The 57671-nt window shown below is 67.6% G+C and carries 43 protein-coding genes (2 of these 43 running past the window's edge); 27 read left to right on the top strand and 16 right to left on the bottom strand.

The window, feature by feature from the left end; all coding sequences use genetic code 11:
* The 4 genes in view from ACFVJ3_RS04805 to ACFVJ3_RS04820 are tightly spaced (at most 14 nt apart) and all read left to right on the top strand, a layout consistent with a single transcriptional unit that may run on beyond the window.
* Positions 1 to 109, top strand: partial view of a ferredoxin gene (locus ACFVJ3_RS04805; protein ID WP_061042380.1) — the 3' portion only. 107 nt of this gene lie to the left of the window's left edge; 109 of the gene's 216 nt are visible here — the last part of the coding sequence; its start codon lies off the left edge, out of view; the stop codon is at positions 107 to 109.
* Positions 109 to 657 (top strand): nuclear transport factor 2 family protein, encoded by a 549-nt coding sequence (locus ACFVJ3_RS04810; protein ID WP_378450973.1) that lies wholly within the window; start codon positions 109 to 111, stop codon positions 655 to 657. Before ACFVJ3_RS04805 ends, ACFVJ3_RS04810 begins: the two co-directional genes overlap by 1 nt.
* On the top strand, positions 651 to 1907 hold the full coding sequence (locus ACFVJ3_RS04815; RefSeq protein ID WP_378450974.1) for a hypothetical protein: 1257 nt from the start codon (positions 651 to 653) through the stop codon (positions 1905 to 1907). The genes ACFVJ3_RS04810 and ACFVJ3_RS04815 overlap by 7 nt, the downstream gene beginning before the upstream one ends.
* Positions 1908 to 1921: 14 nt before the next feature.
* On the top strand, positions 1922 to 3532 hold the full coding sequence (locus tag ACFVJ3_RS04820) for an acyl-CoA synthetase (protein ID WP_378450975.1): 1611 nt from the start codon (positions 1922 to 1924) through the stop codon (positions 3530 to 3532).
* Positions 3533 to 3575: 43 nt separating this feature from the next.
* Here ACFVJ3_RS04820 and ACFVJ3_RS04825 read toward each other — a convergent pair whose 3' ends face one another.
* The 3 genes from ACFVJ3_RS04825 to ACFVJ3_RS04835 form a co-directional block, all read right to left on the bottom strand.
* Positions 3576 to 4241 (bottom strand): GNAT family N-acetyltransferase, encoded by a 666-nt coding sequence (locus tag ACFVJ3_RS04825; RefSeq protein WP_378450976.1) that lies wholly within the window; start codon positions 4239 to 4241, stop codon positions 3576 to 3578.
* A 102-nt stretch (positions 4242 to 4343) separates the two neighbouring features.
* Complete coding sequence (locus ACFVJ3_RS04830; RefSeq protein ID WP_378450977.1) at positions 4344 to 4829, bottom strand: nitroreductase family deazaflavin-dependent oxidoreductase; 486 nt, start codon at positions 4827 to 4829, stop codon at positions 4344 to 4346.
* 9 nt (positions 4830 to 4838) lie between these two features.
* The gene (locus ACFVJ3_RS04835; protein WP_378450978.1) at positions 4839 to 6002 is read right to left on the bottom strand and encodes a steroid 3-ketoacyl-CoA thiolase; all 1164 of its coding nucleotides are present in this window, start codon (positions 6000 to 6002) and stop codon (positions 4839 to 4841) included.
* 160 nt (positions 6003 to 6162) lie between these two features.
* On the opposite strand from ACFVJ3_RS04835, the gene ACFVJ3_RS04840 reads away from it, so the two are divergent.
* Complete coding sequence (locus tag ACFVJ3_RS04840) at positions 6163 to 7419, top strand: cytochrome P450 (RefSeq protein WP_144285151.1); 1257 nt, start codon at positions 6163 to 6165, stop codon at positions 7417 to 7419.
* 96 nt (positions 7420 to 7515) lie between these two features.
* The gene (locus ACFVJ3_RS04845) at positions 7516 to 8772 is read left to right on the top strand and encodes an erythromycin esterase family protein (RefSeq protein ID WP_378450979.1); all 1257 of its coding nucleotides are present in this window, start codon (positions 7516 to 7518) and stop codon (positions 8770 to 8772) included.
* A 24-nt stretch (positions 8773 to 8796) separates the two neighbouring features.
* Here ACFVJ3_RS04845 and ACFVJ3_RS04850 read toward each other — a convergent pair whose 3' ends face one another.
* Genes ACFVJ3_RS04850 through ACFVJ3_RS04870 form a run of 5 tightly spaced genes read right to left on the bottom strand, consistent with a single transcriptional unit; the run spans position 8797 to position 13334 of the window.
* The gene (locus ACFVJ3_RS04850; RefSeq protein WP_378450980.1) at positions 8797 to 9210 is read right to left on the bottom strand and encodes a nuclear transport factor 2 family protein; all 414 of its coding nucleotides are present in this window, start codon (positions 9208 to 9210) and stop codon (positions 8797 to 8799) included.
* Between the two features lie 10 nt (positions 9211 to 9220).
* Positions 9221 to 10084, bottom strand: coding sequence for a TIGR03619 family F420-dependent LLM class oxidoreductase (locus ACFVJ3_RS04855; protein WP_378450981.1), 864 nt, complete (start codon positions 10082 to 10084; stop codon positions 9221 to 9223).
* Positions 10085 to 10101: 17 nt separating this feature from the next.
* Positions 10102 to 11277 carry a thiolase domain-containing protein gene (locus ACFVJ3_RS04860; protein ID WP_378450982.1) on the bottom strand — a complete coding sequence of 392 codons (1176 nt, stop codon included), beginning with the start codon at positions 11275 to 11277 and terminating at the stop codon, positions 10102 to 10104.
* Positions 11277 to 12341, bottom strand: coding sequence for a thiolase domain-containing protein (locus ACFVJ3_RS04865; RefSeq protein WP_378450983.1), 1065 nt, complete (start codon positions 12339 to 12341; stop codon positions 11277 to 11279). The genes ACFVJ3_RS04860 and ACFVJ3_RS04865 overlap by 1 nt, the downstream gene beginning before the upstream one ends.
* A gap of 12 nt (positions 12342 to 12353) precedes the next feature.
* Entirely contained in the window at positions 12354 to 13334 is a 981-nt protein-coding gene (locus tag ACFVJ3_RS04870; RefSeq protein WP_378450984.1) for a Zn-ribbon domain-containing OB-fold protein, read from the bottom strand.
* Positions 13335 to 13413: 79 nt separating this feature from the next.
* Here ACFVJ3_RS04870 and ACFVJ3_RS04875 point away from each other — a divergent pair, with 79 nt between their 5' ends.
* The gene (locus ACFVJ3_RS04875; protein WP_378450985.1) at positions 13414 to 14451 is read left to right on the top strand and encodes an LLM class F420-dependent oxidoreductase; all 1038 of its coding nucleotides are present in this window, start codon (positions 13414 to 13416) and stop codon (positions 14449 to 14451) included.
* Between the two features lie 72 nt (positions 14452 to 14523).
* Here ACFVJ3_RS04875 and ACFVJ3_RS04880 read toward each other — a convergent pair whose 3' ends face one another.
* Complete coding sequence (locus ACFVJ3_RS04880) at positions 14524 to 15483, bottom strand: hypothetical protein (RefSeq protein ID WP_378451097.1); 960 nt, start codon at positions 15481 to 15483, stop codon at positions 14524 to 14526.
* Between the two features lie 172 nt (positions 15484 to 15655).
* On the bottom strand, positions 15656 to 16510 hold the full coding sequence (locus ACFVJ3_RS04885) for a crotonase/enoyl-CoA hydratase family protein (RefSeq protein ID WP_378450986.1): 855 nt from the start codon (positions 16508 to 16510) through the stop codon (positions 15656 to 15658).
* A gap of 79 nt (positions 16511 to 16589) precedes the next feature.
* Here ACFVJ3_RS04885 and ACFVJ3_RS04890 point away from each other — a divergent pair, with 79 nt between their 5' ends.
* Positions 16590 to 18242 (top strand): acyl-CoA synthetase, encoded by a 1653-nt coding sequence (locus ACFVJ3_RS04890; protein WP_378450987.1) that lies wholly within the window; start codon positions 16590 to 16592, stop codon positions 18240 to 18242.
* Positions 18243 to 19358, top strand: a complete 1116-nt coding sequence (locus ACFVJ3_RS04895; RefSeq protein ID WP_378450988.1) for an NAD(P)H-dependent flavin oxidoreductase — start codon at positions 18243 to 18245, stop codon at positions 19356 to 19358.
* A gap of 41 nt (positions 19359 to 19399) precedes the next feature.
* Here the strand turns inward: ACFVJ3_RS04895 and ACFVJ3_RS04900 are convergent, their stop codons facing one another.
* From ACFVJ3_RS04900 to ACFVJ3_RS04910, 3 genes are read right to left on the bottom strand one after another with little or no spacing between them, the layout of a single operon-like run.
* Complete coding sequence (locus tag ACFVJ3_RS04900; protein ID WP_378450989.1) at positions 19400 to 20971, bottom strand: long-chain-fatty-acid--CoA ligase; 1572 nt, start codon at positions 20969 to 20971, stop codon at positions 19400 to 19402.
* Positions 20968 to 22089, bottom strand: a complete 1122-nt coding sequence (locus ACFVJ3_RS04905; protein WP_378450990.1) for an acyl-CoA dehydrogenase family protein — start codon at positions 22087 to 22089, stop codon at positions 20968 to 20970. Before ACFVJ3_RS04905 ends, ACFVJ3_RS04900 begins: the two co-directional genes overlap by 4 nt.
* A 10-nt stretch (positions 22090 to 22099) precedes the next feature.
* Positions 22100 to 23281 (bottom strand): acyl-CoA dehydrogenase family protein, encoded by a 1182-nt coding sequence (locus ACFVJ3_RS04910; RefSeq protein WP_378450991.1) that lies wholly within the window; start codon positions 23279 to 23281, stop codon positions 22100 to 22102.
* Positions 23282 to 23528: 247 nt separating this feature from the next.
* Here ACFVJ3_RS04910 and ACFVJ3_RS04915 point away from each other — a divergent pair, with 247 nt between their 5' ends.
* The 13 genes from ACFVJ3_RS04915 (at position 23529) to ACFVJ3_RS04975 (ending at position 36702) form a co-directional block, all read left to right on the top strand.
* Complete coding sequence (locus tag ACFVJ3_RS04915) at positions 23529 to 23720, top strand: ferredoxin (protein WP_378450992.1); 192 nt, start codon at positions 23529 to 23531, stop codon at positions 23718 to 23720.
* 104 nt (positions 23721 to 23824) lie between these two features.
* Positions 23825 to 24742 carry a 3-oxoacyl-ACP reductase gene (locus ACFVJ3_RS04920; protein WP_378450993.1) on the top strand — a complete coding sequence of 306 codons (918 nt, stop codon included), beginning with the start codon at positions 23825 to 23827 and terminating at the stop codon, positions 24740 to 24742.
* A 579-nt stretch (positions 24743 to 25321) separates the two neighbouring features.
* Positions 25322 to 26086, top strand: a complete 765-nt coding sequence (locus ACFVJ3_RS04925) for an ABC transporter permease (protein WP_009477764.1) — start codon at positions 25322 to 25324, stop codon at positions 26084 to 26086.
* Between the two features lie 20 nt (positions 26087 to 26106).
* On the top strand, positions 26107 to 26958 hold the full coding sequence (locus tag ACFVJ3_RS04930; RefSeq protein WP_378450994.1) for an MlaE family ABC transporter permease: 852 nt from the start codon (positions 26107 to 26109) through the stop codon (positions 26956 to 26958).
* Between the two features lie 12 nt (positions 26959 to 26970).
* Positions 26971 to 28146: an MCE family protein gene (locus ACFVJ3_RS04935; protein ID WP_378450995.1), complete on the top strand. Its 1176-nt coding sequence runs from the start codon at positions 26971 to 26973 to the stop codon at positions 28144 to 28146.
* A complete protein-coding gene (locus ACFVJ3_RS04940) occupies positions 28143 to 29165 on the top strand; it encodes an MCE family protein (protein WP_378450996.1) in 1023 nt (340 codons plus the stop codon). The genes ACFVJ3_RS04935 and ACFVJ3_RS04940 overlap by 4 nt, the downstream gene beginning before the upstream one ends.
* Positions 29166 to 29167: 2 nt before the next feature.
* A complete protein-coding gene (locus ACFVJ3_RS04945; protein ID WP_378450997.1) occupies positions 29168 to 30223 on the top strand; it encodes an MCE family protein in 1056 nt (351 codons plus the stop codon).
* Positions 30220 to 31512: an MCE family protein gene (locus ACFVJ3_RS04950; protein WP_378450998.1), complete on the top strand. Its 1293-nt coding sequence runs from the start codon at positions 30220 to 30222 to the stop codon at positions 31510 to 31512. The genes ACFVJ3_RS04945 and ACFVJ3_RS04950 overlap by 4 nt, the downstream gene beginning before the upstream one ends.
* Positions 31509 to 32738, top strand: coding sequence for an MCE family protein (locus ACFVJ3_RS04955; protein WP_378450999.1), 1230 nt, complete (start codon positions 31509 to 31511; stop codon positions 32736 to 32738). Before ACFVJ3_RS04950 ends, ACFVJ3_RS04955 begins: the two co-directional genes overlap by 4 nt.
* Complete coding sequence (locus ACFVJ3_RS04960; protein WP_378451000.1) at positions 32735 to 34150, top strand: MCE family protein; 1416 nt, start codon at positions 32735 to 32737, stop codon at positions 34148 to 34150. Before ACFVJ3_RS04955 ends, ACFVJ3_RS04960 begins: the two co-directional genes overlap by 4 nt.
* Entirely contained in the window at positions 34147 to 34890 is a 744-nt protein-coding gene (locus ACFVJ3_RS04965; RefSeq protein ID WP_378451001.1) for a hypothetical protein, read from the top strand. The genes ACFVJ3_RS04960 and ACFVJ3_RS04965 overlap by 4 nt, the downstream gene beginning before the upstream one ends.
* Positions 34887 to 35405, top strand: a complete 519-nt coding sequence (locus ACFVJ3_RS04970; protein WP_378451002.1) for a h domain protein — start codon at positions 34887 to 34889, stop codon at positions 35403 to 35405. The genes ACFVJ3_RS04965 and ACFVJ3_RS04970 overlap by 4 nt, the downstream gene beginning before the upstream one ends.
* A 286-nt stretch (positions 35406 to 35691) precedes the next feature.
* A complete protein-coding gene (locus ACFVJ3_RS04975; RefSeq protein ID WP_378451003.1) occupies positions 35692 to 36702 on the top strand; it encodes an NAD-dependent epimerase/dehydratase family protein in 1011 nt (336 codons plus the stop codon).
* On the opposite strand, the gene ACFVJ3_RS04980 is transcribed toward ACFVJ3_RS04975, so the two are convergent.
* Both ACFVJ3_RS04980 and ACFVJ3_RS04985 read right to left on the bottom strand, forming a co-directional pair.
* On the bottom strand, positions 36672 to 38210 hold the full coding sequence (locus ACFVJ3_RS04980; protein ID WP_378451004.1) for a trehalose-6-phosphate synthase: 1539 nt from the start codon (positions 38208 to 38210) through the stop codon (positions 36672 to 36674). The genes ACFVJ3_RS04975 and ACFVJ3_RS04980 overlap by 31 nt on opposite strands.
* A 33-nt stretch (positions 38211 to 38243) precedes the next feature.
* Positions 38244 to 38417, bottom strand: coding sequence for a hypothetical protein (locus ACFVJ3_RS04985; protein ID WP_005262874.1), 174 nt, complete (start codon positions 38415 to 38417; stop codon positions 38244 to 38246).
* Positions 38418 to 38584: 167 nt separating this feature from the next.
* Here ACFVJ3_RS04985 and ACFVJ3_RS04990 point away from each other — a divergent pair, with 167 nt between their 5' ends.
* Both ACFVJ3_RS04990 and ACFVJ3_RS04995 read left to right on the top strand, forming a co-directional pair.
* Positions 38585 to 40288 carry an ABC transporter ATP-binding protein gene (locus tag ACFVJ3_RS04990; RefSeq protein WP_378451005.1) on the top strand — a complete coding sequence of 568 codons (1704 nt, stop codon included), beginning with the start codon at positions 38585 to 38587 and terminating at the stop codon, positions 40286 to 40288.
* The gene (locus ACFVJ3_RS04995; protein ID WP_378451006.1) at positions 40285 to 42033 is read left to right on the top strand and encodes an ABC transporter ATP-binding protein; all 1749 of its coding nucleotides are present in this window, start codon (positions 40285 to 40287) and stop codon (positions 42031 to 42033) included. The genes ACFVJ3_RS04990 and ACFVJ3_RS04995 overlap by 4 nt, the downstream gene beginning before the upstream one ends.
* 58 nt (positions 42034 to 42091) lie before the next feature.
* Here the strand turns inward: ACFVJ3_RS04995 and ACFVJ3_RS05000 are convergent, their stop codons facing one another.
* Positions 42092 to 43027, bottom strand: a complete 936-nt coding sequence (locus ACFVJ3_RS05000) for a methionyl-tRNA formyltransferase (RefSeq protein ID WP_378451007.1) — start codon at positions 43025 to 43027, stop codon at positions 42092 to 42094.
* Between the two features lie 110 nt (positions 43028 to 43137).
* Between ACFVJ3_RS05000 and ACFVJ3_RS05005 the strand changes: the two genes are divergently transcribed.
* The 3 genes from ACFVJ3_RS05005 to ACFVJ3_RS05015 all read left to right on the top strand — a co-directional run.
* Positions 43138 to 43941 (top strand): alpha/beta fold hydrolase, encoded by an 804-nt coding sequence (locus ACFVJ3_RS05005; RefSeq protein ID WP_378451008.1) that lies wholly within the window; start codon positions 43138 to 43140, stop codon positions 43939 to 43941.
* Between the two features lie 46 nt (positions 43942 to 43987).
* Complete coding sequence (locus ACFVJ3_RS05010) at positions 43988 to 45187, top strand: diguanylate cyclase domain-containing protein (protein ID WP_378451009.1); 1200 nt, start codon at positions 43988 to 43990, stop codon at positions 45185 to 45187.
* A 288-nt stretch (positions 45188 to 45475) separates the two neighbouring features.
* Positions 45476 to 57671: the 5' portion of an amino acid adenylation domain-containing protein gene (locus ACFVJ3_RS05015; RefSeq protein ID WP_378451010.1), read on the top strand. 4580 nt of this gene lie beyond the right edge of the window; the window shows 12196 of its 16776 coding nt (coding positions 1-12196); the start codon lies at positions 45476 to 45478; its stop codon lies off the right edge, out of view.

The following is a 57671-nucleotide window of genomic DNA, read 5'->3' on the forward strand; positions in this document are numbered from 1 at the left end:
CACCGACCCACCCGAGAACCTGCGCGCCGAAGTCGAGAGCGCCGTGCGTTTCTGCCCGACCCAGGCCCTGCGGATCCTCGCGGACAACGACTCTGAAGGAGACAGCTGATGGTGCAGTTCGATCGTGCGGAGCTCGACGAGATGGTGCAGCGCTGGGTGGACGAGAACAAGCGGTGCGAATCGCTCGGCGACTGGAAGACGCTCGCCGAGATGTACACCGACGACGCCACGTACGGATGGAACTACGGGCCGAAGGACGACTTCATGGCCGTCGGCCGGGACGAGATCCGCGACCTGGCGCTCGGGCAGGAAATGGACGGGCTCGAGGGCTGGCAGTACCCGTACCAGCAGTTCGTCGTCGACGATCGCAGCGGCGACGTCATCGGATTCTGGAAGCAGGTGTCCGAACGCACCCGCGGCGACGGCACGCACTATCAGGTCACCGGAATCGGTGGCAGCTGGTTCCGGTACGGCGGCAACTTCCAATGGTCCTGGCAGCGTGACTTCTTCGACTTCGGCAACGTCTCGAGTCTGTTCCTCGAGATGATCACGAACAACGCGATGTCCGACGGCATGAACGCGCGGATCCAGCGCGCGACGTCCGGTCGGCTGCCGGGGTGGTATCCGGTCGGCACGGCCCCGGTCCCGCTGTGGTGAGTACGGTGAAGGTTCCGACGTCGTTCGCCGATCTGTCCCGCGAGGATCTCGCGATTCTCGTTCCGGAACTGCTCCTGTGCGGTCATCTCATCGACCGCTCCGGTATGCCGCACCTGATCGGGGCGTTCGGTCGCGAGGGCATGACGCAGGTCGCGATCGAGGAGTGGATGGCGTCGAGTCCCCTCTACACGCGACGTATGCAACGCGCGCTGGGATTCGAGGGGGATGGCGTCGTCACGATCTTCAAGGGTCTGCAACTCGACATCGGTGCGCCGCCCCAGTTCATGGACTTCCGGTACCGCGTCACCGATCACGATCACGGCGAATTCTGGCTGGATCACTGCGGGGCGCTGATGGACGTCGAACCGATGGGCGACGAGTACGTCACGGCGATGTGCCACGACATCGAGGACCCGACGTTCGACGCCACCGCCCTGGCCACCAACCCGCACGCGCAGGTGCGTCCCGTGCACCGTCCGCCCCGCAGACCTGCGGACCGGACACCGCACTGCCTTTGGACGGTCACTATCGACGACGCCCACGTGCCACCGCCGATTCCGGATGGGCTGGTGACGGTGGGGAAGTCGAGGGCGGCGACGGTCGAGTTGTCGCCGATCGACAGCGGCGGGCCGGGACGGCCGGACTACGCGGGCGCGCTCCTGAATGATCTGCGGTTCCCGGACTTCTCCCATTCGGCTCTGACCCGGATGGCGGAGGAGGTGTGCGTGCAGCAGCACCTGCTGACCCTCGGTTTCCTGCTCGCGGTGCGGGCCCGCACCGATGCCGCGGCCGCGCTCGACATCGCCCGCAAGCAACTCACGGGCATCGCCGGCCTCACGTCGGAGCGGATCCGGAAGGCGCTCGGGCTGCCCGCGGATCTCGAGGGTCTCGCCGTCGTCCTCGCCGTGCATCCGGCGCTCAATCCCCGTCAGTACGTGGACGTCACGGTCACCCTCGGCGACCGCATGCTGCTGACCCTCGGCCGGGACTGCGGAGCCGGGGAGGACGGGGCGTGGCCGTCCATGATCGACGCCGAGCACCTCGGGCCGTTGACTGCGCTCGTGCGCGGGGTATCGCCGCGCTTCGCGGTGCAGGTGGTCGAGGAGACTGATGCGGCGCTCACCGTGGAGGTCGTGATCGGTGAGCCGCCCGCGAAGGAGGCGCCCGAGGTCGCGCTCACCCGGTTCAGCACAGGAGCCGACTTCGCGTTCACCGATCGAGGAATACCCCTACCACTCACAGTCGTCTGAGAGAGGACGCCTCCGTGGCCTACAACCTTGCAGACCTCTTCGAGCATTCCGTCGATGCGATGCCGGAACGGGTCGCGCTGATCTGCGGCGCCCGTCGCGTCACCTACCGGGAACTGGAGGACCGCGCCAACAGGCTTGCCCACCACTTCCGCGGTGCCGGGCTGACCGTCGATTCGCACATCGGCGTGCACCTGCACAACTCCATCGAGACCATGGAGACGTTGCTGGCGGCGTACAAGATTCGCGCGGTCCCGATCAACATCAACTACCGCTACACCAGCGACGAACTCGCCTACGTCTACGGCAACGCGGAACTCGACGCCGTGGTCCACCATCGGATCTACTCGCCGCGCATCGCGGAGGTCCTGCCCTCGCTGCCGAGGATCCGGCACACCGTCGTCGTCGAGGACGATCTCGGCGGCGCCGGTGTGCCCAGCGATTCGGTGCCGTACGAGGAGGCGCTGTCCGGCAGTGGCGACCGGGACTTCGGCGAACGCAGCCCCGAAGACCTGTTCATCATGTACACCGGCGGCACAACCGGTCGTCCCAAGGGTGTGGTGTGGACGCACGAGGCAATCTGGCGCGTCCTCGCGGGCGGTCTCGACTTCTACACCGGTGAGGCGATCGACGACGAGTACCAGCAGTCGCGGGTCGGGTCGCAGGGTGAGCCCACCCTGTGGTTCGCGTTGCCGCCGTTGATCCACGCGGCCGCGATGATGCCGACGTTCACCGCGCTGTTCAGCGGAAACACCGTGCTGCTCGAATCGAAGTTCGATGCCGACCGGACGTGGGAGCTCGTCGAGCGGCACAAGGTGCAGATCCTCATCATCACCGGCGACGCGATGGGGCGGCCGCTGATCGAGGCGCATCAGCCGTCGCGCACCGACACGTCGAGCCTGGGTGTGGTGGCATCCGGGGCGGCGCTGTTCTCACCGGTGATCAAGGACGCCTTCCTCGAGGCGTTCCCGGGACTACTGGTTTCCGATTCGATCGGCGCGTCGGAAACGGGCTTCGGCGGAATCGGTTTCGCGACCAAGGGGGAAAAGCAGGTGGGTGGGCCCCGGGTGCCTGCCGGACGGTACGCCCTGGTGATCGACGAGGACGACGTTCCCGTCGAGCCGGGGTCGAGGAAGGACGGCTGGTTCGCGAAGGGCGGGTACGTTCCCCTCGGCTACTACAACGACCCGGAGAAGACCCGCGAGATCTTCCGGGATGTCGACGGGCGACCCGTCGTCGTCACCGGCGACCGCGCGCGGATCGAGGCCGACGGATCGATCACCCTGCTCGGCCGCGGCAACATGGTGATCAACACCGGCGGCGAAAAGGTGTTCGCCGAGGAGGTCGAGAGCGCGGTGAAGGCGTACCGCGACGTGTACGACGCCATCGTGGTCGGCGTCCCCGACGAACGGTGGGGGCACCGGGTCTCCGCGGTCGTGCAGGCGCGCGACGGTCGGGGCGTCGACTTCGCCGGGCTCGAGGAACACGTGCGGCAGAGCCTGGCCGGCTACAAGATTCCACGTCTCGTGTGGGTGGAAGACACCGTCCAGCGGACACCGAGCGGCAAGCCCGACTACCGCTGGGCCCAGGGCGTCACCAAGCTGCGCGACCCCGACCACCGCACGTGAGTGGCGAAGCGTGCTCCCGCACGCTTCGCCACTCACGTGCGGGTCAGGCGGGAGCGCGGACGACCAGGACCGTTCCCGGGAATTCCGCGGCGAGTTCCTGACGGCTGTGCTTCACGGCCGCGGTGCCGTAGCCCTTCTTCCGGGCGTCGGGGGCGATCCAGATGGCCACGTCGACCTCGCGTCCCGACAGTTCACCGAACACCATGCCGACGGGCGTGTTCTCCGCGGTGTCCTCACACACGAACCATGCGGCGGACTCGTCGTCGACACGGCTCAGGCCTTCCGTGCGTTCCTTCTCGACCCGCTCCTCGGACCACTGCGTGCCCGCATCGTCGATCTGCTCGACGCAGCGGCGCCGGAACAGGTCTGCGTCTTCCTCGGTTTCGGTGAACGGACGGAGGCGGAAGTTCCGCCCGGTGCTCGCCGGCCGGTCCGTCGACGTCCACTCCAGCGTGGCGTCGAGGTCCTTCAGTTCCGTCTGGATGCGGAGCCGTTCGACCTTGGTGAGACGGCGGAACGTCAGGTTGAGGACGGCTTCCGCGTACGCCTCGGAGGTCTCGAGGAGTCCGGCGACGGTGGTGAGGGCCTCGGCGTGGTCCTCGCTGTCGACGATGGCGTCGAGAACCTCGTGGCGCTGCTCGAGTGCACGCAGCAGGACCGCGGTGAGCTCTCGACGGTCGTGTATCCGATCTTGAACCTGTGTACTCATGTCTGCAATTCCTCGCCCTCGGCCGTCGTACAAGTCCGTACGCGTCAATACTGCAAGATGTCCTCCGACAAGGCACCCGTTACCCGACGGTACATACAAGTGCTATCGACGGTCGCAGACGACGACGGGGATCGTGCGGTCGGTCCAGGCCTGGTAATTGTCGAAATCCGGATACATGTCGACGAGCCGCGGCCACAGGCGCGCGCGTTCCTCGGGATCCGCCACGTGGGCGGTCATCGGCCGAACCCGCGACTTCACCTGGACGGTCACGTCGGGGTTCGCGCGCAGGTTGAGGTACCACATCGGGTGCTTCGGGAGGCCGCCCTGCGAGGCGACGAGGATGATGCCGTCGCCGTCCTCGAGGAACAGCAGCGGGCTGATCCGCGGCTCGCCGCTCTTCCGTCCGGTGGTGGTGAGCAGGCAGACGGGCAACCCGCGGGGGAAGGCGCTGCCCACCCGCCACTTGCTGCCGAGTCGCCCGCCAGTCCGCCGGTACAGCACGACGTTGATCTTCGACATCCACTTGATGAAGGAGACCGTCCACTTCGAGTCGAGGCCGGGCGGTCGGGCGGGGGCGGGTGCGTTCATCGGCAGATCCTAGATCCGCTCGATGATGGTGCCGGTGGCCAGCGCGCCGCCGGCGCACATCGTGATCAGTGCCGTCGACCCGTCGGTGCGCTCGAGTTCGTGCAGCGCGGTGGTGATGAGTCGAGACCCGGTGCTGCCCACGGGATGTCCGAGTGCAAGCGCACCGCCGTTGACGTTGACCCTGTCCATGTCGGGCTCGTGCACCGACGCCCACGACAGCAGCACCGAGGCGAACGCCTCGTTGACCTCGAACAGGTCGAGGTCGCCGATCTTCATGCCGCTGCGTTCGAGGACGCGCGCCGTGGCCTGGACGGGCCCGTCGAGGTGGAATTCGGGTTCGGAGCCGACGAGCGCCTGGGAGATGATGCGGGCCCGGGGCTTCAGGCCGAGCGCGCGTGCCCTGGCCTCGTCCATCAGCATGACGGCGGCGGCGCCGTCGGAGATCTGCGAGGACGTGCCCGCCGTGTGGATGCCGCCCTCGAGAACGGGCTTCAGCGTGGCGAGCGACTCCGCGGTGGTGTCGCGCAGACCCTGATCGCGCGTCACGACCCGGGTTTCGCCGGTGAGGTTGCCTTCCTTGTCCACGACGGGTGCGGTCACCTGCAACACTTCCCGGTCGAAACGCCCTTCGTCCCAGGCCTGCTTGGCTCGTGCCTGTGAACGGACTCCGAGCGCCTCGACGTCGGCCCGGGTGATTCCGCGGCGACGGGCGATGCGCTCGGCGGCCTCGAACTGGTTGGGCATGTCGATGTCCCAGTCGGCGGGCCTGCGCGGCCCGGCGTTCTCGCCGACGTTCGCGCCGAGCGGCACCTGGCTCATCGCTTCGATGCCGCAGGCGATTCCGACGTCGATCGCGCCGGTGGCGATCAGGCCTGCGATCAGGTGGTTGGCTTGCTGGGCGGAGCCGCACTGGCAGTCGATCGTGGTGGCGCCGACCTGCCAGGGCAAGCCGGCATGCAGCCACGCGGTCCGGGTGATGTTGTTCGACTGCGCACCGGCCTGGGTGACGCAACCGCCGATCACCTGCTCCACCAGTTCGGGGTCGATGCCGGAGCGGTCGAGGATGCCCCGCTGAGCGGCGCCGAGGATCTCGGCGGCGTGCAATCCGGACAGCCAGCCACCGCGCTTTCCGATCGGGGTGCGTACTGCCTCGACGATTACTGGTGTGCCCACGGTGGGCTCCTTTCCTTGTCCTCAGAAAATAGAACAAGTTCTGCTGTCCGGGCAAGGTCTGAATGTGCTTTCCTTTGCTAGTCGCCCGGCTTGTGCTTCAATGCTAGTAGAACGTGTTCCACATCACGGAGTGGTGTATGGCTTAGGGCAGGAGACAGCAGTGGCGCAGCCCAATCTTCCAGAGGGTTTCGACTTCACCGACCCGGACATCTACGCAGAGCGCATCCCCTACCAGGAGTTCGCCGAACTGCGGAAGACTGCCCCGATCTGGTGGAACCCGCAGCCGCCGGAGATCGGTGGCTTCCACGACGACGGCTACTGGGTAGTCAGCAAGCTCGAGGACGTCAAGGAGGTGTCGCGGCGCAGCGACGTCTTCTCCACACACGAGAACACCGCGATCGTGCGCTTCGCCGACGACATTCCGCGCGAGAACATCGAGATGCAGCGTTTCATCCTCATCAACAAGGACGCTCCCGAGCACACCAAGCTCCGCAAGCTCGTCTCCCGCGGTTTCACGCCCCGCGCGATCAACAGCCTGCGCGAAGAACTCACCGAGCGCGCCGAGAAGATCGTGAAGGAGGCCGCCGAGTCGGGGGCCGGCGACTTCGTCACCCAGGTGGCGTGTGAGCTTCCGCTGCAGGCGATCGCCGAACTGCTCGGTGTGCCGCAGGAGGATCGCCTGAAGGTCTTCGACTGGTCGAATCAGATGACGGGCTACGACGACCCCGAACTGGACATCGACCCGCAGGCCGCGTCGATGGAGATCCTCGGCTACGCGTACCAGATGGCGGACGAGCGCAAGAAGTGCCCCGCCGACGACATCGTCACGACGCTGATCGAAGCGGATATCGATGGAAATGAGCTTTCTCCCGAGGAATTCGGCTTCTTCGTGATCCTGCTGGCGGTCGCCGGCAACGAGACCACTCGCAATGCCATCACACACGGCATGATGGCGTTCCTGGACCATCCCGATCAGTGGGAGCTCTACAAGAAGGAGCGCCCCAAGACGGCGGCGGACGAGATCGTCCGGTGGGCGACCCCGGTCAACTCGTTCCAGCGCACCGCACTGGAAGACACCGAACTCGGCGGAGTGCAGATCAAGAAGGGGCAACGAGTCGTAATGTTGTACGGCTCCGCCAATTTCGACGAGGACGCGTTCGAGAACCCGGAGAAGTTCGACATCATGCGGGAGAACAACCCGCACGTCGGCTTCGGCGGCACCGGTGCCCACTTCTGCCTCGGGGCCAACCTCGCGCGACTCGAGATCGACCTGATCTTCAATGCGATTGCGGATCACCTGCCCGATATCAGTAAGCTGGGAGATCCGCGGCGCTTGCGCTCGGGCTGGCTCAACGGTATCAAGGAATTTCAGGTCGATTACAAGACTGCGTCAGGCGGTTGCCCGGTCAGACACTGACCCCCTGATTCAGCGGCGTCGGAGGGCACCCTCATCCTCTCCGACGCCGCTGTTCTCTTTCGTCGACGTGGTGTCCGAGGGAAAGTGGGAGCCACCATGTCTGTGCAGTCCGTCGTCGAAGATGTGGGTGCCGTTTTCTCGGCGCCGGGAGACCCGACCGTCACCGCTGCCCTCGGCGCATTCCTCCGTCGCCTGGACCCCGCGCCCCGCCTGCTCGGGTTCGGCGAGCCCATGCACGGGGAGGAGAGCTTCCTGCTGCTCCGCAATCAGATGTTCCGGTTTCTCGTCGAACACGCGGGCTATCGATCCATCGCGATCGAAAGCAGTTGCCTGAAGGGGATACTCGTCGACTCCTTCGTGCGGGGTGCGGACCGCCGGCCGCTCGACGACGTCATGGAGCGCGGCTTCAGCCACGGCTTCGGCGAGTCCCGGGCGAACCACGACCTGATCCGATGGATGGCCGAGTACAACCGTCGACGCGAACCGGACGAGCAACTCCGATTCTTCGGATTCGACGCCCCCATCGAGATGACGTCCGCAGACAGCCCGAGGCAGGCCCTGACCTTCCTCGACACCTACCTGCGGACCCACCTCGACGAGCAGGATCTGCCCTGCACTCAAGACAGGATCTCCGCACTGATCGGCGACGACGACCGCTGGAGCAACCCGGCCGTCGCCATGGACCCGACCCAGGCCGTCGGCGCCACCCCCGAGGCCGTCGAGTTGCGTCTCATCGCGGACGACCTGATGATGCTGCTCGCGTCGCAGGTGCCTCGTCTCGTGGCCGAAAGCACGCGAGACGAATTGTGGGAGGCCGAGCTTCACGGTCGCGTCGCCACCCGCCTGCTCAGCTATCACGCAGGCATGGCAGAGAACTCCCCACACCGCATCACGAGGCTCCTGGGAATCCGCGACACCCTCATGGCGGACAACCTGTCCGCGCTGGTGCAGAGGGAGGCCGAGCGAGGCCCGACATTCGTCTTCGCTCACAACGGCCATCTGTCGAAAGGTGAAACCCACTGGGATCTCGCCGGACTGCATCTGCGCTGGTGGTGCGCCGGTGCCCACCTGGACGTGCGGCTCGGCGACGCCTACACGGTCATCGGGTCCGCCGTCGGGGAGGCGCCCGGCCACGGCATCGGACAGCCGCCTCCCGGCACCGTCGAGGACCTGCTCTTCGCGGTCGGGGAGAGCTGTCTCGTGCCGGCCGCGCCGGTGGCCCGCAGGATCGGACATGTGGAGAGGCGTGCCGACCCGTCGGGCAACTCCACCTACTTCCCGCTGAATCCCGCCGGCCTCGGCGAACTCGACGCGATCCTCTTCCTCCGGCACATCGACGCCGCCGGTACGTGAGATGCCGGCACGTGATCCGGGCGTTCAGGCCTTGCGCAGTGTCTTCATCGCTCGCTCGACCTCCCAGAAGGCCCGCAGGGACGTGATCTTGCCGTCCTCGTTCACGCGGTAGACGAACACGCCCTCGGCGTCGATCCGGGATCCCGCCACCGTGGACCGGATGGTCCCGATGTTCACGTTCTCGTTCCCGCACACCAGCGAATCGGTGATGAGGAATTCGAGCGATTCGGTGGTCGCGATCGTCATGTCGTAGAACCGCGAGATCGCGTCGAGGCCGTGGTGACCCTTGCCTTCGGGGTCGAAACCCGAAGGGCCGACCGGGTCTTCGACACACGCGTCCTCGGCGAACAGCGCCAGCCACTCGTCCTTGCGCCTGCCGCTGGCCGCCTCGCGGGAAGCCTGCCCGGCGAGGCGGGCGGGATGGTCGGTCATCGTCATGTCCACACCCCTATCCGATGTACTGGTCGGCGAACTTGCGCAGCGAATCCTGCTTGGCCTCGAGTGGTCCGTCGAAGCCGATGCCGTCGAAGACCCACGGGACGACGATCGTGTCGGTCACTCCGGCATCCGCCAATTCGGCGTAGCCGTCCTTGCCGAAACGGTCGATGCACACGGTCTGGATCTCGTAGGGCAGATCGGCTCGGCCGTACTCCTGCCGGAGTTCCCGCAATCGTGCGATGACCTGGACGAGATCGTCGAACTTGATCATCGCGGACGTCCAGCCGTCGCCCACCCGGGCGGCGCGTCGAAGCGCGACGTCGGTGTGTCCGCCGACGTAGAACGGCACCGGCTTCGTCGGCGCCGGGCTCATCTGCAGGCGGTCGAAGTCGAAGAACTCGCCGTGGTATTCCACCATCCCGCCGCCGAGGATCAGCTTGATGACGTCGATCATCTCGTCGACGCGTGCACCGCGCTTCTCGTACGGCACTCCGCACCATTCGAATTCCTCGGGTGCCCAGCCGATCCCGACGCCGAATCCGAACCGGTTGCCGATGAGGTTGGCGACCGAACCCACCTGGCGGGCGAGGAGTACCGGGTTGCGGGAGCCCAGTTTGAGGACCTGGGTGTAGAACTCGATCTTCGACGTCACCGCACCCATCGCGGCCGCCGCGATCAGCGGATCCACCCACGGGGTTTCCTCGTTCCACATCCGCGAGCCGTCCGGCGTGTACGGGTAGTCGGCGCTCTGCTTCTCCATGAAGAACAGTGAGTCGGGAAGTGCAATGGACGAGAATCCGCACTCCTCGGCTGTTTTCGCGAGAGCCGGCAGTTGGTCGAGGGGATTCATGGCGATGCCGACGGTGAACTTCATCGGTGATGTCCCTACTACTAGTTGTTCGGCCGGTCGGAACCGACCACCCACATCGAGAAGTACTGCGAACCGCCGCCGTAGGCGTGGCCGAGTGCCTTGCGTGCGTCCTTCACCTGATGATCGCCGGCGCGGTGCATCACCTGCATCGCCGACTCGGCGAACCGGATCATGCCCGAGGCGCCGATGGGGTTGGACGACAGAACGCCGCCGGACGCGTTGAGGGGCAGCCTGCCCCCGATCGCGGTCTCGCCCGCCTCGGTGAGCTTCCAGCCCTCACCCTCGGAGACGAAGCCCAGATTCTCGAGCCACATCGGTTCGAACCAGGAGAAGGGGACGTAGATTTCGGCCACGTCGATCTCGTCGAGCGGATCCTTGATGCCCGCGGCCTTCCACAGTGCGGCCGCGGCGTCCCGGCCGGCCTGCGGATTCACCTGGTCGCGTCCCGCGAACGTGGTGGGCTCGGTGCGCATCGCGGTGGCGTGAATCCAGGCCACCTCACGCCCGTCAGCCGTGACCTGCTCGGCGGCTTCCTCGTTGCCGATCACCATCGCGCAGGCGCCGTCCGAGGACGGACAGGTCTCGTCGTAACGGATGGGATCCCACAGCATCTGCGAGGCCTGCACTGATTCGAGCGTGATGTCGGGTTGCTTGAGGTGGGCGTACGGGTTCAGGCTGCCGTTCAACCGGTCCTTCACCGCCACCATCGCGCCGATGTGATCGGGTGCGCCCGACCGCCGGATGTACGAGCGGACGTGCGGGGCGAAGTATCCGCCCGCGCCCGCGCCGACCGGCATGTGGAACGGAATGGGGGTGGACAGCGCCCACATTGCGTTCGACTCGGACTGCTTTTCCCACGCCACCGTCAGCACCCGCTTGTGCACCCCCGACTTCACGAGGCTCGACGCGACCACCGCGGTCGAGCCACCGACCGAGCCCGCGGTGTGCACGCGCAGGAGTGGTTTGCCGTTCGCGCCGAGCGCGTCCGACATCGCGAGTTCCGGCATCATCGAGCCCTCGAACAGGTCGGGGGCCTTCCCGATCACGACCGCGTCGATGTCGTCCCAGCCCACCCGCGCGTCTTCCATCGCGCGGTCGATCGCCTCGCGAACCAGCCCCGCCATGGACACGTCGTGCCGCTTCGCCACGTAGTGCGTCTGACCGGTGCCGAGCACCGCGGCCACTTGATTCGCCATCAGTTGCGTCCCTCCAAGACTGCGACCAGATTCTGTTGCAGCACAGCACCACTCGTAGCGTGCGCCAGCGTGCGCCCGGCGTTGCCGTCCATGATGGCCTTGGCTGCGTAACCTATGCGTTCCAGACCGGCGGAGAACATCGGGTTCCCGCTCAGCGGGCCACCCGACGGGTTGATCACCGTCGCGTCGGACAGTCCGATCGCCTCGCGGAGGATCAGTTCCTGATGGGTGAACGGTCCGTGCAGTTCGGCCACGTCGATTCCGCCGACGTCCCCTCCGGTGGCAGCGCGGGCGGAGGCCGTCGTCGACGGCGAGACCGTCAGGTCGCGGGCGCCGAAGTTCGGGGAATCGATCCGATGCTCGATCCCGGTGATCCACGCCGGCCGCTCGCACAGCTCGCGGGCACGATCGCCGGCGGCGAGCACGACAGCGGCGGCTCCGTCCGTGATCGGTGCGCAGTCGTGGGCGCGCAACGGATCCGCGACGAACGGGCTGGCGAGCAGCGCGTTGATGTCGACGTGCCCCGCCAGCTGGGTGTTCGGGTTGCTCTCGGCCGCGGCCCGGCTGCGCGCGGCCACGGCCGCCATCTCCTCGGAGGTCCACTTCCCGGCATCGAGTCCGAGGCGGGCCTGCAGTCCGGCGAGCGACACGGAGTCGAGGGCGAGTGGTGCGACGAGGTAGGGGTCGAGTTGCATCGACAGGATCTTGCGGAGGTTGCCCGCCGACGACTTCCCGAAGCCGTAGACGAGGGCGGTGTCGACCTCGCCGGTCATGATCTTGATCCAGGCCTCGTAGAACGCCCACGCCGCATCCATCTCGACGTGCGACTCGTTGATCGGCGGTACCGCCCCGATCGAGTCGACGGCGGAGATGAACGAGAACGAACGTCCGGCCAGGTAGTCCGACGACCCCGAACACCAGAAACCGATGTCGGACTTCGTGATTCCGAGCTCCTCGTACAGCTGCTGGAAGCAGGGGACCAGCATCTCGACGCCGTTGGTGGTGCCGGTGGTCTCGCGCACGTGCGGTGCGTGCGCGAACCCGACGACTGCGATATCTGTCATTGTGCCGCGCCCTTACAGGTGGTGTTTGTAGGTGTCGTACTCGGCGTCGGGCTCGCCCGTCGGCCTGAAGTACTCGATGTTCTCGAGGGTGTAGCCCCACTCCTCGCGCGGCTTCCACTTGGCCTCCACGCGCATGCCCATCCGCACGTCGGCGGCGTCGCAGTCGAGGATCAGGTGCAGGAACGCGATGTCCGCGCCGTCGAGCAGCACGTAGGCGGCGACGTACGGCGGCTTGATCCGCTGTCCGAGGAACGGGACGTTCACGATGCAGAACGTGGTGACGATGCCCCTGTCGGGCAGTTCCACCTGCTCCTTCGTCGGGATGCCGTCGGTGGGGTTGGCGCTGCGCGGCGGGATGTACACCTTGCCGTCCGGTCCGGTGCGGCCACCGATCAGCTTGCCCGCCTTCAGCCCTCGGAGGTAGTAGCTCTCCTCTGCGGAGGCGGAGTGCATGTAGTCGAGATCGATCGGCGTCGTGACCATCGTGACCGGTTCCGACTCCGTGGTCGGTTCGGGTTCGCCCGTCGACTCCCCGGGCTCGAAGCACACGATGTCCTGGATGCGCCCGACGCGCTCCTGCGCCCATCTCGCCCGGACCCGCATACCCGTGCTCATTGCGGCGGGGGAGCCGACGTCCACGGCGTGCACCAGGGACGTGTCGGCGCCGTCGAGCTTGATCAGCGCCCACGCGAAGGGCGTGCTGAGTGGCTGTCCGGCAATCGGTTCCGGCATCCACGTCCAGCTCACCACGGTCCCGGCGTCGGAAACCCCGACGAAGTCGGTGAGAGGTTCGGCGGTGTTCGGGTCGAATTCGGGCGGTGGGACGTAGACGCGTCCGTCCGAGCCGCGGGCGCCGATGACCTTGCGGTCGCGCAGCGCGGTCACGAAGGCTCCGATGGTCGGACCCACCGATCGGGTGTAGTCGAATTGAAGTTTCAGCGGGGCGCTCAACGGTTCGTTCGAGAATTTTTCGGCCACCGCGCTCTTTCCCATGCTCACAACTTCGAGTAGAACAGGTTCTAGTGTTTGTGGCAAGGGTCACTTCTGACGACGGTCGATGCGGAGGCACACGATGAAGCTCGGGTTGCAACTGGGATACTGGGGCGCACAGCCGCCGGCGAATGTCCCGGAGTTGATCGCCGCGGCAGAAGCCGAGGGATTCGACGCCGTCTTCGCCGCCGAATCGTGGGGCTCCGACGCCTTCACCCCCCTCGCCTGGTGGGGTTCGAGCACCGAACGCGTCCGTCTGGGCACGTCCGTCGTACAGATCTCCGCGCGCACACCCACCAGCACCGCCATGCACGCACTCACCCTCGACCACCTCAGCGGCGGCCGGGCGATCCTCGGGCTCGGCGTCTCCGGGCCGCAGGTCGTCGAGGGGTGGTACGGGCAGCCGTTCACGAAACCGCTCGCCCGCACCCGCGAGTACGTCTCCATCGTCCGGAAGGTGCTGACGCGGGAGGAACCCGTCACCAGCGACGGACCGCACTTCCCGCTGCCCTACACCGGGCCGGGCAGCACCGGTCTCGGGAAGCCGCTCAAGCCGATCACCCATCCGCTGCGCGCCGACATCCCCATCTGGCTCGGCGCCGAAGGTCCGAAGAACGTCGCGCTCACCGCCGAAATCGCCGACGGCTGGCTCGCCATCTACTACTCACCCCGCCTCGCCCCCATGTACAACGAATGGCTCGACGAGGGCTTCGCCCGCCCCGGCGCCCGTCGCAGCCGCGAAGACTTCGAAGTCGCGGCCACCTGTCAGGTGATCGTCACCGACGACCGCGCCGCCGCCATCGCCGGCCTCAAGCCCATCACCGCTCTGTACGTCGGCGGCATGGGCGCCCCCGAACTCAACTTCCACGCCCAGGTCTACACCCGCATGGGCTACGGCTCGCAGGTCGAGGAAATCGGGCGCCTCTTCCGCGCAGGCCGCAAGGACGAGGCCGCCGCCGTCGTCCCCGACGAGATGGTCACCGAGACCATGATCATCGGCAACGTCGACGAAGTCCGCGCCGACGTCAAACGCTGGGCCGACGCCGGCGTCACCATGCTCCTCGTCTCCTGCCGCGACGCCGACCACGTCCGCGAACTGTCCGCGGCGGTCCTCGGCTGACCCCCGATCTAGGCTGACCCCTGCAGCGGGCGAATGTACCTTTCGGCGCACCTGAGGCGTTGAACGGTCCATTCACCCGGGCGCTCCGAGCATCCGGACCTCCGGCCGGGGCCGCGACGACGCCAGTTGGTGGTGCGACCGGAGGTCGGCGATCACGCGGTCGGGGTCGTCGCGGATAGCGCTCGGTAGCGTCGGCAGCACGATGATGCCGTGGTTCTGCATCCGGGTGCGGCGCTCGACGGTCGATTTGTACGCCGCCGGTGCCAGATGCCAGTCGAGTGAGTCGATGTCCCAGGCGAACGCGACCTCGTCGATCCAGCCGTCCGGCATGGCGATGAACTGCCCGGCGGCGTCGACGATCTTGCGGTTGAAGACCATTCGGGGCAGTCCGCTGCGCAACCACAGTCGGCGGGCTTCGGCCTCGGACACCGAGTGGACGTCGACGCTCACTTCGCGCAGCACCGTCCGGGGGAGTGCTGCGCCCCGCCCGCTGCCCGAGTCCAACTCCGCGATCAGCTCGGCGACGCTCACCTCGCCTCGCTGGACCACCTCGGCGATGAGGGATCGAGTGCTGTCCAGACTGCGGCACCGTCGCGCCGCGTCCAGCAAGGCGCGCGGAAGCGGGGCGCACGGAAGACCGTTGCGCGTCACCGGCACCGGCAACCGCGTCGTACGTTCGACGAGAACGAAGCCCGTGGACTGCACGCGCCGATGCGTGGCGATCAGAACATGGGCATCCCCGGAGTACGACGTGCCGTAACCGTATTCGTGCAGCGCTGCACGCCCCGTGAGGACTGCCTTCTCGCCGCTGAGCACGATCGCGGCCACCGCACGCTGACGCGCGGTCGGTCGGCCGTTGCCGAGCATCACGACACCCGGAAGGATGCGTTGCCACGGCCCGCCCGGACGGCAGCGGGCGTCGATCGCCGAATTCGACACACCCCACTGCCTCAACTCGGCGGTGCGGATGATTCCGGACCGGCTCACTCCGTACAGGTCTTCGAGGCGATGCCCCCACTCTCCCCGTCGCATGGAGTCGATGATGACGCACCCGATGTCGGCGGCAGGTCTGGTCACGAGGCGATTTGGTGAGGCCTGTGGATAAGTAGGGGCTGTGGATAACCCTCGCACCCTGGGCGAATGTACCTCTCGGCGCCTCAGACGCGCCGAAAGGTACATTCGCCCGGGATTAGTGCACTCGGGGTCAGCGGCCCTCGAACTTCGGCGCGCGCTTTTCGGAGAAGGCGCGTGGGCCTTCCTTCGCGTCGGCGCTCTTGAAGACCTCGGTGCCGAGGGCGGCGTCGATCTGGAATGCCTCTTCCTCGTGCATGCCTTCGGTGTCGCGGATGGTCTTGAGGATCGCCTGGACGGCGAGGGGGCCGTTGGCGGAGATGAGGTCGGCGAGTTCGAGGGCCTTGTCGAGGGCCTGACCGTCGGGGACGACGTGTCCGATGAGGCCGATCTCCTTGGCCTCGGGGGCCTTGATGTGACGTCCGGTCAGCAGGATGTCGGCCGCGACGGTGTACGGAATCTGCCGGACGAGGCGCACGGCGGAGCCGCCGAGGGGGAAGAGGCCCCATTTGGCTTCGGAGACACCGAATTTGGCGCTCTCGCCGGCGACGCGGATGTCGGTGCCCTGCAGGATTTCGGTGCCGCCGGCGATGGCGGGACCCTCGACTGCGGCGATGAGGGGCTTCGTGAGACGCCGTCCCTTGAGCAGCGCCTCGATTTTCGACAGGTCCCAGCCCGACGAATTCTTCCCCTCGCTCCGCTCGCCCGCGCCGGAGAACGAGTCGCCGGGGTGCTGCGACACCATGGCCTTGAGGTCGGCGCCCGCGCAGAATGCGCCACCCGCGCCGGTGAGGATGGCGACCCGGATGTCCGGGTCGGAGTCGACCTGATCCCACGCGTCCCGCATGATCGCCATCATTTCGCCGGACAGCGCGTTCTTCGCCTCGGGACGGTTCATCGTCACGATCAGGACGTGCCCGCGCTTCTCCACGAGGCAGTGCGGCGACTGTGCCGAAATGTCGGATTTCTCGGTCGTTGTAGAGGACACTGAAGTCTCCCGAAGGGTGTGTGAGCTGGCTCTCAAATTGGGTCTTGCCAGAAACGGTAACACGTTCTACTTTGTTGACGTGGCCCTTAATATCGCAGACCTCGTAGAGCACGCAATCGACCTCGTTCCGGACCGTGTCGCGTTGGTGTCCGACGACCGGGAAGTGACGTACGCGCAGATGGAGGAGAGGGCCAATCGCCTCGGACACTACCTGCGCGAACAGGGTGTTCAGCCCGGCGACAAGGTGGGTATCTACTGCCGGAACACCATCGAGGCCATCGAGGCCATGGTGGCGGTCTTCAAGATCCGTGCCGTGATGGTGAACGTCAACTACCGGTACATCGAGAACGAGTTGCAATACATCTTCGATAATTCGGACATGGTTGCGCTCGTTCACGAGCGCCGCTACTCCGACAAGGTGGCGAACGTGCTCCCCGAGACGCCGCTCCTGAATACCACCGTCGTGGTCGAGGACGGCAGCGATCTCGACTACGAGGGCATCGAATACGAGGCCGCACTGGCGCAGGGTTCACCCGACCGCGACTTCGGCGAGCGCACTGGCGACGACCTGTACATGCTCTACACCGGTGGCACCACCGGAAAACCCAAGGGCGTCATGTGGCGTCACGAGGACGTCTGGCGGGTGCTCGGCGGTGGCATCAACTTCATGACCGGTGAATACGTCGAGGACGAGTGGGACCTCGCGAAGCTGGGCGCCGAGAGCCCCGGCATGACCCGCTTCCCTATCCCGCCGATGATCCACGGCGGCAGTCAGTGGGCGGTGTTCCAGAGTCTGTTCGGCGGCGGAAAGTGCGTGATGCACCCCGAATTCGACGGCCACGACGTGTGGCGGATCGTCGATCAGCACAAGGTCAACCTCATCTTCATCACCGGCGACGCGATGGCGCGCCCGATGCTCGACGCACTGGTGGAGGGCAACGAGGCGAGCGGCGAACCCTACGACCTGTCGTCGCTGTTCCTGATGGCGAGTTCGGCGGCGCTGTTCTCGCCCAGCATCAAGGAGAAGTACCTCGAGCTGCTGCCCAACCGGATGATCACCGACTCCATCGGTTCGTCCGAGACGGGTTTCGGTGGCCTCAGTGTGGTCGCGAAGGGCGACTCGCACGGCGGCGGCCCGACGGTGAAGATCGACGCGTCCACCTCCGTCCTCGGCGAGGACGGCAACCCGGTCGAACCCGGCTCCGGGGTGGTCGGCATCCTGGCGCGCAGGGGGCACATCCCGATCGGCTATTACAAGGACGAAGAGAAGACCAAGGCCACGTTCAAGGAGATCAACGGCATCCGATACTCCATCCCCGGCGATTTCGCGCAGGTGGAGGCGGACGGCACGGTGACGATGCTCGGCCGCGGCTCGGTGTCCATCAACAGCGGCGGCGAGAAGATCTTCCCCGAGGAGGTCGAGGGCGCACTCAAGTCGCATCCCGACGTCTTCGACGCCCTCGTGGTCGGCATTCCCGACGAACGCTTCGGCCAGCGTGTCGCCGCCGTCATCCAGACCCGGGGTGGGGCGCGTCCGGGCCTGCACGAGATCGCCGACGCGGCACGCAAGGAGATTGCGGGATACAAGGTTCCGCGCAGCCTCTGGTTCGTCGACGAGATCAAGCGCTCGCCGGCTGGTAAGCCCGACTACCGCTGGGCCAAGGAACAGACCGAGACCCGTCCGGCCGACGACCACAACGGCAACGGTTCGCCCGAAAGCAAAGGCGCGTAAATGCACACGAGTTTGAGCGAGAAGTTCGGCATCGAGTACCCGGTCTTCGGGTTCACTCCCTCGGAGCACGTGGCCGCGGCGATCTCCCGGGCAGGCGGTCTGGGTGTGCTCGGCTGCGTCCGGTTCAACGACCCCGGGGAGCTCGAGGCCGTCCTGTCGTGGATGGACGAGAACACCGACGGAAAGCCGTACGGCGTCGACATCGTGATGCCCGCGAAGGTTCCCACCGAGGGCACGTCGGTGGACCTCGAGTCGCTGATCCCCGCGGAACATCGCGCGTTCGTCGACCGGACCCTGGCGGAGCTGGGGGTGCCGCCACTGGATTCGGGTGCCGAACACGCGACCGGTGTGCTCGGCTGGCTGCACTCGGTGGCGCGCTCACACGTGGACGTTGCCCTGAACCATCGAATTGCGTTGATCGCCAACGCCCTTGGTTCGCCCCCCAAGGATGTCATCGACCAGGCGCACGAGAAAGGTGTTCCGGTTGCCGCGCTGGCCGGCGCCGTCGAGCACGCGCGCAGACACGTCGCGAACGGTGTCGACATCGTCATCGCGCAGGGGTACGAGGCCGGTGGGCACACCGGTGAGATCGCGTCGATGGTGCTGGTTCCCGAGATCGTCGATGCCATCGGTGATTCCGTCGCGGTCCTCGCGGCCGGTGGGATCGGTAGTGGACGTCAGGTCGCCGCTGCGCTGTCACTGGGTGCGGCGGGGGTGTGGATGGGGTCGTACTGGCTCACCACCTCCGAGTACAAACTCGGCGGCGCCTCGTCCGAGGGTCCGTCCGCGATCCAGCGCGCCCTGCTCGGTGCGACGTCAGCCGACACGGTGCGGTCCCGGATCTATTCGGGTAAGCCCGCGCGACTGCTCAAGACCAAGTGGACCGACGCCTGGTCGAAGCCGGACGCGCCGGCGCCGCTGCCGATGCCGCTGCAGAATCTGCTGGTCAGCGAGGCGCATCAGCGGATCGCCGCCTCCGAGAATCCGGACGTCGTCGCGATGCCGGTGGGCCAGATCGTCGGCCGGATGAACGAGATCCGTCCGGTGGCCGAGGTGATGGACGAACTCGTCAAGGGCTTCGACTCGGCGGTGTCCCGCCTCGACAGCTTCCGGTAGCCCAGGTGAGTGGCAAAGCGTGCGCCAGCACACTTTGCCACTCACATGGGGGAGTAGCCGGTACTGTCGCGGACCCACACCGGATCGGTACAGTTCGCCGCCTCGGCGCTCAGTACCCGGGTGAGGACCTTGAACGTGGCGGTCCGCGGGAAGTCGGCGCACACCCGGATCAGGCTGGGGCGCTGCTTCGGCCCCAGATCGGATTGCGCGTCGAGGAATTGGGTGAACGCGACGGGATCGAAGTCGCGAGTCGGGACGACGGCCGCCATCACACGGTCCCCGACCTCGACGTCGGGCACCGCATACACCGACACCTGCGCGAACCCGTCGTAACGCAGCAGGATGCGTTCGATGGGCGCCGAACCGATGTTCTCGCCGTCCACGCGCAACCATCCGGAACTGCGTCCCGCGAAGTACACGAAGCCGGCCGCGTCCCGGTAGGCGAGGTCGCCGCTCCAGTACTTGCCGTCGCGGATCCGTTCGGCGTCGGCCTCGGGGTTGTTGTAGTAGCCCGCGAAGGCCCCCGCCCCTGCCAGGTTGACGAGTTCACCGGTCGCGGCCTCGGCGTTGACCACCCGGCCGGCGGAATCGAACACGGCGGGCGGACAGGCGTTTCCGGTCTCGGGATCGAGGATGGCTATCCCTTCGGGGAGCTTGCCCAGCGAACCGGGGGGAGCCCCGGGTGTTGCGGAGATGGCGACACCGCCCTCGGTGGAGCCGAATCCGTCGACGACAGCGGTGCCGAAGCGCCGGGAGAACGCCGCGACCGCGGGCGCGGACCCCTCGTTGCCGTACATCACCCGCAGCGTGTTGTCGGCGTCGTCGGGCATCTCGGGGGTAGCCAGTACATACGACAGCGGCTTTCCGACGTAGTTGGCATACGTGACGCCGTACTTCCGCACATCGGACAGGAAGTTCGATGCGGAGAACTTGCGCCGCAGTGCGATCGAGCTGTGTCCCGCGAGCGCCACGGACCACGCCGCCATCATGGCGTTGGAATGGAACATGGGCATCGACATGTACACGACGTCGTCCGGGGTCAGTCCGAAGCGTTCGGCGAGCATGATGCCGGGGCCGGTGATCTTCGCGTGGGTGCAGCGCACCGCCTTCGGATCGCCGCTCGTGCCTGACGTGAAGATGAGCATGAACAGGTCTTCGGCCGCGGCGGCCCTCGGCGTGAATTCGGGCCGCGCCTCGGCGAGCAGGGCGGACCATGCCGGCGAATCCACGTCGACGACGGGGACACAAGGGTCGAGACCGTCCAGCAGCGCGGACCGCCCGGATTCGGTAAAGACCACCTGGCAGTCGGCCAGCGCGATGTCGCGGGCAAGCGCTTCTCCGCGTCGAGTGGTGTTGAGCCCCACGAGCACGGCGCCGGACAGCGCCGCCGCCCCGGCGAGGAGCGAGAACTCGGGGACGTTGTCCATCAGGACACCGAAATGCCGGGGCCGCTGTGCATCGAGCAGGTCCTCGAGGATCGCGGCGCGCCGCAGGCTCGCCTGCACGTGTTCGGACCACGACAGGAACCGGTCCTCGAAGTACAGGCCCTGGGCGTCGGACTTCGAGACGCCCAGGAGCAGGTCCGATACCGTGCGGGCGAGCGTGGCGGTCATGCCGGGACGGTGGCCAGTTCGGCGCCGAGGATCCGCAACTGCTGGGTGGCCGAACCGAGCCGGAACTCGAGTGCCTTGGCGGCGAGGAAGTACCGGTGCACGGGGTGGTCCTCGTCGAGTCCGACGCCGCCGTGGACGTGGACGAGGGTGTGGGCCACCCGGTGTCCGGCGTCGGACGCCCAGAAGTTGGCGGTCTGGATGTCGCCTTCACTGGGTAGGCCCTCACTGAGCCGCCACGCCGCCTGCCACAGCGTGAGCCGGACGCCCTTCACGTCGATGTAGCCGTCGGCGAGTCGCTGGGCCACGGCCTGGAAACTGCCGATGGGCCGCCCGAACTGCACCCGCTCGCGGGCGTAAGCCGCCGTGAGTTTCAGGGCTTCGTCGAGGACGCCGTACTGGTATGCGCAGGCTCCGAGCGAGCCGCGCTCGACGAGCCAGTCCACGATCTCGCCGCCCTGGTCGACGGCGCCGAGCACGCGGTCGTCGGTCAGCGACACTCCGTGGAGGGTCACCTCACCGGTACTGGCCAGGTCGACGGTCTGCTGGCGGGTGACGGTAACTCCGGCGTCGTCGGGACGGACGAGGAAGACGGCCACACCGTCCGGGGTGGTCGCCGGGACCAGGAAGAGGTCGGCGGACGGTGCCGCGTCGACCACGATCTTGGTGCCGTCGAGTGTCCACCCGCCCGCGCCGGGTTCGGCACGCGTGACGGGCGCACCCGGATTGTCATTGAGTTCCTCGTCGAGGGCGACGGTGAGGATCTTCTCTCCACTCGCGGCCGGAGTGCCCCAGTCGGAACGCTGCTGTTCGGTCCCGTATTTCGCGATCGCGCCTGCCGCCATCACGATCGACGACAGATAGGGCACCGGCGCGACGGCGCGCCCCAGTTCGACGAGGATGCTGCACTGCTCGAGGACGCCGAAACCGTCGCCGCCCACCGACTCCGGCAGCGCGGCGCTCAGCACGCCGGACGACGCGAGGGCGGACCAGAGCCGGCGATCGAGGCGGTCCTCCGCGTTGTCGAGTTCGCGCAGCCGGTCGTTGGTGACGAGGTCCGAGACGATTCCTCGGGTGAGGCCGGCCAGGTCGTGCTGGGCCTCGGTGGGGGTGAAGTCCATTGTCGTGGTCCTAACGCTTCGCTGGGGGCAGGCCGAGGGCGGTCATGGCGATGATGTCGCGCTGCACCTCGTTGGTTCCGCCGCCGAACGTGAGGATCAGGGACGACCGGTGCATCCGTTCGAGTCGCCCGCGCAGCAGGACACCGGGGGAGTTCTGCCGCAGCGTGGCCGAAGGGCCGAGGATCTCCATCAGCAGCCGGTACGCCTCCGTGGCGAACTCCGTGCCGTAGACCTTGTTGGCCGACGCCGATTCCGGGCCCGGCGCGTGGTCGGTAGAGGAGGCGATCTCCCAGTTCATCAACTTGAGGTACTCGGCCTTGGCGTGGACCCGGGCCAGATTGATCTGCACCCATTCCTGGTCGATGACCCGGCGGCCGTCCGGCAACTTGGTGTTCTGCGCCCATTCGCGCACTTCACGCTGGGCGGTGAGGACCGGCCCGGCGGAGGTCAGGGCGACGCGCTCGTGGTTGAGCTGATTGGTGATCAGTGCCCACCCGCCGTGTTCCGGGCCGACCAGCGCGGACGACGGTACCCGGACGTCCTGGTAATAGGTGGCGCTCGTGTCCGGACCCGCCATCGTGTGGACCGGCGTGTACGAGAAGCCTTCGGCGGTGGTCGGGACGATCAGCATGCTGATGCCCTTGTGCTTCTTGGCTTCGGGATCGGTGCGGCACGCCAGCCACACGTAGTCGGCGTACGCGATCAGGCTCGTCCACATCTTCTGGCCGTTGATGACGTAGTCGTCGCCGTCCTTGACGGCGGTGGTGCGGAGGCTGGCGAGGTCGGTGCCCGCTTCGGGCTCGGAGTAGCCGATCGAGAAGTGCAGTTCGCCTGCCGAGATCTTGGGCAGGAAGAACGACTTCTGCTCGGGGGTGCCGAAGTGCATGATCGTGGGCGCCACCGAGTTGATGGTGAGGAAGGGGACCGGGGCGCCGGCGATGGCGGCCTCGTCCGTGAAGATCAGCTGTTCCATGGCCGACCGTTCCTGGCCGCCGTACTCCTTTGGCCACCCGAGCGTCAGCCAGCCATCCTTGCCCATCTGGGCGACGACGTCGCGGTAGACGTTGCCCTCGCCGTACTCGCCGGTGGTGGCGGCCAGTGCCTCTCGACGCTCCGGCGTCATCAGCTTCGCGAAGTACGCGCGCAGCTCTTCCCGCAGCTGCTGCTGCTGCGGTGTGTAGGTGATGTGCATCGAAATACCTCTCCAGTCCGAGAGCGGAATCAGCTGAAATCTGGCACAGGTTCCAGTCTCTGCGGTGCATTCGCGGAGTCGGCCCCGGCCGGCCCCGAAGCGTGCCCGGTAGGCGTGCTCGCAGTCGTGGAACGAATCATTGCACACGACTGGAACAGGTTCTAGTGTTATCGCAGGAACGGAGTGCGCCACAGCTCGGCGGCACCCGGATCCGCGAGTGACGAGACGAGGAGAAGTGAGGGTTGCCATGGAGGTCAGAGTCGATTTCGACCGTTGTGAGGCCAATGGTGTGTGCGTGGGGATCGCACCCGACATCTTCGAGCTCGACGACGACGATCAGCTGCACATTTCGAGTGCCGTTCCTCCCGCTGACCGGGAGGACGACGTGCGTACGGCGATCGCCCAGTGCCCGAGGGCCGCGCTCACCGAGCATCCCTGAGGATTGTTGCCCGGAATGAGAACACGTTCTACAGTGACGTCGACCTACCGCCGTGTCGTGGTTCGCGACCTCCGGCGAGTGCACAGAACCAGGAGAGCGTGTTCATGAATGCTGTGGCTGACCGCGATGTGAACGTGGACGGCAAGGTCGCCGTCGTGACCGGCGCCGGATCCGGTCTCGGAAAGTTCGAGGCGATCGCACTGGCCCGCGCGGGCGCGTCCGTCGTGGTCAACGACCTGGTCGCGAACGACGCCGTGGAGGCAACTCTCGAGGAGATCAGGGGCCTTGGCGCGAAGGTCGAGTTCGTGGCGGGCGACATCGGGGAACGGGCCACCGCCGACGCGATCATGGAGGCTGCGCAGAGCCGGCTCGGCAGCCTCGACATCCTGGTGAACAACGCGGGCATCACACGGGATCGCATGCTGTTCAACATGTCCGACGAAGACTGGGACCTCGTGCTGAAGGTTCATCTGCGCGGCCACTTCCTGCTGTGCCGCGCCGCCGCGTCGTATTGGCGGGGGAAGTCGAAGGAGGCCGGGGCGCCGGTGTACGGGCGCATCGTCAACACGTCCTCGGAGGCGGGACTGCTCGGCCCCGAGGGGCAGGCGAACTACGGCGCCGCCAAGGCGGGCATCACGGCGCTCACGCTGTCGGCGGCCCGTGGGCTGTCCCGGTACGGCGTCCGGGCCAACGCGATCTGCCCTCGGGCCCGCACGTCGATGACGGAGAACGTCTTCGGCGAGGCACCGGACGAGGGGGTCGACCCGTTGTCGCCCGAGCACGTGGCCGCGCTGGTCGCGTACCTCGCATCGCCCGCCGCCGACTCCGTGAACGGCCAGGTCTTCGTCGTCTACGGCCCGATGGTGGCGCTGATGGCGGCACCCGTCGTGGAGCGGCGCTTCGACGCCGCGGACGGTGGGTGGACGCCCGGTGCGCTCGCGGCGGAGCTCGGGAACTACTTCGCGGATCGGGATCCTGCCGCTATGTTCTCGGCCGCCGCGGCGCTACGCGAACTGGGCTGATCTGCGTCTCCGGGGCCGAAGAACCGACACGAAGGTGGTTTCCGTATCGTTTCCGCAGGTAATGCCCCCGCGATGGGCGATACTGAAGGCAACTGAAGAGCGGCGGAGCGGGTGCCGGGTGACCGTGGTGGGGTGTTCGAGAGGTGTGCCGGATATGACTAGATCGTGTTCTAGTTCTGCCGTCGTCGACCAGTTCGATCGAGCCTGCCCGTCCGGCCTGGGGGCTCCCGAGGCCGGCCTCCGTGTGCGGTCGCCGAGAACCGGGGTCGACGACGATCCCGGCGTTCGTCGGCAGTTGGTAAATTTCGCTCAAAGTTCTTGTGCTATAACATCTTAGGTCCACGACTCGGTACTCCCGCTCGGCGTGAATCGACGGGTCCGATCGGACGGAGACACGCCCGGCATTTCGGTCGAATTCGGCCCTCGGGTCGTACTGGATGTGGGACGATTCATGCTGATGAGCGACCACCTTTGACAGGTGAACACGTTCTAGTTAATATGACCTGAGTCACAGACCGTTGGGGGGCTGGGCTCGAACTGACAGTCGGTGCTGGGCGAGATCATGGACGAGGAGGACGGATGGTAGACCTCCTCGAGGTGCCGTTGCGTGCGGTCGGCGGGTTCTTCACGATGTCGGGCGAAACGTTGAGGGCAGTCTTTTCGAGGCCCTTCCAACGTCGCGAGTTCGTCGACCAGGCGTGGTTCGTCGCCCGGGTCTCGATGGTGCCCACCGTGCTGGTGGCCATCCCGTTCACGGTGCTGGTGAGCTTCACGATCAACATCCTCCTCCGTGAGATCGGCGCGGCCGACCTCAGTGGCGCCGGCGCCGCTCTCGGCACCGTGACCCAGGTCGGCCCCATCGTCACCGTGCTCATCGTGGCGGGTGCAGGCGCCACCGCCATCTGCGCGGATCTCTCCGCCCGCACCATCCGCGAGGAGATCGACGCGATGCGGGTGCTGGGTATCAATCCGATCCACCGCCTGGTCGTGCCCCGTGTGCTGGCCTCGACCGTCGTGGCGCTCCTGCTCAACGGGCTGGTCTGCACCATCGGCATCCTCGGCGGCTTCGTCTTCTCGGTCTACATCCAGGACGTCAACCCGGGTGCGTTCGTCAACGGCATCACCCTGCTCACCGGATTCGGGGAGCTCGTGATCTCGGAAGTCAAAGCCGGTCTGTTCGGCATGATCGCCGGCCTCGTCGCCGCCTACCTCGGCCTGAACGTCAGGGGTGGCGCGAAGAGCGTGGGTGACGCCGTCAACCAGACCGTCGTGTTCTCGTTCATGGCCCTGTTCGTGGTCAACGTTCTCGTCACCGCCGTCGGCATCAAGCTGACGGCAGGGTGATCGACATGGTGGTGGAGTAGATGGCACTAGCGGCGGCCGGGCGCTTTCCCCGAACTCGCAAACGATTCGCGTCGGCGTCCCGCTCGATCGACCGGCTCGGTGAGCAGGCGCTGTTCTTCGCGCGTGCCATCGGATGGGCGCCCCGCGCCCTGATGCACTACCCGAAGGAGACGCTGCGGCTCATCGCCGAGATCAGCATGGGCACCGGTGCGCTCGCGGTGATCGGCGGAACGGTCGTCATCGTCGGCTTCCTGACCCTGTTCACGGGTGGCACCATCGCCGTGCAGGGGTACAGCTCGCTCGGCAACATCGGCGTCGAGGCCCTCACCGGCTTCTTCGCGGCCTTCATCAACGTGCGTATCGCGGCGCCGGTCATCGCGGGCATCGGGCTGGCGGCCACCATCGGCGCCGGCTCCACCGCCCAGCTCGGCGCCATGCGCGTCTCGGAGGAGATCGACGCGCTCGAGACGATGGCGATCCCCTCGATCCCGTACCTGGTCAGCACACGCGTGATGGCGGGCATGATCGCCATCATCCCGCTGTACGCCCTGGCGGTGATCGCGTCCTTCATGGCGAGCCGGTTCGCAACGGTCGTGCTGTACGACCAGTCGTCCGGCGTGTACGACCACTACTTCTCGACGTTCCTGATACCCACGGACATCCTGTGGTCGTTCGCCCAGGCCATCGTCATGGCGGTCGCGATCATGCTCATCCACACCTACTACGGTTTCAACGCCTCGGGCGGTCCGGTCGGCGTCGGTGTGGCCGTCGGCAACGCGGTGCGCTCCTCGCTGATCGCCGTCGTCACCGTCACCCTGCTCATCTCGCTCGCCATCTACGGCGGGTCCGGCAACTTCAACCTTTCGGGATAGGAGTGCCGGTAGATGACTGATTCGGGTGGGAAGAAGAAGCTCGCGGCACTCGTTCTCGTCGTGAGTCTTCTCGCGATCATCGGTGTGTCACTGGCCATGTTCAACGGAACCTTCAGCGAGACCACGCCCGTTACCGTCACGTCGGATCGCTCCGGGCTGGTGATGGAACCCGACGCCAAGGTCAAGCTCCTCGGCGTCGAGGTCGGCCGCGTCGGCTCCATCGAACACGTGACGGACGGCGCCGAGCTGAAACTGGCGATGTACCCCGACATGATGTCGCTGATTCCCTCCAACGCCACCGTGGAGATCAAGTCCACCACCGTGTTCGGCGCCAAGTACGTCAACTTCGTGATGCCGGACAACCCGTCGTCCACCCCTCTTCAGGCGGGGGACGTCATCGCGTCCGACAACGTCACCGTCGAGTTCAACACGGTCTTCCAGCACCTGTCCGACGTCCTGACCCAGGTGCAGCCGGAGAAGCTCAATGCCACGCTCGGTGCCATCGCCTCGGCGCTGCGGGGGCGCGGCGACGAACTCGGCGCCCTGCTCGAGCAGAGCGACAGCTATCTGGCGAAGATGAATCCGAGTCTGCCGCAGCTGCAGGAGGATCTGGCGAAGGCCGCGCAGGTCACCGACGTGTACGCCGACACCGCACCGGATCTGCTGCGGGTGCTCGACAACGCGACGGCCACCAGCGGCACCGTCGTCGACGAACAGGACAACCTGGATGCCGTGCTGCTCAACGTCACCGGGCTGGCCGACACGGCGAACACCGTACTGACCGAGAACGAGCAGAACCTGGACTCCGCTCTCGACCTGTTGCTCCCGACGACGGATCTGCTGGCCGAGTACTCGCCCGAGATCTCCTGCTTCATCGTCGGCCTGAACAATGTGATCCCCCTCGCCGAACAGCTCATCGGCGGCAATCAGCCGGGTATCGCATTGAGCGCCAGCTTCATGTACGGGCAGGAGCCGTACACCTATCCGAAGGACCTGCCGAAAGTGAACGCGACAGGTGGGCCGAACTGCCACGGCCTTCCCAACCCCGATCTCAGCAAGCATGCGAACTTCGTCGTGGCCGACACCGGAACGGTGCCGTTCGTGCCGTCGACGGAAGTCCAGGTGCACCTGCCCAAGGTGTTCCAGCTGCTGTTCGCGGGTGTGTACCCCGGGCAGGGTGGGCAGTGACTGTGCGAGCGACCACGGTCAAACTGCTGATCTTCGCGACGGTGATGTCGGTGATCTTCGCCGGACTCGCCCTGGTGTTCAGCCAGTACCGGTTCAGCAGCTCCGACGGCTACCACGCCACGTTCACCGACGTGTCCGGGCTCAAGCCCGGCGACAAGGTGCGCATCGCCGGCGTTCCCGTCGGCGCCGTCGAGAAGGTGAGCATCGACGACGACAACCTCGCCGACGTCGACTTCACCGTCGACACCAAACACTCGCTGTTCGACGGGACCAAGGCCACGGTGCGGTACGAGAACCTCGTCGGCGACCGGTACATGGAACTTCTCGAAGGCGCCGGATCGGTGGAACCCCTGCCGGACGGTGGATCCATTCCCGTCGAGAACACCTCTCCCGCACTCGATCTCGACCTTCTGCTGGGTGGGTTCAAACCGCTGCTGCGGGCACTGGACCCGCAGCAGGTCAACGACCTGTCCCAGGCCCTCGTCCAGGTGTTCCAGGGGCAGGGCGGAACGCTCGTCTCGCTCCTCGGCAGCACGAGTTCGTTCACGAACACCCTGGCCGACCGGGACCAGTTGATCGGCGAGGTGATCACGAACCTCAACCAGGTTCTCGGGACCATCAACGACCGCGGCGACCAGTTCCGGTCGACGCTCGACCAGTTGCAGCAGCTGGTCAGCGGGCTCTCCCAGGACCGCGATCAGATCGGTGACGCCATTCCCCGCATCGCGGGGGCGACGGGCGATCTCGCGAATCTGCTCGAAGGTGCGCGGCCACCGTTGCAGAGTACGATCGCCGAGGCCAACCGCACTGCAACCCAGCTCCAGGCGGGGGAGGACGACCTCGACTGGGTGTTCCAGAATCTGCCCGACGCCTACCGGAGGCTCATCCGCATCGGCACGTACGGCAGCTTCTTCCAGATGTACGTCTGCACGGTCAAGTTCAAGTTCTCCGGCCCGGACGGATCGGATCTGCTCCTCAACATGCCGGGCGGTCAGACGGCAGGGAGGTGTGCACCGTAGCCATGAAGCGCGAACGTAATCCCGTGCAGGTGGGAATCATCGGCGTCGCCATCGCGAGCATGATCGTGATCGCGACCCTGCAATACGATCAGCTGCAATTCCTTTCGGGCGGAACGCAGTACTCCGCCTACTTCGAGGACGCGGGCGGTTTGATGACCGGCGACACGGTGACCCTCGCCGGCGTCGACGTCGGGAAGGTCGCCGAGGTCGAACTCGACGAGCAGCACGTGCTCGTCACGTTCACGATCCAGGACGGCATCGCCCTGGGCGATGCCACCGAAGCGAACATCAAGACCAACACCGTTCTCGGGCGCAAGTCGCTGGCCGTCACCCCGCTCGGGCACGACACGATGCAGGTGGGGTCGACGATTCCGTTGGAGCGCACCAACTCTCCGTACTCTCTCAACGACGCGCTCGGCGATCTGTCGACCACCGTGTCCGAACTCGACACCGACGAGGTCAACAACGCGTTGAACGCGATGTCCGGCGCTCTCGAGAACACACCGCCCGAGTTGCGCACCGCGCTGGACGGCCTGACCCGGTTGTCGGAGAGCATCAATTCGCGGGACGAGACGCTGAGACAGCTGCTTTCGCGTGCCGAGAACGTGACCGGAATCCTCGCCGAGCGCAGCGGGCAGATCAACTCGCTGATCGTCGACGGGAACCAGCTGTTCGGCGAGCTCGACCGCCGCCGCACGGCGATCAGCCAGCTGATCGTGAACATCTCCGCGGTGTCCCGGCAGCTCACGGGACTGGTCCAGGACAACGAGGAGCAGATGAAACCGACGCTCGACAAGCTGAACTCGGTGGTCGACATCCTGCAGCGGAACAAGGACAACATCTCGCAGGCACTCGACGGCCTCGCGCCGTACGCCACTCAGCTCGGCGAGTCGGTCGGTAGCGGCCCGTTCTTCATGGCGTACGTCTACAACATCGGCATCGGCAACCTGTTCCAGGGGCTCAGCGACGCGGTGACCTGGCCGGAGCATCTCCCCAACGACCTCCAGGCCTACCTGCAGACAGGTCCGTCCATCGAGCTGAGGGAACCGCCGCGATGACGACGAACCCGGAAATCACCAACACGCGGAAGAAGTGGCTGATCCGCGGCGGCGTCGCCGCGGTCGTGGTGGTGCTGATCGTCGGCGCCGCAGTGATGTTCGTGCCCAAACTCTTCCAGAACACGATCACCGCCTACTTCCCGGCGACCACCGGGCTGTATTCGGGCGACGACGTCCGCGTCCTCGGTGTGAAGGTGGGGACGATCGATTCGATCGAACCCGGCGCCGACTTCGCGCGGGTCACGATGAACGTGCAGAAGAGCGTCGAGATTCCGGCCGACGCGAAGGCCGTCATCGTCGCACCCAGCCTGGTGTCGGGACGGTTCGTCCAGCTGACACCCGTGTACGCGGGTGGGCCGACGATGGGCGACGGCGAGAGCATCCCCGTGGAGCGCACCGCCGTCCCCGTGGAGTGGGACGAGATCAAGACCGAGCTGAACAAGCTGTCGGAGGCGCTCGGACCGCAGGGCGCCGACCCGCAAGGCTCGCTCGGCACGTTCATCGACACCGCCGCCGACAACCTCGACGGCAACGGAGAGTCGTTGCGGAACACGCTGCGGGAACTGTCGGAGACCATGCGGACCCTGTCCGACGGCCGGACCGACCTGTTCTCCACCATCCGCAACCTGCAGACGTTCGTGGCGGCACTGTCGTCGAGCAACGAGCAGATCGTCCAGTTCGAGGGCCGGCTCGCGTCGGTGTCGAACATGCTCGCCACCAACTCCGACGAACTCGGAACCGCGCTGAACGATCTCGACCTCGCCCTCGGCGACGTCAACCGGTTCGTCGTGGAGAACCGGGCAAGTCTCAGCGAACAGGTCGGCCGCCTGGCCGACGCCACCCAGGTGCTCGCCGACAAGAGGCCGCAGATCGAGCAGGTGCTCCACGTCGCGCCCACGGCGCTGGCCAACTTCAGCAACATCTACAAGCCGGCGCAGGGTTCACTGGTCGGTGCGGTCGCGATGGCGAACTTCGGGAACCCCGTGAACTTCATGTGCGGTGCCATCCAGAGCCTGCAGGCCAACGAGGCGAACCGGAGCGCGGATCTGTGCACCCAGTACCTGTCGCCGGTCCTGAACTCGCTGACGGCGAACTACCTGCCCATACTCACCAACCCGACGACGGGTGTGAACGCATTCCCCGACCAGATCGAATTCACCCCGCCGAGTCTCGAGGCGTCCGTACCCCCGCGGTCCGCGCCGCCGATGACCGGGACCCTCGCCGGGATGCCGACCGTCGCCGTGCCCAAGGACCTGAACGATCTGCTGCAGCCGGGAGGTGGGCGATGACGAAGCACACACGGGTGCGTCGCGGCGCCGTCGCGGCCGTGGCGATCACGTTGTCCCTCACCCTGACCGGGTGCGAGTGGGAAGGGCTGAACTCGCTTCCCCTACCGGGCACCGAGGGGCAGGGCGACGACGCCTACACGGTCGAGATCCAGATGCCCAATGTCACGACGCTGTCGCAGAACTCGCCGGTCCGCGTGAACGACGTTACGGTGGGTTCGGTGACCGGCATCGACGTGCAGGACTGGCACGCACTGGTCACCGTCTCGATCAACGGCGACGTCCAACTGCCTGCCAACGCGACCGCCAAGATCGGCCAGACCAGCCTCCTCGGCTCGCAGCACCTCGAACTGGCTCCGCCGACCGACACCGAGCCCGAGGGCAGGCTCGAGGACGGCGACGTCATCCCCACCGAGCGGGCGGGCGCCTACCCGACCACCGAGCAGACGTTGTCGTCACTGTCGGTGGTACTCAACGGTGGCGGCATCGCCCAGATCCACGACATCACCCAGGAACTCAACGCCGCACTGGGTGGCCGGGAGGACTCCATCCGGGACCTTCTCCCGCAGCTCGACCAGCTCGTCACGAGCCTGGATCAGCAGCGCGGAGACATCATCGGCGCGATGGAGGGACTCGACCGGTTGTCGGGCACCATCAATGAGCAGAAGGCCACCCTGGACGCGGCGCTGGACGGCATCCCGCCGGCGCTGGAAGTGCTCGTCACCCAACGGCAGAACCTCACCACCGCGCTGGTCGAGGTGGGCAAGCTCAGCGACACCGCTTCCCGTCTCGTGGAGAGCAGCGGCGAGGAACTGAAAGCGAACCTGGCGAACCTCACACCGGTGCTGCGTGAGCTCGCCAACTCGGGTAGCGCGCTGACCGAGGTGCTGACTCTGATGCTCACGTACCCCTTCCCGATGAAGACGATGGACAAGGCGATTCAGGGTGATTACGCGAACCTCATGATGACGATCGACATGACCAACGAGCGCGTCGACAGCAACTTCCTGACCGGAACAGGCCTCGGCGGATCGCTCGGCGGCGTCGAGGGCGCCGTGGGGTCGCTCGCCGGGGTGGCCGGGCAGTCGGGCGATCCGCTGCAAGCACCCCTGCAGCCGGCTCCGAAGCCGGTACCCGCACCGCCGGTGATTCCGGGGCTTCCGCAGATACCCGGACTGCCGCAGATACCGGGCCTTCCGCCGCAACTGGGAGGGGCGCCGACACCATGAGAATGACGAGATTCGTTCGCATTCAGCTGATCATCTTCTCGATTCTCACCGTCATCGGGCTCGTGGTGATGTCGATCCAGTACGTGAAGGTGCCGGTGCTGTTCGGCGTCGGGCGCTACGAGGTCAGTGTCCGGTTGCCGTCCACCGGTGGGCTCTACTCCCACGCCAACGTCGCCTACCGCGGCACCAACATCGGTGTCGTCGAGAACGTCACGCTCACCGGCGACGGTGTGGAAGCGAAGATGTCGCTCGACAGCGACTACAAGATACCGGCCGACGTCGACGCGGCAGTCAAGAGCGTGTCGGCGGTCGGCGAGCAGTACGTCGATCTGATTCCCCGGGACGGCGCCGCCGAGGCCGACGGACCGTACCTCGCGAACGGCGACGTGATCCCGTTGGATCGGGCCACCATTCCGCAGGACGTCGGCGAGATGCTCGACCAGGCCGACGAACTGCTCGCCAGCATTTCGGACACCAGGCTGCAGACGGTGATCGACGAGGCGTTCACGGCGTTCAACGGATCCGGGCCCGACCTGCAGCGGCTCATCGACTCGGCCCGGTTGTTCGTCGAGGAGGCCGACGCGAACAGCGACGCGACGAAGGCCCTGATCGACCAGGTCGGCCCACTACTCGACACCCAGACGGTCAGCAGCGACGCCATCCGGTCGTGGACCCAGGACCTGGTGACGTTCACCGACCAGTTGCGGGCGAGCGACCCGAGCCTGCGGTCGGTGCTGGAGAAGGGCCCAGGGACGGCACAGGAGGCCACCCAGCTGTTCCAGGACCTGCAGCCGACGTTGCCGATCCTGCTGCGGAATCTGGTGAGCGTCGGCCAGGTCGGGGTGATCTACAACAAGAGCATCGAGCAGGTTCTGGTCATCTACCCGCCCCTCACCGCGGCGCTCGTGACGGCGGCGACGGGCGGGCCGGTGGAGGACGGCGCGATCGTCGACTTCGCCCTGCAACTGCACGACCCGCCGGCGTGCACGACGGGATTCCTGCCTCCGGAGCAACGCCGGTCTGGAGATCAGACCGACCCCATTGCGACACCGAACGACCTGTACTGCAAGGCCGCTCCGGACGACCCGTCCGTGGTGCGTGGCGCGCGGAACCTGCCGTGCATGGAGTTCCCGGGACGTCGCGCACCGACGGTCGAGGGGTGCCGCGAGGGCTGGGAGGCGTCGGGCAACAACCCGCCGTACGGGCCGATCATGCCGCCGGATGTACCCTCGTACACAGCCGTTCCGAGTTCCTACGAAGGCGCCGCGGGTGCACCGGTTGCGGCCGTGCCCTACGACCCGGCCACCGGTAGCTTCATTGGTTCGGATGGAAAGACGTACACCCAACCGGATCTGGCGGTGCAGGGAAAGGACTCGACGTGGCAGACGATGATGACAGGTCAGCAGATTTGAGTTCCAGCACAGACGAGCGCGCAACCGACTCCGCGGAGCAGGCGACCGAACAGTCACCCGCGGCGAAGGATCGGAGCAGGCGAAGGGCCGTCCGGCACGCAGGCCCGCCGGTGGGGGAGACCGAGGCACCGAAGCCGGTGGTCCTCGCCAAGCCTGGGGACGCGAAAGCCGAGCCCGAGGAAGCGAAGGTCTCGACGACGAAGGCCCCGGCCCAGGAAGCTCCGGCGCTCGACGCGCCGAAGGAGCGTCGTCCACTGAAGTCGTTGCTCGCGTGGGGCGTTACCGCGGTGGTCGTCGTCGCACTCGTCGTCGCGGCGGTGGTCCTGCTCCTCGACCAACGGTCCGCACGCGAACGGGACGATCGCCGTCAGGCCTTCGTCGACACGGCCCGGCAGACGGTGCTCAACCTGACAACCATCCATCCCGAGACCGCGAAGGAAGACGTCGACCGGATCATCGCCGGCGCGTCGGGTCAATTCCTCGAAGAGTTCCAGGGCCGAGAGGATCCGTTCGTCGGCGTCGTGCGGGACGCGAACGTGACCACCGAGGGCCAGGTCATCGAGGCCGGTGTCGAGAACGGGAGCGAGACCTCGATCTCGGCGAACGTTCTGGTGGCCGCGCGGACGATGGTGAGCAGCAAGGAACAGCCGGAACCCTCACCGCGCGACTTCCGAATGCGAGTGACCGTCAGCGACGTCGACGGCAAGTTGACCGCATCGAAGGTGGAGTTCGTCCCATGAGCGACAACAACGAAAACAAGCGAAAGTTCGCCGTCACCAAGCAGACAGCGCTGAAGATCGCGGCCGCGGTGGTGGTGGTCGCCCTCGCCGTCGGGGTGGGTTTCCTGTGGTACGACCACCGGCAGGATCAACTGTCGGAGCAGGCGCGCACCGAGGCCGTCGACGCCGCGGGCAAGCAGGCCGTCGCGATGCTGGCGTACGACTTCGCCGACGTGGACAGCCAGTTGGCGGCTGCCGCAGACGGACTCACCGGCTCGTTCCGCGACGACTACACCACGCTCGTGCAGGAAACCATCGCGCCGGGCGCCAAGGAGAAGCAACTCACCGTGCAGGTGTCGGTACAGGCCGCCGCGCCCGTGTCGACCACACCCGACGAGGCGGTGGTTCTGCTGTACCTCAACCAGACGACGACGAGCGCCGACGCCCCCGACGCCAGAACGTCGGGCAGCCGCGTGCGGGTGTCGCTGCAGAAGGTCGACGACCGCTGGCTCGTCGATCAGCTGACCCCGGTGTAGCGGTGCCGGGCCCCACGCCTGCCGTGGCGGAACTGATTGCCGCCGTGGGGCGTTCACCGTCCGCTGTCGCGGCGCACGACACGTCGTGTGCGGAGGTCGGGTGTCGTGGGTGTGGCCCTCTTGGAGTTCGCGCACCGATCCCACGAGATCTCACGAGCGCGAATGTTCGTCGAGGCAGCCACCCCCTTCACAAAATGAAACAAGTTCTAGTACTGTCGGGATCTCCTGGCCGATTGCCGACGCACGATGCTGCGCCGCGGGGCCACAACCGAACGGGGAGTCGTCGATGAAGGTTGCAGTAACCGGCGCCGCGGGATTCGTGGGCAACAATCTGCTGAATCTGTTGGTCGAGGCGGGGCACGAGGTGACCGCAATCGACCGCGTGCGTTCCCGGTACGCACCAGAATACGGGGTCACGTGGGTGAACGCCGACGTACTCGACGTCGAATCCATGAAGCGGGCGCTGGACGGCGCCGAGGTGGTCTACCACCTGGTCGCGATGATCACCCTCGCCCAGAAGGACGACCTGGCCTGGACTGTCAACACCAAGGGCGTTCGTACCGTCGCCGAAGCTGCTCTCGCGGTGGGTGTTCGGCGAATGGTGCACTGCAGTTCCGTGCATTCCTTCGATCAGAGCAGTTGCGGCGGAACGCTCGACGAGAACTCGCCCCGGTCCGTCGACGCGTCGATCCCGGTGTACGACAGGTCCAAATGGGCGGGCGAGATCGAACTTCGCGAAGTGGTCGAGGCGGGGCTCGATGCGGTGATCTGCAATCCCACCGGGGTGTACGGGCCCGTCGACTACGGACTGTCGCGGGTGAACGCGTTGCTGCGCAACGCCGCTCGCGGCCGCGTTCCCGCTGCGGTGCAGGGCGGGTTCGACTTCGTCGACGTCCGCGACGTCGCCGCCGCACTGATCGCCGCCGGGGAGAAGGGCCGGACCGGTGAGAACTACCTGATCTCGGGGCACATGCTGGGCATGCACGATGCCGTGCGGAGGGCTGCGCGTGCGGCGGGTCGTCGGGGGCCGCTGTACTCGTTCCCACTCAGTGTCATCGAACGCGTGCTGCCGATCGCCGAACCGATCGGGACCCGGTTCGGCTCCGACGTCTTGTCGCGGTCGGCGATGTCGGCGCTGCTCGCGGCGCCCGTCATCGACGGCAGCAAGGCGCGGTCCGAACTCGGCTACGTTCCGCGTCCCGCCGACGAGACGATCCGCGACTTCGTCGGCTTCCTGGTGACGTCCGGTCAACTGAGCCGGAGAGGTCAGTTCTCCCCGGTCGCGTCCTCGTTGTAGTCGGACTCGGAAGCCTCGGCGGGAGCGATCAGCGCTGGGCCGGCGGCGCCGCCGTGAGCAAGGGCGTCGAGGAAGGACCTGGCCCACCGGTCGACGTCGTGTGCGAGGACCTGCCTGCGCAGGGCCCGCATGTGGCGTCGCCCGTCCTCCTTCGGCTGGTTGAGGGCCTGCTCCATCGCGTCCTTGACGCTGTCGAGATCGTGCGGATTGCAGAGGAACGCCTGACGCAGTTCGGCGGCCGCGCCGGTGAACTCGCTGAGCAGCAGCGCGCCGCCGAGATCACTGCGGCAGGCCACGTACTCCTTGGCGACGAGGTTCATGCCGTCACGCAGCGGAGTCACCAGCATCACGTCGGCGGCGACGAAGAAGGCGATCAGCTCCTCGCGGGGGATCGGCCGGTGCAGGTAATGCACCACGGGCCGGCCGACCTCGCTGTACTCGCCGTTGATCCGCGACACCTTGCGTTCGATGTCGTCGCGCATCTGCACGTAGCTGTCGACCCGCTCGCGGCTCGGCGTGGCCAGCTGCACCATCACCGTGTCGGCGGGATCGATGCGCTGCTCGTCGAGCAGTTCGTGCAGCGCGGCGAGGCGGACGTCGATGCCCTTCGTGTAATCGAGGCGGTCGACGCCGAGCATGATGTGTTTGGGATTGCCCAGTTCCTTGCGGATCTTCTTGGCGCGGTCCCGGATCGACTTGGACCGGGACTGTTCGTCCAGCTGCCCCGAGTCGATGGAGATCGGAAAGGCGCCGACGCGCACCGTGCGGAACCCCACCTGTACGACGCCCAGCTTGGAGCGGACACCCACGTTGCCGCGGGACGTCTGTTGACCGGCAAGTTTGCGGGCCAGGTAGAGGAAGTTCTGTGCACCGCCCGGGAGGTGGAACCCGATCAGGTCGGCGCCCAGCAGACCCTCGATGATCTCGGTGCGCCACGGCATCTGCATGAACAGTTCCACCGGCGGGAACGGAATGTGCAGGAAGAACCCGATGGTGAGGTCGGGGCGGAGCATGCGCAGCATCTTCGGAACGAGCTGCAGCTGATAGTCCTGGATCCACACCGTGGCGCCGTGCGCGGCCGCCTTCGACGTGGCCTCCGCGAAGCGCCGGTTGACCTCGACGTAGGCGTTCCACCAGTCGCGGTTGTACTCGGGCTTGACGATCACGTCGTGGTAGAGCGGCCAGAGGGTGGCGTTGGAGAAGCCCTCGTAGTAGTCGGCGATCTCCGCCGCGCTCAGCGGAACGGGGAACAGCTCGAGGTCGTCCTCCACGACGGGATCGAGCTCGGCGTCCGCGACCCCCGCCCAGCCGACCCATGCGCCCTTGTTGCGGCGCAGGATCGGCTCGAGCGCGGTGACGAGGCCACCGGGGCTGCGCTTCCAGCGCGTGGTGCCGTCCGGAAGGCGTTCTAGGTCGACGGGGAGTCGGTTCGCGACGACGACGAAGTCGGCTTGCCCGGAAACACGATCAGATGTCGAACGCGATGACGATTCCGAACTGGCAGCCACGGGCTTCCTTCGCAGTCGAAGTGGATGAAATTCTCAGTCGAGCTTGGAGGTGGGTCCGATTCCGAGCATGGAGAGCAGCATCCTGCACTCGTCGGCATCTTCGGCGTATGCAGCGACAACGCGCTGCGCCTGGCGGGCGGTCTCGTCGGCTAGGGGTTCGAGATCCTCGTCCGCGATGTCGTTTTCGGCGGTCGTCTTCGCGGCCATCTTTGTCCTCTCGGGCTTGCTGCTGCGTCACGCGCAGTAGTTCGTATCGGCGACTCTATGAGAACCGGGCATGTCAACGCTAGTTGCCCATCGATTAGGGTTCATCTAGTTAGGGTCTGCTTACTTGGTTGGTGGGTGGGGAAGCATCGGCGTTGGGAGTTACGCGCGTGAAGACTGGTGGCACCGCAATTCTGCGTCGCACGCTGGTGCGGAATCGTGTTCGGCTGGGGATCGGCACCGCACTCGTCTGCCTGCATCAGGTGGCCGAGACGCTGGTCCCGATCTCGGTCGGCGTGATCGTCGACCGGGCCGTCGCGACCGGGGACGTGTTCGCTCTCTCGGTGTGGCTGTGCGCCCTGGCGCTGCTGTTCCTGGTGCTCACCGCGGCGTGGCGGTTCGGTGCTCGGTTCATCGTCGTGGCGATGCAGAACGAGGCGCACCAGCTGCGGATGGAGGTGGCGCACCGCATCCTCGACCCGCGGGGAGTGCGCACCGACCTGCGCGCCGGTGAGCTGCTGTCCGTGTCGACGTCCGACGCCGACCGCGCGGCCTGGATCGCGGACATCACACCGCGCGCCGCGGCGGCCCTCACCGCGGCGATCGGATCCGCCGTCGCCCTCCTGCTGATCGACGTGCCCCTCGGCCTCGCCGTTCTGATCGGCACCCCCGTCATCCTCGGTCTCCTCCAGCTCGCGGCGCCGCTGATCACCCGCCGGGCCACCGATCAGCAGGCCGCCGTCGCGCGGGCGTCCGCCATGGCCACCGACCTCGTGAGCGGGCTCCGGCCCCTACGCGGGATCGGTGCCGAGGTGTCGGCGTCGCGGCGATACCGGACGGCCAGCCGCGAGGCGCTCGGCGCCACCCTCCACACGGCGAAGAGTTCCGCCGTGTTCGCCGGGGTGTCGATGACTGTCAGCGCCCTCCTCGCCGTCGGTGTCGCGGGTTTCGCGGGCTGGTTCGCCCTCGAGGGGCGCATCACCATCGGCGAGCTGATCACCGTCGTCGGACTGTCCCAGTTCTTCATCGAACCGCTCGGCGTCCTGGCCGGTCTGCCCGGGTTCCTCGCCCTCTCCCGCGCGTCGGCGGACCGTCTCGCCCTGGTCCTGGACGCGGAACCCCTGCTGCCCGCCGGACCCGGCCGGACACTCGACGGCAGCGAGCTCAGCCTGACCGGCGTGTCCTACCGGTCCCTGAGCGCGGTGGATCTCCGGGTCACCCCCGGCGAACTGCTCGGGGTCGTCGCATACCGCCCGCAGGACGCCGAGGCGCTGGCCGCGCTGCTGTCCGGGCAGGTTCCGCCCGACCGGTACGACGGCGAACTGACGGTGGGCGGAGTCCGCCTGTCGGACGCGGATCTCGTGCAGGCCCGCCGGGCGCTGCTCGTCGAACCGCACAACGGCGACCTGTTCTCCGGAACCGTCGCGTCGAACGTGACCGCGGGCAGGCCCGGCGCGACGGCGTCCGAGGTGCAGGCGGCGCTGTCCGCGTCCGCGGCGGTGGACGTCGTCGAAGCACACCCCGAGGGCCTCGACCACGAGGTCGCCGACCGCGGGTCCTCGCTGTCCGGCGGTCAGCGGCAGCGGGTCGCTCTCGCACGCGCACTGGTGGCGCAGTCGCCGGTGATGGTGCTGCACGATCCGACGACCGCGGTGGACGCAGTCACCGAACACACGATCGCGGGCGGCATTGCGGACCTGCGACATCGCGGCTCCGCGGATCGCCAGACGACGATCCTCATCACGAGCAGCCCCGCACTGCTGTCGGTGACCGACCGCGTCGTCGTGCTCGACGACGGAACGGTGATCGGCGAGGGCACGCACTCGCAATTGGCGACCGAGAACGCGAACTACCGTCAGGCGGTCCTGCGATGAGTGAACTGCTGCCCATCGCGAACGCACGCGACACATGGGCGTGGCTGAAGTCCGAACTGAACCGCCGCCGCGGCCGGAGCGTCTTCACTCTGCTGGTCGCCGCCGTCGCGGCGGGCATGGCGCTGGTTCCCGTCTATGTCTTCGGCGTCCTCGTCGACCGTGTGCAGGCCGGTGCGCCGCCGTCCACCATCGGGTGGGTGGTCGCGGTGATCGCGTCGGCCGCGGTGATCGGCGGCGTGTGTGCCGGGTTCGCGTCGTTCCTGATCCGCAGCCTCGGCGAGGGAATCCTGGCGGATCTGCGCGAACGCACCGTCGACCGCGCGCTCCGGCTGCCGATCCAGACCGTCGAACGCGTCGGCAAGGGCGACCTGCTGTCGCGGGTCGGCGACGACGTCGCGGTGATCGGCAAGGCCGTCACCGACGTGGTCCCCAACCTCGTCACGGCTGTCCTGCTGGTGGTGCTGAGCATGGTCACGATGCTCGGCATCGACTGGCGGCTCGGGCTCGCAGGCATGGTGGCGCTGCCGATGTATGCGCTGGCGATGCGCTGGTACCTGCCGCGGTCCGCGCCGGTGTACGCCGCCGAACGCGTCGCGATGGGGGAACGTTCGCAGGCCCTGATCAGCAGCATGCAGGGTGCCCGGACGGTGCGCGCCTACGGTCTGGAAGACAGCCATCTGGGGCAGATCAACGGCGCGTCGGAGAAGGCCCGCGACCTGTCCGTCGGCGTTTTCGCACTGTTCACCCGGTTCGCGGGGCGGGGCAACCGGGCCGAGTTCGTGGGACTCGCCACCATCCTCGCCGCCGGCTTCGCACTGGTGAATGCCGACATCGTCACCGTCGGGCAAACCACCACCGCGGCACTGCTCTTCCACCGGTTGTTCAATCCGATCGGCATGCTCATGTACACGTTCGACGAGGTGCAGTCGGCGGGCGCGAGCCTGGCGCGGCTCGTCGGCGTCGTCGACCTCGACGACGAGTCGAGCACCGGAACCCCGGCCGTTCAGGAGTCCGCGGATTCGACGCTCGAACTCGCCGACGTCCGGCACACCTACGACGGCAGCCACGAAGTGGTGCACGGCATCAGCCTGCACGTGAAGTCCGGTGAACGTGTCGCCCTCGTCGGCTCGACCGGAGCGGGCAAGACGACGGTCGCGGCGATCGCGGCCGGGTCGATCGTCCCGACGTCCGGCTCGGTGCGCATCGGCGGTACCGCGCTGCCGGATCTGGAGCCGGGTGGTCTCCGCCGCCGGGTCGCCATCGTCAGCCAGGAAGTCCACGTGTTCGCCGGACCGCTGATCGACGACCTGCGGCTCGCCGCACCCGACGCCTCCGATGAGGATGCGGCGATGGCATTGAAAGCCGTCGGCGCCGACGGCTGGGTGAGCGCACTGGACGACGGCGTTCAGACCGTGGTCGGGGAGGGCGGTCACGAGCTGACCGCCGCCCAGGCGCAGCAGTTGGCCCTGGCGCGACTCGTCCTCGCGAACCCGGCGGTCGCGATCCTGGACGAGGCGACGGCCGAAGCCGGCAGCGCGGGTGCCCGGGAACTCGAGGCCTCGGCCGAGGCGGCGACCCGTGGTCGCACGACGCTGGTGGTCGCCCACCGGTTGACACAGGCGGCCGCGGCAGACCGGGTCGTCGTCCTCGAACACGGCCGGATCGTCGAGCAGGGCCCACATGCGGATCTCGTCGCCGCCGGCGGTCGCTACGCCGAACTCTGGTCGGCGTGGGAGGGGCGGTAGGGCGTTCCGCCCCGTGCGCCTTTTTGGTAGCCCCAGCTACCAGAAAGGCGCACGGGCGTCAGCTGAGGTAGCCGCCGCCGTGGGGGAAGAATTCGGTGCCGGCGAGTTCGGTGCCGTCGTCGAGCCGGACGCGCTGGATCTTGAGGCCCTTGTTCCGACCCGTGCGGACGTCGGGTCCGGCGACGATGACCATTCCGTCGCCTTCGTGGATGAAGACACGCCCGGGCGTTCCACCGTAATTTCCTTCGGATACGGCGGCCTTCAGTACCCGGACACGCTGTCCCTTGTAATGGGTGAAGGCGTTCGGATACGGGTCGGACTGCGCGCGGACGAGCCGTTCGATCGCGTCGGCGGGCCACGTCCAGTCGATGAGGCTGTCCTCGGGGGCACGCTTGTGGAAGAACGTGGCCTGCGAGCGGTCCTGCGGCGTCCAGTCCGTGCGACCGGACGCGATCAGCTCGAGTGCGTCGAGGGTGATCGGGCCGATCATGTCGACGGTGCGGTGGAACAGATCGGTGACGGTGTCCGTCGGGCCGACGGGCGTCGACCTCTGCAAAACGATGTCGCCGGCGTCGAGTTCCTCGTCCATCAGGTGCGCGGTGAGGCCTACTTCTTCTTCACCGTTGATGAGCGCCCAGATGAGCGGGGAGAATCCTGTGTACTTGGGCAGGAGCGAGTCGTGAATGTTGAGGGTGCCGTAGCGGGGAGAGTCGAAGACGTCCCGTGGCAGCCAGGTGCGCCAGTTGTTGGCGACGACGATGTCGGGGTCGGCCTGCTTCAGCGCGGCCTTGAAGTTTTCGTCCGGCTTGGTGGCGATGTGCACGGGCACCCCGTGCTCGGTGGCCAGGTCGGCGACAGAGTCCGCCCACATCTGTTCGTAGACGTGGTCGCTCTTGGGGTGGGTGATCGCGAGGACGACCTCATGGTCGGACTGGAGCAGGGCCTGCAGGGTACGGTGACCCCAGGTTTGATATCCGAGTGTGGCGACTCTCAACGCGGTCCTCCTGGACGAGCTTGTCGGTCAGCGCCGCATGCGAGCGGCAGCGAAGCCAGCTTAGGCTATCCAATCTATTTCGTTGAGACCGCCCATGGAAGGAAGGCAACATGACGATCGCCACGATCAACGGGATCCCCCTGAATTACCAGGTCAAGGGATCCGGCGATTTAGTGGTGCTCATCATGGGAACCGGAAGTCCGGGACGGGTGTGGGATCTGCATCAGACCCCTGCGCTCATCGACGCCGGTTACCGCGTCTGCACGTTCGACAACCGTGGCATCGCGCCGTCCGGTGAGAGCGTCGACGGGATCACCATGGACGACCTCGTCGCCGACACCGCGGGACTGATCGAGCACCTCGGCGGTGGACCGGCCCGTGTCGTCGGCACCTCGATGGGTGCCCGCGTCGCGCAGGAACTGGCCCTGACCCGGCCCGACCTCGTGCACAAGGCGGCCTTCCTCGCCGGTCACGCCCGCATGGACTACTTCCAGCAGACCCTCACCGAGGGCGAGCGCGCCCTGCACGACAGCGGTGTCGAACTGCCGGCCAAGTACCGGGCCGCGGTGACTGCCGTGATGAATCTGTCGCCCGCGTCGCTCGTCGACCCGCACACGGCCCGCGACTGGCTCGACCTGTTCGAGTTCAGCGGCGGCCGGACGTCGGACGGCGTGCGCGCGCAGATGGAGATGGACCGCAGCTTCGATCGCAGGCAGGCCTACCGGGCGATCACGACGCCGTGTCTGTCGATCGGCTTCGCCGACGACAGGATGATCCCGCCCTACCTCTCGCGTGAGGTGGCCGAGGCGATCCCGTCGGCTCGGTACTACGAGATCACCGATGTGGGGCACTACGGCTACCTCGAACAGCCCGAAGTGGTGAACAAGGTGCTGCTCGAGTTCCTCGCCAACTGACAGTTTCGAGCGGCTGGGGCGCGATCACGGTGACGGCGAGGTTCTGATGGCGTTGGGTATTCCGCGCCTCGGGGTGGGCATCGTCCGGTACGACGTCGTGAACGCAGCGTTGTGGTGGGATGAAAAGGCCGCCGCCATCTTCGGGGACGACGGTTCCCGGCCACCGCTCGAATTGTGGCGGGAGCGGGTCCATTCCGAGGACATCGGCGCGGTGCGTCGCATGTTCGGTGACACCGCCGGGTCCGTCGGCGCGGAATGCGTGTTCCGCATCGTGCTGGCAGATCGGTCGACGCGGTACATCCTCACCCGCAGCATCGACGTCACCACCGATGCGTCCGGTGCCCCGGTCGAGCTGACGGGAGTGGTCATCGAACTCGGACACGTGGCCGGCCGGGACGCGCAACTCGCCTCGTTGCTCGATCGGGTGGGTCTGGGGTTCATGGCACTCGACGAGGACCTTCGGATCATCTACGTCAACTCCGGCTGTCTGCGGCACGTCCGGCGGTCGCGGGACGAACTGCTCGGCCGTGTCGTCACCGAGGTTCTCCCCGAAACGCAGGGCAGCTACTTCGACGCACTGTGCCGCAAGGTTCTCGCCACCGGCCGTGAGCAGCAGACCCGGGTGGACTCGCTGTATTCGCCCGGGATGACGATCGAGGTGACCGCCGCAGCCGATTCCGGCGCACTGGTCGTGCATTTCCGGGACGTGACCGCTGAAGTCACGGCCCAGCAGCAGGCGGAGGAGGCGCACGCTCTTCTTCTGCACGAGGCCACGCACGACAGTCTCACCGGACTGCTCAATCGCGCCGCCATCACGGAGCACTTGCAGCGCCTGTTCGAGCCCGGTGCGGGGCCTGCGGTCGCGTTGTTCCTCGACGTCGACGGGTTCAAGGACGTCAACGACACCCGGGGTCATCGCGTCGGAGATCGGATCCTGCAGGGGGTGTCCGAGCATCTGCGCCACGCGATGCGCGCGCCGTCCGCGGTCGGCAGGCTCGGCGGCGACGAGTTCGTCGCGATCCTTCCCGACATCGACGAATACGACGTCGACGACGTGGTCACCCGGATGCTCGCGTCGATCACGACGCCGATCGACGTCGGCGACGAACTCCTCGTCGTGACGATCAGCGTGGGGATGGCGCGCAGCACGTCGGCGCGCACGGTCGACGAGTTGCTCCATCACGCCGACACCGCCCTCTACGCCGCCAAGCGTCGCGGTGGGAATACCGCGGTCTGGCACGAATAGGTTGCTGGGCGGCTGCCCCGGGATTCGACGCCGCCGCTCGTGTGCCGACGCCGCGGACGCACGGTATGTTTACGTGGGAAAACGCGACGCCGGGACCGCTTTGGTCTGGTGAATGCCGGCGGCGGTTCGGGGGACACGCGTTCGTGGTGATTGAACTCGAATTACCGCCGTGATATCTGGCACCTGTGAAGTTGCTGGCAACCGGGTTGTTGCTAGTGGGTAGCCTAACCTAAACTCCTCGGGTGCCCGTCGTTGGACGGGCACTCTCGACGGACGATCGGATCACCCATGTCTCCGGACCACTCGGCGGCTGCTCGCCCTCAGACCATTTCGGCTGAGAGCGCTCCTTCCTCGGCTCTCTCCGCTTCGACGCGTGTCGCGTTGCCACTGACGGCCGCGCAGTCCGAGGTGTGGGTCGGACAGCAGTTGAACCCGGGCAGCCCGGTCTACAACCTCTCGCTCGTCGTCGAGGTCGCGGGCCGGATCGACCTGGACCGTGCCGCCGCGGCGATCCAGAAGACCGTCGAGCGGGCCGAAGCCCTGCACGTGCGTTTCGAGCGCAGCGCCGGCAACGAACTGCTGCAGGTGCCGACAGCTCCGCGCGGGTGGACGCTCGCTGTCGTGGACCTGGTCGGCGAAGAGGATCCCGAAGCGTCTGCGCGCGCGTGGATGGACCGCGACATGGCGACCGTGGTCGACGTCGAGAGCGACGAACCGCTGTTCCGGCACGCCCTGCTGCGCACCGGGGACGAGTCGGTGATCTGGTACCAGCGCTACCACCACAGCCTCATCGACGGATACGGCATCACCCTGCTCGTGGCCGACGTCGTCGATCGATACGACCACCCGGAACTCGAGACGTCCACGGCGCCGTGGCCCCTCGACACGCTCGTGGCGTCCGACCGCGACTACCGTGCGTCGACGCGCTTCGAGTCCGACCGCGACTTCTGGATCCAGCAGGTGATCGACGCACCGGAGCCGCCTCGGCTGCTCCCGCAGGTCGTCGACCACTCCGGGTCGCCGATCTCCGCCCTCGTCGAGATCGACGCGGACGATGCCGACGCGATCTACACCTTCGCCTCCGACGCCGGGATCAGGCGCACCCGGCTGCCGCTCGCCGCGGTCGTGGCGTACATCCACCGGTTCACCGGCCGCCGCGACCTCACGTTGTCGCTGCCGATGACGGCCCGGGTCGGACGCGAACTGCGTCGCATCCCCGGAATGTGCTCGACGATCCTGCCGCTCCGGGTGCAGGTCGATCCCGAGATGACGGTGGGCGAGCTCGCCACCCGAATCGACACGACGCTGATCTCGGTGCTGCGGCACGGGCGCTACCGCGGTGAGGACCTCGCCCGCGACCTGCGGTCGATCGATCCGGACCGTCAGATCTTCGGTCCCGGAATCAATTCCATGATGTTCGAGCACTCGCTGACGTTCGGCGGGTTCCCGGCGTGGGTGCGGGGTTCGGCCACCGGACCGGTCCGCGACCTCGATTTCTCCATCCGCGGTGGGCAGGATTCGGAGCCCATCCAGATCGATCTCCGGGCGCCGGCGGGTCTCGTGGCCGAGCTCGAGGAGCATCGCCGCAGGCTCGAGCACTTCGTCGGGCAGTTCGTCACCGACCCGTCGCAGCCCATTGCGTCGCTCGATCCGATGACCGAGGCCGAGCGCAGGCAGTTGCTGGTGGAGTTCAACGACACGGCGTCCCCGCAGGAATCGGTGACGGTTCCCGACCTGTTCCACGCTCAGGTGTCGCGGACGCCGGATGCCGAGGCCCTGATCGCCGGCGACATCCGGCTCACCTACCGGGAACTCGGGGAACGCGTCGCGCAGCTGTCCCATCACCTGCGCGCCCGCGGTGTCGAAGCGGAAACGGTTGTGGCGGTCGGTCTTCCGCGGTCGGCGGAAATGGTGATCGGACTGCTCGCCGTCATGTGTTCGGGTGGGGCGTTCGTGCCCCTCGACCCGTCGTGGCCGGAAGACCGCCGGATGTCGGTCCTCGCCGACGCCGGGGCCGCGCTCGTTCTCACCGGACCCGGCGGAGTCACCGACGCGGGGGAGCGGGCCGTGCCGGTCGACCTCGCGGCGTGGGCATACGCGGAGCAGTCCACCGAGCCGCCCGCGGTGACAGTGCAGGGTTCGCGGCTGGCGTATGTCATCTTCACGTCGGGTTCGACGGGTAGGCCCAAGGGTGCCATGATCCGCCACGAGGCCGTGTGCGCGCGACTGCTGTGGCAGCGCGACGACATCCTGGGGTTCGGGCCCGCGGACGCGTCGCTGTTCAAGGCGCCGCTGTCGTTCGACATCTCCGTGAACGAGATTCTGCTGCCCCTGGTGGCGGGTGGCCGGCTGGTGGTGGCCGAGCCCGGCGGGGAACGGGACCCGCAGTACCTGCTGGACCTGATCGCCCGCGAGTCGGTGACGTTCGTCTACCTCGTGTCGTCGATGCTGGACGTGCTGCTCGACCTGTCACGGGGCACGGATCGGCTGGCGGCGCTGAAGCACGTGTGGTGCGGCGGTGAGGTTCTCACACCGCGTCTGTTCGAGAGGTTCCGATCGCAGCTCGCCATCACGCTGTACCACGGCTACGGCCCTGCGGAGGCGACGATCGGGGTGTCGCATGTGATCTACCGGGAGGACGCCGCGCGGATCGCGACGTCGATCGGACGCCCGAACCCCAACACTCAGCTGTATGTGCTGGACGAACACCTGAACCCGGTGCCGCTCGGCACCGGCGGTGAGTTGTACGCCGGCGGATTCCTCCTCGGCCGCGGTTACGTGGACGCTCCGGGGCTCACGGCGTCCCGCTTCGTCGCCAACCCGTTCACGAATAACGGCTCCCGGTTGTATCGAACCGGTGACCTCGCACGGTGGGCGGCGGACGGTTCCCTCGACTTCCTCGGCCGCGCCGACAATCAGGTGAAGATCCGGGGCATGCGCCTCGAACTCGAGGACGTCGAGGCGGGCATCGTGTCGCATCCCGCCGTCCGGCACAGTGCCGTCGTCGTGCGGGAGACGCCCTCGGGGGCAAAGTATCTCGCGGCCTACGTCGTGGCGAAGCAGGATTCGGTACCGGACGTCGCCGAGCTGCGGGTCTGGGCGTCGTCGAAGCTGCCGGAGTACATGGTGCCGTCGGCGTTCGTCGTCCTCGATCGGTTCCCGCTCACCCCCAACGGAAAATTGGACCGGCGTGCGCTGCCCGAGCCGGATCTCGGCGCGGCAGGCGAGAACGTCGCACCCCGCACCGCTGCCGAGGAAACCCTGTGTGCGCTGATGGCGGGCGTCCTCGGGGTGGAGTCGGTGGGCGTCACCGACGACTTCTTCGCGTTGGGCGGCGACAGCATCGTCGCGATTCAGCTGGTCAACCACGCTCGGCGGGAGGGTCTTTCGATCAGCCCGCGGGAGATCTTCCAGCTCCGCACCGCCGAGGCGCTCGCCCGGGTCCAGGACGGCCGGACCGCGGCCGCCGTAGACTCCGACGACGTCGCCGTCGGTGACGTCCGCAGCACCCCGATCGTCGCCCGCACCGCGGAGCGGGGTGGCGAGATCGCCGCGTTCCACCAGTCGGTGCTCGTGCAGACTCCGGCCGCCCTCGACGAGCATGCCGCGAAGGCGGCCCTGGCAGCGGTACTCGAGCGGCACGACGCCCTGCGCGCGACGCTCGTCCGCGGCGACCGCTGGACGCTGTCCGTGCCGGAACCGTCCCCGGCGGCGGTCGACGGAATCCTGCGGGTCGTCGAATTCGACGGCAGCGCCGAGCAACTCGACGTCGAGACGCGGGCTGCCGTCGGCAGGCTCGACCCGGATGCGGGCACGATGGTGCAGGCCGTCCTCTTCTCCGCGGCCGACGGTCCCGGCCGGTTGTTGCTGATCGGCCACCACCTGGTGGTCGACGGGGTGTCCTGGCGCATCATTCTCGAAGACCTCGCCCGCGCGGGAACAGCTGTGGCGGCCGGGGGCGTCCCCGAACTCGCTCCGGTCGGAACGTCGCTGCGCCGCTGGTCCGAGCTGCTCGACGAGCAGACGCGGTCGGGTGCCTTCGACCACGAACTGTCCTTCTGGGCGGACGTGGCGACCACCGAAGACCCACTCCTCGGCTCACGTGCGCTCGACCCGGCCCTCGACCTCGCCGGCGACGCCGAAACCCTCACGGTGACATTGCCGCCGGAGTTCACCCGGCCGCTGCTCGCCACCGTGCCCGCAGCGTTCCACGGCCACGTCAACGACGCACTCCTCACCGGTGTCGCGGTGGCGCTGCAGAAGTGGCGAGACGGCGGGCCGGGCCCCGTGCTCCTCGATCTCGAGGGACACGGACGCGAGGAAGACCTCGTGCGCCGCAGCGGCGGACCCGCCCTCGACCTCTCCCGGACCGTCGGCTGGTTCACCACCGTCTACCCGGTGGTGCTCGACCCCGGTGCGGCGGTCGGCGAGACGGGAATCGCCGACGCCCTGAAGGCGGTCAAGGACCAGTTGCGCCGCATCCCGGGTTCCGGGTTCGGCTACGGCGCGTTGCGCTACCTCGGTGTCCCGACGCCGGAACTCGCGCACGCACCGACCCCGCAGGTGCTGTTCAACTACCTCGGGCGGGTGACGTCCGCGGAGGGCGTCGACTGGCTGCCCCGAGCCATGGGCGGCGCCGACGACCCGCGGATGCCGCTCGGACACGCCCTGGCGTTCGACGTGATCGCCGAGGACGGCGCCGACGGCCCCGTCCTGCGCACGACGCTGACGTGGGCGCCCGGTGTGCTCACCCGTGACGCCGTCGTCGCGCTCGCCGACGAGTGGACCGCAGTGCTGCGGGTGCTTGCCGGAATCGACCGTCTCGGCGGTCACACGCCTTCGGACTTCCCGCTCGTGTCGCTGACGCAGCCGGACGTGGACGCGCTGGCGGGGGCGGTCGACGTGCTTCCGTTGACACCGCTGCAGCAGGGCATCTACTTCCAGTCGGCGTTCGAGGACTCCGGCACGGATCCGTATGTGGTGCAGCAGGTGATCGAACTGACCGGGCCCGTCGACGCCGCGGCGTTGCACCGCGGGCTGCAGGCGGTCGTCGACCGGCACGCGGCCCTCCGCGTCGGCGTGCGGGCGGTCTCGGACGGCCGGGTGGTGCAAGTGGTCGGCGAGGACGTCCGCGTTCCGATGGAGGTGCTCGACCTGACCGGCGTCGCGGACCCGGAGCAGCGCGTGGAACAGGTGCTGGCGGCAGACCGGGCCCGGGGATTCGACTTCGGCCGCGACCCCCTGCTGCGTTACACGCTCGCGCGGGTGGCGTCCGGGGCGAGCGACGCGACGGAAAATGTGCCGCAGAAGTTCCTTCTGCTGCAGTCGATTCACCACATCGTCGCCGACGGGTGGTCGGTGCCGGTGATGTTGCGGGAACTCATGGCCCTCTACAGCGTCGAGGGGAAGCCGCTGGCACTGCCGACGCCCACGCCGTACCGGAGCTATCTCGAATGGCTGGGGGCGCGCGACCGTCAGGCGTCGCTCGCCGTGTGGCGGGACGCGCTCGCCGACGCCCCCGAGCCGGTGGAACTCCCGAAACCCTCGTCGAAGGGGGAGTCCGGGATCCGCAGTGTCCGGGCGGCACTGCCGTCGGACGACACCGCTGCGCTCTCCGCGGTGGGCCGGGCCCGCGGATTGACGCTCAGCACCCTCGTGCACGGCACGTGGGGTCTGGTCCTCGGCCGCCTCACCGGCCGGGAGGACGTGGTGTTCGGTTCGACGGTGTCGGGCCGCGGCGGGGACCTGCCCGGTATCGAGACCATGGTGGGCCTGTTCATCAACACCGTGCCCACCCGGCTGCGGTACCGGCCAACCGACACGGTGGCCGAGACCCTCGCCCGGTGGCAGCACGAGCAGTCGACGCTGCTCGATCACCAGCACCTCGGCCTGCCCGAGCTGCGCCGGGAAGCGGGACTGCAGAACCTGTTCGAGACGCTCGTCGTGTTCGAGAACTATCCGCTCGGCGACGGCGCGGTCGCGGATCCCACCGGTGCGGTGCAGTTGACCGGCATCCGCTTCGACGAGCACCCGCCGTACCCGATGACACTGATCGTCGTGCCCGGTGACGCGCTGACACTCGAGCTGAAGTACGACGCCGCCCGCATCGATGCGGCGACCGCGACCCGGTTCGCCGAGTCGACGGTGGCGTATCTCGCGGAGCTGACCCGGGACGTCGACCAGAACGTGTCGTCCGTTGCGCTGGCGTCGCGTGAGCCGATCGAGGCGGCACTGCGCGACGTCGAGGTGGAGTTCCCCGAGACGACGGTGACGGCACTGCTCGAGGAGCAGGCCGCACGGACACCCGAGGCGGTGGCCGTCGTGTTCGAGGACGAACACCTCACCTACGCCGAACTGCACGCGCGCGCCAACCGCCTCGCCCGGTTGCTCGTCGACCGCGGGGTGGCACCCGAGTCGAAGGTGGCGGTGGCACTGCCCCGTTCGCTGGACCTGATGGTGGCGCTCCTCGCGGTCGGGAAGGCGGGCGGCGCCTACGTTCCGCTCGACACCGGTTACCCCGCGGACCGGCTGGCGTACATGCTGGAGGACGCGGAACCGGTGTGCGTTCTCACCGACGGCACCGTGCCGTTCTCCGGGTCCGGCGTTCCGCAGGTCCGGGTGTCGGACGCCGACCGGTTCTCGCCCGAGCCGCTGACCGGTGTCGCGCTCACGCCGCAGCACCCCGCCTACGTGATCTACACGTCGGGCTCGACGGGACGGCCCAAGGGGGTCGTCATACCGCACGCCGGCATCGTCAACCGTCTGCTGTGGGTTCAGCTGTTCCGGCCGATCACCCCTTCGGACAACGTGTTCCAGAAGACGCCGTCCAGCTTCGACGTGTCGGTGCTGGAATTCTTCGGGCCGCTGCTCGCCGGGGCGACTCTCGTGCTGGCGCGGCCGGACGGCCACAAGGACCCGGCGTACCTCGCCGACGTCATCATCCGGCAGTCGATCACGCGCGTGCATTTCGTGCCCTCGATGCTCGAGGTGTTCCTCGCCGAACCCGCCGCGGCGCGGTGCACCGGGCTCCGGATCATCTCGTGCAGCGGTGAGGCGCTTCCCGTGGCATCCGCGCGGCGCGTCGCCGAACTCCTGCCGGGAGTGGAACTCGACAACCTCTACGGTCCGACCGAGGCGTCGGTCGACGTCAGTTACGCCGCATCGGTGCAGGGAATCGACGCGTCCGCGCCGTCCGTGCCGATCGGCCTGCCGACGTCCAACACCGGCCTGTACGTCCTCGATCGGTACCTGCAGCCGGTGCCCGCGGGCGCTGCCGGTGAGCTCTACCTGTCGGGACCACAGCTGGCCCGCGGCTACCTGGGCAGGCCCGGGTTGAGCGCCGAGCGTTTCGTCGCCGATCCGTTCTCCCGCACCGGGTCCCGCATGTACCGCACCGGTGACGTCGCCCGGGTCGACGCCGACGGTGCGGTCGAATACCTCGGCCGAGTCGACGATCAGGTGAAGTTGCGCGGCTTCCGCATCGAACTGGGCGAGATCGAAGCCCAGATGGCCGCCTGCCCCGGAGTGCGGCAGGCCGCCGCCGTCGTGCGCACGGACCGGCCCGGTCAGCAACAGCTGGTCGGGTACGTCGTCGGGGACGCCGACGTCGACGACGTCCGTGCGCGCCTGGCCGCGGCCCTGCCGGAGTTCATGGTGCCCGTCGCGTTCGTGAACGTGCCCGAGTTCCCGCTCGGCCCCAGCGGGAAGCTGGACCGCAAAGCGCTTCCCGCGCCTGACTTCGCGGCGCAAATGACTTCGGGCCAGGCAACCTCCGCGCCGGTCGTGGCGAGCGGACCGGCAGTGGTGCTGGCCGCCCACTACGCCGAGGTTCTCGGTCTCGGGGCCGTCGGCGTGGACGACGACTTCTTCGCGCTCGGCGGCGACAGCATCCTCGCCATCCGACTGGTGAATCTCGCTCGCCGGGAGGGAATCACCGTCACCCCGCGGCAGATCTTCGAGCAGCGGACGCCGGCCGCGCTCGCGCGACTGGTCGCGGCCACCGTCGTCGCGCCGGCCCCGCGCGTGGAGGATTCGGGCACCGGCGTCCTGTCGCCCCTGCCGGTGGTCCATCGTCTGTCCGAATGGAGCGGCGGAAAGAACCGCTTCAACCAGGCCGTTCTGCTCCACACGCCGCCGGGCACCAGTGCCACCGTCCTGACGGCCGCCCTGCACTCGGTGATCGGTCATCACGACGGCCTGCGGCAGAAGCTCACCCGGCACGCACCGGGTGTGTGGTCGCTCGAGATCACCGAATCCGCGGACCTGGAACTGCGTCGTGTCGACGTCACCGGACTCGACGCCGCCGCGCTGCGCGAGAGCGTGGCAGCAGAATCCGACGCCGCGACCGACCGGCTCGACCCCGACGACGGCACCATGCTGTCGGCGGTGTGGTTCGACGCCGGCCCGCAGGAGCTGGGCAGGCTCCTGCTCGTCGCACACCATCTGGTGATCGACGGGGTGTCGTGGCGGACGCTGATCGAGGATCTCGCGATGGCATGGGTGGCGGCCGACAGCGGCCAGGACGCGGCGCTCGACCCGGTGCCCACGTCGCTGCGCGGATTCGCCCGCATCGTCACCGAGCAGGCGCAGGACCCCGCCCGGCTCGCCGAACTCGACCACTGGCTGCGCGTCACCGAACCGGGTGCCGATCTGGTGCCCGACACCGACGGGCACGCGGTCGTGAGCAGCGGCGCACGGCGGTCGGTAGTCCTGGACCCGCATCTCACAACGGCGCTGCTGACCACCGTTCCCGCCGTGGTCGGCGCCGACGTCACCGATGTGCTGCTCGCGGCGCTGCGCCTGTCGGCCGACCGGTGGCTCGCCGGCCGTGGACGCGAGAACGACCTGCTGGTGGACCTCGAGCGGCACGGCCGAGAAGAACTCGCCGAGGGTGTGGATCTCTCCCGGACCGTCGGCTGGATCACCAACGTCACCCCCGTCCGGTTGCGCAGCCGGACGGGCGCACTCGAGACGCTCAAGGACGTCAAGGAACAGCTGCGCGGTGCCCCCGACGGCGGCATCGGCTACGGCATGCTGCGGTACGTCAACGCGCGCACCGCTGGCCTTCTGGCGGCACGGGCGGAATCGCAGGTGCTGTTCAACTACCTGGGCCGCATGCCGCACGCGGTGCCCGGACCCTGGACGCCCGCGGTCGAATCCGACTCGCTGGCAACCGATCCCGATGCCGATCTCGGTGGCCCCTACCGGCTGGTGATCAACGCCCTGTCCGAGGAGTCCGAGCGGGGCACCGAACTGCAGGCCGTCTTCGCCTGGTCGGAGGCAGACCTGAGCGAGGCCGAGGTCCTCGCGTTGAGCGACGGCTGGGTGGCCGCGCTTCGTGAACTGGCCGACGCCGCCGGAGAACACGACGGACCGGCGATGCTCACGCCGTCCGACCTTCCCCTCGTGGGGCTGACGCAGGAGGAGATCGACCGGATCGTCGAGGCGAGCCCGAGCGGGGTCGACACGGTGCTGCCGCTGTCGCCGCTGCAGGAGGGTCTCTACTTCCAGGCCGGGTTCGACTCCGGCGCCGACATCTACACGGCACAGTTCTCACTCGACTTCGCGCACCGCCTCGACACCGACAGGCTCGCCGCCGCGCTGCGCACCCTGCAGCGACGCAACCCCACGCTGCGAGCGGGATTCGTCAGTGCAGGCCTGCCTGCGCCGGTGCAGTTCTTCGGCGCCGGGCTGGACGTGCCCATCACCGAGTTCGACCTGCGGGAACTCGAGGATCCCGAACGCGCGTCCTACGCCGAACAGCTGACCGCGCAGGACCGGCTGACACCGTTCGACCTCACCTCCCCGCCGCTGTGGCGGGCAATGGTGTTGCGGCTCGACGACTCCCACGACCGACTGGTGATCAACCGGCAGTTCCTGCTCTGGGACGGATGGTCCAACGGCCTCGTCGTCGGCCAGCTGCTCGCCCTCTACGAATCGGGTGGCGACGACTCCGGGTTCGCCGCCCCGGAAGGATCTTTCGAGGACTACCTGCAGTGGCTGGCCACCCGCGACGCGGACGCCGCGCAGTCGGCATGGACCGGCGCGCTCGGCGGCCTCGACGAACCGACGCTGCTGGCCGCGACGGTCGCGGGGGAGCCGCAGCCGCCGCAGCGCCGGGACGCGGTGCTGTCCGAGGAACTGAGCGAACGGCTTCGTGCCGGTGCCCGCGGTGCCGGTGTCACGTTCAACGCGGTGCTGAACGCCGCGCTGGCCGTCGTGCTCGGGATCGAGACCGGACGCCGGGACCTCGTGTTCGGCACCACCGTGGCCGGACGTCCACCGGAGGTCCCGGGCATCGACGCGGTGGCCGGAATGTTCCTCAACACCGTCCCCGTCCGGACGACGCTGCGCGCCGACGAGACCGTCACCGATCTGCTCCGGCGAACCCAGTCGGAGCGGTTGGCGCTGACCCCGTACGACTACCTCGGGCTTGCCTCCATCCAGAGGGTGTCCGAGCACCGGCAGCTGTTCGACGTGCTGTACGTGCTGCAGAACTTCGTGGACGAGAAGCAGGTGTCGGCGCTCAATGCGGCGCACGACATCAGCGGCGGCGACAGCATCGATCACACGCACTACCCGGTCACGGTCGTCGTGACGCCGGGCGCGAGCGTGAAGGTGAAGTTCGAGTTCCACCCCGAGAAGATCGCGGAGTCGCGGGTCGAACGCATGCTGTCGCGGTACCTGACCGTGCTCGAGGAATGGTCCACCGACCTGTCCGGTGTGGTCGGCGGAATCGCCGGTGCCGCAAAGCCTGTGCCGGTCGAGTGGAAGGCCCTGCCCGACGCGACCATCGCCGATCTGTTCGCCGACGCGGCCCGCGGCCGGCCGGACGAGACGGCCCTGGTGTTCGGGGACCGCACCGTGAGCTACGCCGAACTCGATTCGGATGTGAACCGGATGGCCCGGCTCCTGCTGGCCCGCGGCGCGGGCCCGGAACGGATCGTCGCACTCGCACTGCCGCGGTCGGTGGAGATGGTGACCGCGCTGTTCGCCGTGCTGCGCACCGGATCCGCGTATCTGCCGCTCGAACTGGACCACCCCGCCGAGCGGCTCGTCGCGATGCTCGACGACGCGCGTCCGACGGTCCTGGTCACCACGTCGGAGGTCGACGGAACGCTCGCCGCTGCGACGGTCGACACGCTGACCGTCGACACCCTGGATTTCGGCGCGGTCGCGTCCGCACCGTTGTCGGAGGCCGAACTCGGCGGTTTCGCGCCCGGAGCCCCCGGGCGCCTGGACCATCCGGCGTACGTCATCTACACGTCCGGGTCCACGGGCAAGCCGAAGGGCGTGGTCACCCCGTACCGCGGCCTGACCAACATGCAGTTCAACCACCGCGAGGCGATCTTCGAACACGTCGTGACCGCGGCGGGCGGTCGGCGACTGCGCATCGCGCACACCGTGTCGTTCGCGTTCGACATGTCGTGGGAGGAACTGCTGTGGCTGGTGGAAGGCCACGAGGTCCACATCTGCGACGAGGACCTGCGGCGTGACGCCGAAGCGCTCGTGGCCTACTGCGACACCCACGCGATCGACGTCGTCAACGTGACGCCGACCTACGCGCAGCACCTGATCGAGGAGGGTCTGCTCGACGACGGTCCGGGGCGGCACCGGCCGCCGCTCGTACTGCTCGGCGGCGAGGCGGTGTCGGATTCGGTGTGGAACCGGTTGCGCGACACGGACGGTACGTGCGGGTACAACCTGTACGGTCCCACCGAGTACACGATCAACACACTCGGTGCCGGCACCGCCGACAGCGCGACACCCACCGTCGGCACCCCGATCTGGAACACGTCCGCCTACGTGCTGGACGCGTGGTTGCGTCCGGTTCCGGACGGTGTTCCCGGCGAGCTGTACATCTCCGGGGTCGGGTTGGCGCGCGGCTACCTCGACCGGTTCGCGCTGACGGCGGAGCGGTTCGTCGCCGACCCGTTCCGGGAATCCGTACGTATGTATCGGACGGGCGATCTCGTCCGCCGAGGCGAGGACGGGAGTCTCGATTTCCTCGGCCGCACCGACGATCAGGTGAAGATCCGCGGTCACCGGGTGGAACTCGGCGAAATCGCATCCGCGCTCGAAGCTTTGGACGACGTTCGCCAGGCCGTCGTCGTCGTCGATTCGGGCGCGGGTGGTTTCACACGGCTCGTCGGCTACGCCGTCGTGAGTACTTATCAACCGCGGGACGTTAACAAGTACTCACAGGCGCTGCGCGCAACGTTGCCGGACTACATGGTGCCCGCCGCGGTCATCGAGGTCGACAGCCTGCCCATGACGGTGAACGGCAAACTCGACGTGAAGGCGCTGCCGTCGGCGGACGACGTGCTCGGCCGCAGCGGCGGCGCGCGCACGGAACCGCGCACCGACCCAGAACGGGTGCTGTCCGCGTTGTTCGGTGAGATCCTCGGCGTCCCCGCCCCCGGGGTCGACGACGACTTCTTCGACCTCGGCGGTCATTCGTTGCTGGCCACCAGGCTGATCAGCC

Source organism: Rhodococcus sp. NPDC127593 (assembly GCF_042671975.1).
Taxonomy (GTDB): domain Bacteria; phylum Actinomycetota; class Actinomycetes; order Mycobacteriales; family Mycobacteriaceae; genus Rhodococcus_F.

Excerpts from the sequence above, each read along its gene's own strand:
- ACFVJ3_RS04810 (WP_378450973.1), top strand. The coding sequence starts at position 109 with ATGGTGCAGTTCGATCGTGCGGAGCTCGACGAGATGGTGCAGCGCTGG.
- ACFVJ3_RS04825 (WP_378450976.1), bottom strand. The coding sequence starts at position 4,241 with ATGAGTACACAGGTTCAAGATCGGATACACGACCGTCGAGAGCTCACC.
- ACFVJ3_RS04830 (WP_378450977.1), bottom strand. The coding sequence starts at position 4,829 with ATGAACGCACCCGCCCCCGCCCGACCGCCCGGCCTCGACTCGAAGTGG.
- ACFVJ3_RS04845 (WP_378450979.1), top strand. The coding sequence starts at position 7,516 with ATGTCTGTGCAGTCCGTCGTCGAAGATGTGGGTGCCGTTTTCTCGGCG.
- ACFVJ3_RS04850 (WP_378450980.1), bottom strand. The coding sequence starts at position 9,210 with ATGACGATGACCGACCATCCCGCCCGCCTCGCCGGGCAGGCTTCCCGC.
- ACFVJ3_RS04855 (WP_378450981.1), bottom strand. The coding sequence starts at position 10,084 with ATGAAGTTCACCGTCGGCATCGCCATGAATCCCCTCGACCAACTGCCG.
- ACFVJ3_RS04860 (WP_378450982.1), bottom strand. The coding sequence starts at position 11,277 with ATGGCGAATCAAGTGGCCGCGGTGCTCGGCACCGGTCAGACGCACTAC.
- ACFVJ3_RS04865 (WP_378450983.1), bottom strand. The coding sequence starts at position 12,341 with ATGACAGATATCGCAGTCGTCGGGTTCGCGCACGCACCGCACGTGCGC.
- ACFVJ3_RS04870 (WP_378450984.1), bottom strand. The coding sequence starts at position 13,334 with ATGGGAAAGAGCGCGGTGGCCGAAAAATTCTCGAACGAACCGTTGAGC.
- ACFVJ3_RS04875 (WP_378450985.1), top strand. The coding sequence starts at position 13,414 with ATGAAGCTCGGGTTGCAACTGGGATACTGGGGCGCACAGCCGCCGGCG.
- ACFVJ3_RS04880 (WP_378451097.1), bottom strand. The coding sequence starts at position 15,483 with ATGCGACGGGGAGAGTGGGGGCATCGCCTCGAAGACCTGTACGGAGTG.
- ACFVJ3_RS04895 (WP_378450988.1), top strand. The coding sequence starts at position 18,243 with ATGCACACGAGTTTGAGCGAGAAGTTCGGCATCGAGTACCCGGTCTTC.
- ACFVJ3_RS04900 (WP_378450989.1), bottom strand. The coding sequence starts at position 20,971 with ATGACCGCCACGCTCGCCCGCACGGTATCGGACCTGCTCCTGGGCGTC.
- ACFVJ3_RS04905 (WP_378450990.1), bottom strand. The coding sequence starts at position 22,089 with ATGGACTTCACCCCCACCGAGGCCCAGCACGACCTGGCCGGCCTCACC.
- ACFVJ3_RS04910 (WP_378450991.1), bottom strand. The coding sequence starts at position 23,281 with ATGCACATCACCTACACACCGCAGCAGCAGCAGCTGCGGGAAGAGCTG.
- ACFVJ3_RS04915 (WP_378450992.1), top strand. The coding sequence starts at position 23,529 with ATGGAGGTCAGAGTCGATTTCGACCGTTGTGAGGCCAATGGTGTGTGC.
- ACFVJ3_RS04920 (WP_378450993.1), top strand. The coding sequence starts at position 23,825 with ATGAATGCTGTGGCTGACCGCGATGTGAACGTGGACGGCAAGGTCGCC.
- ACFVJ3_RS04925 (WP_009477764.1), top strand. The coding sequence starts at position 25,322 with ATGGTAGACCTCCTCGAGGTGCCGTTGCGTGCGGTCGGCGGGTTCTTC.
- ACFVJ3_RS04930 (WP_378450994.1), top strand. The coding sequence starts at position 26,107 with ATGGCACTAGCGGCGGCCGGGCGCTTTCCCCGAACTCGCAAACGATTC.
- ACFVJ3_RS04935 (WP_378450995.1), top strand. The coding sequence starts at position 26,971 with ATGACTGATTCGGGTGGGAAGAAGAAGCTCGCGGCACTCGTTCTCGTC.
- ACFVJ3_RS04945 (WP_378450997.1), top strand. The coding sequence starts at position 29,168 with ATGAAGCGCGAACGTAATCCCGTGCAGGTGGGAATCATCGGCGTCGCC.
- ACFVJ3_RS04950 (WP_378450998.1), top strand. The coding sequence starts at position 30,220 with ATGACGACGAACCCGGAAATCACCAACACGCGGAAGAAGTGGCTGATC.
- ACFVJ3_RS04955 (WP_378450999.1), top strand. The coding sequence starts at position 31,509 with ATGACGAAGCACACACGGGTGCGTCGCGGCGCCGTCGCGGCCGTGGCG.
- ACFVJ3_RS04960 (WP_378451000.1), top strand. The coding sequence starts at position 32,735 with ATGAGAATGACGAGATTCGTTCGCATTCAGCTGATCATCTTCTCGATT.
- ACFVJ3_RS04970 (WP_378451002.1), top strand. The coding sequence starts at position 34,887 with ATGAGCGACAACAACGAAAACAAGCGAAAGTTCGCCGTCACCAAGCAG.
- ACFVJ3_RS04975 (WP_378451003.1), top strand. The coding sequence starts at position 35,692 with ATGAAGGTTGCAGTAACCGGCGCCGCGGGATTCGTGGGCAACAATCTG.
- ACFVJ3_RS04985 (WP_005262874.1), bottom strand. The coding sequence starts at position 38,417 with ATGGCCGCGAAGACGACCGCCGAAAACGACATCGCGGACGAGGATCTC.
- ACFVJ3_RS04995 (WP_378451006.1), top strand. The coding sequence starts at position 40,285 with ATGAGTGAACTGCTGCCCATCGCGAACGCACGCGACACATGGGCGTGG.
- ACFVJ3_RS05005 (WP_378451008.1), top strand. The coding sequence starts at position 43,138 with ATGACGATCGCCACGATCAACGGGATCCCCCTGAATTACCAGGTCAAG.
- ACFVJ3_RS05010 (WP_378451009.1), top strand. The coding sequence starts at position 43,988 with ATGGCGTTGGGTATTCCGCGCCTCGGGGTGGGCATCGTCCGGTACGAC.